Below are 54847 nucleotides of genomic sequence, written 5' to 3' on the forward strand. Positions count from 1 at the left end.
TCGACTTTTCAGAGCAGTTTCGACGAGGTCAGGTTGCAACTCAGCTACCCGATCATGTTGCTCTGACGCGGCGCCGCTGCCTGGCCTTGCAGGCGGCGGCGGCGCAAAGCCTATCGGCAAACGAAAGACTCTGCCTCGTCTGGATCGCCCTGTCCGCGGTAATGCGCTTCTTGCGGGTACGGGCACAGCGCACGCGTGCGCCCAGGGAACGCCACACCCTGCGCTAACAGGCGTGCAGGAGCCTGGCCTTGCGCCTGCCAGCGCTCCAGTGCGGTCAAAGGGTCGAAATCATCCAGCCCCGGGCCGTCACCGCAGTGGGTCATGCCCGGGACGATAAACAGCCTTGCCCAGCGGTCCAGTTGGCCCACCCCGCCGTTATCGGTTGTGAGCTGCTGCCAATAACGGCGCATGTCGTTGGCCGAAAACACCGGGTCGCTGTTGCCCTGGACGACGATCAGCTTGCCACCGTTATCGATGAAGCTCGACATCTGGGTCGATACCGCATCATTGATCGCAGCAGTCTGCGCCGTCGCCTGGGCGACCTCATCAAAATTCACCGCTTCAAGCTTGAGATTTGGGTCTGCCGGGGTCATGAAGTAGTACCCCAGCGAGCCGGGCGTTAGTGTGGCATTGCGCGCGTCGGGCTCCCCCGAGCTGGAGCTGCCCAGCTTCCAGGCCCTCCAGCCGTCCGAAGCAATGCCGGCATCCCAGGGCCAGTCGCTGTACAGCGCGTTGCCGTGGCTGTCGTGCGCGCCTTCGAACACACTACGCAGGGCGTTGACCTTCACAGCACTGAGACACCCGTCGAGTTGGCCCGTGTGGCACTGCAGCACAGCGGGGTCGAAGTGGCAGCGGCTCATGGCGTCGATCGCACCGTCCTTGATACCGTCCAATGCATCGCATTGCGCCAGCAGACGGTTGGCAATCAGCGTCTGGTCTGCCTGGGTCAAGGCTTGCGCCAAGATCGGGCGGCCGTCTTCAGTACGTGGCGCAACGGCGTTCAGTGCGCGGGTATCCCATGCCTGGGCAACGGCCGCGCGGCTCAAGCGCAGGCCAGGGTTGCCAGCAATGATCCCATCGAACGCCAACGGGTAGCGCTGCGCAGCCACCAGGGCAGAACGCCCACCGTTAGAGCAGCCCATGAACACGCTATGGCTCGGTGACTGCCCGTAGTAGTCGCCGATCAGGCGTTTTGCCTGGGCCGTCACCGTGCCTATAGCGGCATAGGCGTAGTCCAGCCGTGCCTGCTGGTCGAGGCCAAACTGCGCATCGCTGTTGTTGCGCCCGGCATGCCCAGAGTCGGTCGACACCACCGCATAGCCTCGGTTGAGCGCCGGCTGCGCGGTTGCGCCACGAAATGGCAGCGCCCCCAGCGCCTGCCCGACCACACCATCCATTCCCCCACCCCCTTGAAACAGGAAGCGCCCGTTCCAAGGTGAAGGCATGCGCAATTCGAAATGCGTGGCATAACTCACGCCCGCATGGCCGGTGCGCTCGCCAATGGCGCCGGTTATCAGGCAATGCCCAGGCATGGCGAGCTTGCTTAATGCCGCACCGGTCAAGGCGGCACGGGACGGGTTGGCCTGGGGGCGTTCACCCGCTGGCAGGTAGCGCTGCCCGGTGAACTTGACCGCAGGGTCGCTGCTGGTCAGGGCCAGACAGCTGGCTGCATCGTCGGCACTGGCCAGCGGGAAGTAGAGCAAACTGCAGCTCAACACCAGCACAGCCCGCGAGGCGGGCCGCGAATTGAAAGTGATCACCAAGGCATTCCTTTGTAAGCGTAGTGGGGACAGCACAGCGTGATGATAGACCATATAGTTAACATGATTAACTACATGGTCTATCATCACGCTGGTGCAACCCTCCCCAACAACAAGGATCGCCATGTTAAACACCTCCATGATCACGCCGTTGACGCTTGCTGCCCTGCTGGCCAGCCCCGCTGCCCTGGCTACCGAAGCGCCCCCGCGGCTGGTGCCTGTATATGAAGCAATTGTCGACATCGCGCCAAGCCAGGCACTGGGCAAGGGCCCCCTGGGTGAGCGCTTCATCGTGCCGATCCTCGGCGGCGAATTTCACGGGCCTGGGCTTGAGGGAAAAGTCCTCCCCGGCGGCGCTGATCGGCAACTGGTGCGAACAGACGGCGTCAAACAACTGGATGCCTTGTACGAGTTGCAGACAAGCGACGGGGCCGTGCTGACAGTGCGTAATCAGGTGATGGTCCACAACCTTGACCCCGACAGGCGCTACGCGTTTTCCCACGTCAGCATTGAAGCGCCGCGAGGCCCCTATGCCGGCTTGAGCCAAGCGATCCTGGTGGGCAGCCTCACCAGCCTGAAACCGGCGCGCAATGCCGTTTCGATCAAGGTTTATCGGGTGGAATGACCCAAGGCAGGCAGTTCACCGACGGGCTGCACTGACCAGCGCCAGGCGCAGTTGTTGCCAGTCGTTTGTTCATACACTCTGACCATTATCGATCCGGGCCAACAAGGCTTCGCCTCGCGCCCAAACGCCCTCGCGCCTGGCAACCGGCATGCCGTCAAGGCTGCGATAGACCAACGCCAGGCGGGGGTTGCCAGCCAATAGGTCACGATGGCGGATGATGAAGTGCCAGTACAGCGCGTTGAACGGGCAGGCATCCTCCTCGACCGCATGCTCGACCTTGTAGCTGCAGGCCTTGCAGTGGTCGGACATGCGCTGGATGTAACGGCCACTGGCGCAATACGGTTTGGACCCCAGGTAGCCGCCGTCAGCGTGCATCACCATGCCGAGCGTGTTGGGCAGTTCCACCCAGTCGAAGGCATCCATGTACACGGCCAGGTACCACTCGCATATCGCGCTGGGCTCAATGCCGGCGAGCAGTGCGAAGTTGCCCGTGACCATCAGCCGCTGAATGTGGTGTGCATAGCCCAACTGCAGGGTCTGGCCGATGGCCTGCGCCATGCAGCGCATGCGGGTATGCCCGGTCCAGTAGAATTCCGGCAACGCACGGTCGTTGCCCAGGTAATTGAGCCCGGCATACTCAGGCATGCGTAGCCAATAGATGCCGCGCACATACTCGCGCCAGCCGATCAGTTGGCGGATGAAACCCTCAGCCGCGTTGAGCGGTATCCGCGCCTCACGCCAGGCATTGTCCACGTCTTCGCACAACCGCCGCACATCCAGCAGCCCGATGTTCAGGGCCGCACTGATACGCGCATGGAACAGGAACGGCTCGCCTTCGGCCATGGCGTCCTGGTAGTCGCCGAACGCGGCCAGGCAAAACTCGAGAAAATGTTCCCAGAGCTGCTGGGCCTGTTCATGGGTCACGGGATAGTCGAACCCTTCTACCGCCCCGTAATGGTCACTGAAGCATTCGCCGACCAGCGCCACGACCGCCGTGGTGATTTCGTCCTGGGCAAAGCGCGCCGGGAACGGTCCGCGCAGCCCCCGTGGCAAGGGTTTGCGGTTGTCACCATCCAGGTTCCAGGTGCCACCCACCGGGCTGCCATCGGGCTCCAGCAGAAGGCCGCAACGCTTGCGCATGCCGCGGTAAAAGTGCTCCATACGCAATTGGCGACGGTCTTTTGCCCAGCGTGCGAAAGCATCGCGCGAGCAAAGAAACCGTGTATCGCGATGCCATACCAGTGGTAAGCCGGCGTCATTCAAAGCCTGCTCCAGGCGCCATTCGCCACACTCGGTCAGGTGAATGTGCGTCGCACCCAGCGCCTGCTGCCACCGTCGCAGTTCACCAGCAATGCTGCCGCTGTTGCCGGTTGCGTTCAGTTCCACATACTCCACCCGCCAGCCGCGCTCACGCAGCGCCTGGGCGAAATGGCGCATGGCGCTGAAAATGAGCACGATCTTTTGCGGATGATGCGGCACGTAGCGCGCCTCGCCCTGCACTTCCGCCATCAGGATCACGTCGTGTGCAGGGTCCAGCGCGGCGAGGCTTGCCAGGTCGAACGACAGTTGATCCCCCAGCACCAGGCCCAAGCGCAATGCACGGTCTACCACTGGCTGGCCAGCGTCACCGGCACGCGCAGGGGCTCGACAGGGCCGTTGCGCTGCCCGCACATCTCGTCATGCACCACCTGTTGCACCAGCATGCACGGCACAGGCGGCAGATCGGCCAGCAGTTGTCGCAGCTCGGTGGTCGAGCGAAAGCGCACCGCCTGGCCGTTTGCATCGCTGAGCGTGAGCGGCCCGGCGTCAGTCAGCGCCCGCAGGATGTAAAAGCCGCCTTCCAGCGACAGCAGCTCAAGTTCTTTAACGTCACCGGCTGCTGCCAGCTCCGTCAGGTTGTGCAGATTCATGGCGTGTACTCCATAAGGCAGGCATCACCTGCGCGGGGGCATTTGCAAACGTTTAGGCTCGCTAAATCCTATACAAGAATAGCTTCTTGTACAGGTTTTGGGCTTTTATATATTTATCCTCCGTGCCCGAGCCGCGTTCAGCAGATGAAACGATGCAGCGTTCATCCAGTGCCCTTTGTGTGCACACACCTCTTTTCAGATACTGCAGAACCGTTAGAATCGCGTTCTCATCCCCTCACCCGTCCCCGAGCTACCCTTTGAACCTGGCCCGCCCCGAAAAAGCACTGGTTGCCTGGATGCTGTACTTCAGCATCCTGTTCGGCTCGTTGCTCTGCGCAATGGGGCATGGGCAGATGGCCGGGCTGCGCCTCAGCGGCCTGGACGACGCCGCTTGGTGCGCCGCCGACAGCAGCGGTGCATTCAAGGGTGACCAGGACATCACCGACCCGATGCCGCCCACCGGCGCCGACTGTGTGATCACCAGCCTGTTCTGCGCCAGCCTGCTTGCCGCCTTCTTCGGCCTGCTGGCCCTGCTCGCTGGCGAGTCGCGCACACCCTTGCCCAGGCAACCGCCGCCGCGCCTGCCCAAACACCGCTGGCCGTTAGTCAACCCCCGCGCCTCACCCGCCCCCCTTCCCGTGCTCTGACATCGCCACGCCGCGGCATCGCCTGCGGCGGGCGTTAATCTATTTCAGCCAGGAAGCCTTGCATGTTCCGCATGACCACTTTGGCGCTGCTCGTTGGCAGCGCAACCTGCGCGTGGGCGCAGGATCAAACCCTGACACTGCCTGCCAGCAACGTGACGGCCAGCGCCGACCAACCGAAACCGGCCACCGCCCTGAACCTTGATACCCCCATCGAAAGCGGCTCGCGCCTGAACCTCAGCGCCCGTGAAAACCCCGCTTCGGTCAGTGTGGCCGACCGCAAGACCATGGAGCGTATCGGCGCGCGCAACTTCCAGGACGCCGCCAACGCCCTGCCGGGGGTGAATGCGTCGGCGCCGCCCGGCTGGGGCGGTTATGTGGCGTACCGGGGTTTCAACGGTGCCCAGGTCAGCCAGCTGTTCAACGGCATCAACCTGCAGTACGGCGCAGCGGCACGCCCGGTCGGCGCCTGGATCTATGACCGCGTCGAACTGCTGGGTGGCCCGTCGTCGTTCCTCAACGGCAGTGGCGCCGTGGGCGGCAGCCTCAACGTGATCACCAAGTTGGCCAGCCGCGATGAGGACACCTTCGAAGGCCGGGTCAGCTATGGCCGCTACGACACCTGGGAAACCGCGGTAGGCTTCAACAAGGCGCTCAACAGTGGCGACGGCACACGCCACTATGCGCGGCTCGACTACAGCCGCACCCACACCAACGGCTATATCGACCGCCAAGAGAACGGTGCCGGCAACCTGGCCTTCTCGCTGCTCAGTGACATCAACGACCAGTTGTCGCACACCCTTGCACTTGAATACCTGGAAGAAAAGGAAGACAGCCCCTACTGGGGTACGCCAGTGTTGCAACCGCTGACAGGGACCTTGCACATTGACAAAGGCAACCGCTTCAACAACTACAACGTCGAAGACGGCCGCTACGAGCAGCGCACCCGCTGGCTGCGATCGATCACCGACTATCGTTTCGACGACACCACCCAGTTGCGCAATACGTTCTACCACTACGACGGCCAGCGCGATTACCGCAACCTCGAGGTGTACCGCTACAACGCCGACAACAGCGCCATTGCCCGCTCCGGGGGCTACCGCCAACGTCACGACCAGGAGGTCAATGGCAACCGCCTGGAGCTGACCCACCAAGGCCAACTGTTCGGCCTGGCCAGCGACTGGGCATTTGGCGTTGACTACAACCACAACCAGCAAACCAACTACCCGCTGTCCAAAGGGGCCTTCGACACCGTCAACCCGAACGGCTTCGAGCCCGGTGACTTCCTCGACATCCCCGGCATGGACGCACCGCGCAGCAAAGGCCGCAGCACGACCACCGACACCTCCTCGGGCTTCGTCGAGAACCGCACGCGCCTGACCGACCAGTTGTCGCTGATCACCGCCTTGCGCTACGACCACATCGACTTCGACGTTGTCGACCATGTCGCACGCTCGAAACTCGACCGGCGCTGGGACGCGGTCACTGGTCGCCTGGGCCTGGTCTACGACCTGACCCCGCACGTCAGCCTCTATACCCAGTACAGCACCTCGGCCGAACCACCAGGAGGCACGCTGACCAGTGCGTCGATCAGCCAGGTCGGTGACTTCGACCTGAGCACCGGCCGCCAGGTCGAGGTGGGCAGCAAGTTCGACTTCCTCGAAGGCCGCGGCTCGGCCACCGCAGCGGCCTATCGCATCGTGCGCAAGAACATCTCGGTGCCCTCTTCGACCGTGCCCAACACCACCGAGCAGGCAGGCCAGCAGACCTCCACCGGTATCGAGCTGGCGGCGTCGTTCAAGGTCACGCCCAAGCTGCTGGCGGCCGGTAACTTCAGTTGGGTGAATGCCGAGTACGACGAGTTCAACGAGACCATTGGCGGTGTGGTGTATTCGCGCAAGGGCAAGAACCCGGTGAACATCCCCGACCGCGTGGCCAACCTCTGGCTGACCTACGACCTGGCGCCGGGCTGGCAAGTGGGTGCCGACGCCCGCTACGTGGCCTCGGTGTACGCCAATACCGCCAACACCGCCTGGGTGCCGTCCTACACCCTATACGGGCTGTCCATGACCCACGACCTGGACAAGCATGTGCAGCTCAGCGCACGGTTGCGCAACCTCACCGACGAGGTTTACGCCCGCTTCATCCACCAGAGCAACACCCAGTACTACCTGGGTGAGCCGCGCAGCCTGGAAGTCGCTGTGCAGTGGCGTTACTGATGGGCCTGGCGTCGCATGCGGCGCCAGAGCCGCCAGGTAAAGGCGCCTAAAGAGACGGTGGTCGACAGACGCCATAACCCGCAGAATACGGCGTCTTGCGCCACCTGAAGGAATTGCTCATGCTGTACGTAGTCATGCTCGGTGGCCGCCACCCACGGGCCAGTATCGAGGTACACGACGTGCTGTTCGCACAGGCGGACTCACTGCAGCAGGCGTACCCGCAACTGCGCGAGGGCTGGTTCGGCAGCCGTGCAGGCCTGCACATCGACTCGTGGCTGGAGGTCGACGGTATCGATCGCTACCGTGTCGCGTTCAGCCAACTGGCGCCAGGGGCGGATGACCCGCGGCTGTTCTTCATCAACCTGGGCGGCTACGAGCCGCAGGTGTTTGGTGAGGCGCACCGCTACCTGCTGGTAGTGGCCAGGGACAAGGCCCAGGCCAAGCAACTGGGCAAGCAACGCATGCAGGCAGGCTGGCTCAAGCCGCATACCGATGCAGTGCTTGAGGTAGACGATTGCCTGCCTGTCGACCTGGTGGGCGGGCGTTATGTGCACTTGATCGAAGGTGCGCATGGCGGGCTGCGTCAATACAGCGACTACATCCTGCTCTGAGGCGCCGACTGCCTGTCATTGGCCCTGGGGCAACGATCCGGACCCTCAGCGCACCTTCGCATGCCCCGGCGCCGGCATCACCTGCACCTGGCCATGCTCCACCCCACGCTCGACCATCAATTGGCGAGACAACTCGCCAATGCGGCCGCTTTCGCCCTGCAGCACCGAGACCTCCAGGCAGTGGCCGGCGTCCAGGTGCACGTGCAGGGTGGACCGGGTCAGATCGTGGTGGGCATGCAGGGTCTGGTTGAGCCGCCTGGGCAGTTCGCGGGTGCTGTGGTCGTACAGGTAGCTGACCACGGCCACGCAGGCGGCATCGTCCGGCAATGCTTCAGACTCGCGCATGCCTGCACGCAGCAGGTCGCGAATGGCCTCCGAACGGCCCTGGTAGCCTTGGCTCGCCACCCGCCGATCGATGACGTCGAGCAGCTCTTCATCCAGCGTGATGGTGATTCGTTGCATTCTGTAACTTCCGGTAAGATGATTTCACGTAGACATCATACCCACCGCGCTTTAGCCTACGGCCTCCGTGAAAGTGGGGAACGCAGTGTGAAGCAGCAGCCAGGTAAACGAAAGCCCGCCCTATGGGGCATCCTTTTACTAGCTGCGTGCACTGTTGCACCGGCCAGCAGCGCCGCCGAGCAAGGGCCAAGGCTGGTGTACTCATGGCCTGTGAATGCCGGGCCGCTCGACCCGCGTGGCTACTCCCCGAACCAGATGTACGCCCAGGCCATGGTCTATGAACCCCTGGTGCGCTATACCGCTGCGGGTACGCTGGAGCCTTGGCTGGCTGAGGCCTGGCAGGTTTCCGATGACGGCAAGACCTACACGTTCACGCTTCGTGACGGCGTGCGCTTCAGTGATGGCACACCGTTCGACGCGCCTGCGGCCAAAGCCAACCTCGATGCAGTGCTGGCCAACGCTCAGCGCCACCGCTGGATGGAGCTGGTGACCACCCTGGACCACGTTGAAGCACCTGAACGCCTGACCCTGCGCCTGGTCCTCAAGCACCCCTACTACCCGACGCTGATGGAACTGGCCCAGGTTCGTCCCTTACGCTTTGCCTCGCCTCAGGCTAAACCCGGCCAACCCGCCGGTACCGGCCCGTGGATGCGCGCCGAATCGCGCCTGGGCGAATACGACCGCTTCGTGCGCAACCCTCATTACTGGGGGCCAAAGCCGGCCTACGGCGAGGTCATGGTCAAGGTCATCCCAGACCCCAACAGCCGCGCACTGGCCCTGCAGGCCGGCGAAGTCGAGCTGATCCAGGGCGCCGCCGGCGAAATCACGGCCGGCACGTTCGTACGCCTGCGTGACCAGGGCTTTGCCACCGCACTGTCGGCACCGCTGGCCACCCGCACCCTGGCGATGAACACCGGCCGTGGCGCTACCCGTGATCTGGCGGTACGCCAGGCGATCAACGAGGCGGTGGACAAGCAAGCCATCATCGACAAGATCCTCTACGGCCTTGAGCCCCGCGCAGACACCCTGTTCGCCAGCAACATGCCCTACGCCGATATCGGCCTCAAGCCCTACCCGTATGACCCTGCGCTCGCCGCCCGCAGCCTCGAAGCTGCCGGGTGGGCGCTGGCGCCAGGCGCTTCAGTGCGCAGCAAAGGCGGCCAACCATTGGCCATCGAGCTGGTGTTCCTCGGCACCAGCGCCTTGCAGAAGAGCCTGGCCGAAGTGCTGCAGGGCGAGCTGGCGAAAATCGGCATCCGCATCGACCTGCGTGCGGTTGAGGAAGGGGCGCTGGTGCGGCGCCAGCGCGACGGCGACTTCGGCATGATCTTCGCTGACACCTGGGGTGCGCCCTACGACCCGCATTCGTTCGTCAGTTCCATGCGCTACGCCGGCCATGCCGACTACATGGCTCAGCGTGGGTTGGCAATCAAGGACGAACTGGACAAGCGCATAGGCCAGGTGCTGTCCAGCACGGATGAGCAGCAGCGTGCCGAGCAGTACCGCTTCATCCTCACCACCCTGCACGAACAGGCCGTCTACCTGCCCATCTCGCATCTCACGGCCATCAGCGTGCGCCGAGACTCGGTGGCCAAGGTCCAGTTCGGCAGCACGTTGTTCGATGTGCCGTTCGAAACCATGACACCCAAACAGGAAGACTGACATGTTGCGCTACATCCTGTTGCGCCTGGCGCTGCTTGTACCGGTCATGCTTGGCGTTTCGTTGCTGGTGTTCGTGCTGCTGCACCTGGGCAGCACCGACCCGGCGCTGGACTACCTCCGGCTTTCGCACATCCCACCGACCGACGCAGCCATCGCCGAGGTGCGCCATACCCTGGGGCTGGATCGCCCGCTGTATGCGCAATACCTGAGTTGGCTGTGGAACGCCGTGCATCTGGACTTCGGCATCTCCTATATCACCGGCCGCCCAGTGCTTGATGATCTGCTCTACTACCTGCCCGCCACCCTGCAACTCGGCGGCCTGGCGTTGGCCTGCACGCTGCTGCTGTCGATCCCCTTGGGGCTGTTGGCGGCCCGCTGGCAAGGGCGCTGGCCCGACCACGCCGTGCGGGCAGTGACGTTCCTGGGGGTGTCCATGCCCAATTTCTGGCTGGCGTTTCTGCTGATCGCGCTGTTTTCCCTGTGGCTGGGCTGGCTGCCGCCGCTGGGGCGTGGAGGGGCCGGGCACCTGGTTATGCCGGTGCTGGCCATCGCCCTGATGTCGATGTCGATCAACGCCCGCCTGCTGCGTGCCAGCCTGCTGGAAGCCGGCGGGCAGCGCCACGTCACCTATGCCCGTGCCCGCGGCCTGCCCGAACGGCACGTCTGGCGCGACCATATCCTGCGCAATGCCTGGTTGCCGCTGGTGACGGCCACCGGCATGCACATCGGCGAACTGATCGGTGGCGCACTGGTGATCGAGACCATCTTCGCCTGGCCCGGCGTTGGCCGTTTTGCGGTGTCTGCAGTGCTGAACCGCGACTTCCCGGTGATGCAGTGCTTCACCCTGCTACTGACCGGTCTGCTGATGGTCTGCAACCTGATCGTCGATGTCTGCTACGCCTGGCTTGATCCTCGCAGCCGGCTGGAAGGGGTGAACGCATGAGTGTGCAGTCTGCCCTGCCGCAGCCATTGCTGCTGCGCCGCCCCAGCCTGATGATCGGCCTGGCCCTGGTCGGCCTGCTGGCATCGCTGGCGCTGTTCGGCCATTGGATTGCCCCGCATGACCCCGACCTGGTCGACCTCGGCCAGCGCCTGCAGGCGCCCGACGCCAGCCACTGGCTGGGCACCGACCACCTCGGGCGCGACCTGCTTTCGCGGCTGATCGTCGGCACGCGCCTGTCCTTGGGCAGCGTGATGCTGACCCTGGCGCTGGTGCTGGCGCTTGGGCTCGCGGTCGGCGGCGTGGCCGGGTTCGTCGGCGGGCGCACCGACCTGTTGCTGATGCGCCTGTGCGACATGTTCATGACCTTCCCCACGCTGGTACTGGCATTCTTCTTCGTCACCTTGCTGGGCACCGGCCTTAGCAACGTGATCATCGCCATCGCCCTGTCCCACTGGGCCTGGTATGCGCGCATGGTGCGCGGCATGGTGATTGCCCAGCGCGGCCGCGAATACGTGCTGGCTTCACGCCTGGCCGGCGCTTCACGCTGGGCGCGGCTGCGCCAGCATGTGCTGCCCAATATCGCCGGCCCATTGCTGGTGCTGGCGACCATGGATATCGGCCACATGATGCTGCACGTCTCCGGCCTGTCGTTCCTTGGCCTTGGGGTGGCGCCGCCCACCGCCGAATGGGGCGTGATGATCAACGACGCCAAGGAATTCATCTGGACGCACCCGCAACTGCTGCTGTTGCCAGGGCTGATGATCTTCTTCTCGGTGATGGCCTTCAACCTGCTGGGCGATGCGCTGCGCGACCGCCTCGACCCCACACAGGAGCGCCATTGAATGAACCCCTCAGTACTTGAAATCCGCGGCTTGCGCATCGAGGCTCAGGCCGGCGTGCTGGTGCACGGCGTTGACTTGCAACTGCGCCGCAGCGAAGTCTGCACGTTGGTCGGTGCCAGTGGCTCGGGCAAATCCCTCAGTTGCCTGGGTGTGCTCGACCTGCTGCCGCCAGGCCTTAACCGCACCCACGGGCAACTGCTGCTCGACGGCCAGCCGCTGGCTGCAAGCAGTGTCCGTGGCCGCCTGGCCAGCCTGGTACTGCAAAACCCGCGCAGCGCCTTCAACCCGGTGCGCAATATGGCCAGCCACGGCCTGGAGACGCTCAGGCAGCGCGGCGTCACCGGTGCAGCAGCCCGTGCGCGGATGGCCCACTGCCTGGATGCGGTGGGCCTGGCAGACCGTGAGCGGGTGCTGCAAGCGTTCGCCTTTCAGCTCAGCGGGGGCATGCTGCAACGGATGATGATCGCCCTGGCGCTCATGGCCGAAACCCCGTTCCTCTTGGCTGATGAACCCACAAGTGACCTCGATGCCCTGAGCCAGGCGCGTTTTCTCGACCTGCTGATGGAACTGGTGCAGGTGCATGGGCTGGGGGTGTTGCTGGTGACTCACGACATGGGCGTGGTGGCGCGCTGCGCAGACCAGGTCGCGGTGATGGAAGCCGGCCGCATCGTCGAATGCCAGCCGGTCCATGAGCTTTTCCAGAACCCTGCCAGCGCCGCTGCCCGCACCCTCCTCCACGCCCACCAGATACTCTGCCGGAGCCAACCATGAGCCTGCTGCACGTCCACAACGTTGGCCATCGCTATCGCACCGGGGGGCTGTTGCGCAAACGGGGCTGGCTGCAGGTGCTCGACAGTATCGACCTGCACCTGCACGCAGGTGAGTCCATCGGCCTGCTAGGCAGCAGTGGCAGCGGCAAAAGCACCCTGGCGCGGCTGCTGCTCGGGCTGGAAAAACCCACCCAAGGCCAGGTGAGCTTTGCCGGGCAGGATGTCAGCCAGCTAAGAGGTGAGCAGGCGCGCGACTTCCAGCGCACCGTGCAACTGGTGTTCCAGGACGCCCCCGGCGCCTTCAACCCCCAGCGCAGCATCGGCTGGAGCATCGCCGAGCCGTTGCGCCACCTCACCGACCTGGATGAAGCCGGCCGACAAGCTCGCACCCTTGAACTGCTGGAGGCAATGGGCCTGCGCGCCGAGCATGCCCAGCGCCTGCCGCAGCAGTTGAGTGGCGGCCAGTTGCAGCGTGCCAACATCGCCCGGGCGCTGGCCGTCTCGCCGCAACTGGTGGTGCTCGACGAAGCGTTGTCGAACCTGGATCGGGTATTGCAGTTACAGCTCCTGCAGCAGCTGGAGGCGTTACGCCAGCGCAGCGGCACCGCCTTCGTGCTGATCAGCCATGACCTGAGCCTGGTGCAGTACTTCTGCCAGCGGGTCGTGCTGCTGGACAACGGCTGCATCGTCGAGGATCGGCCCGTCACGCACTGCACTGGTTTCGAGCATCCAGTGGGAAAGCAGCTACAGTCTGCCATGTTGCCCATACGGCCCGACAAGAGGCAGGCAAGACAAGCGCTGCCAATGGGTGTGCACTGACACCAACAACAGAGGGCATCCCGCGTGAACGCCAGAACGCTTTTCCAGGGCGCAGGCAAAGTGCCACAATGCGCCACCGATCACGAATTGCGGCGAATGCCATGACAGAGCTCAATCCTGGCGATGAAATAGCGCACTGTGTAAGGACGGACCGCCTGCGCCAGCTGTTCGTCCAGTCGGCGCCCGCTGTGCTCGGCAGCTTCCTGGCTGCCGCAATGCTGTGCTGGTTGGGCTGGGAGCGTTTCGACCAGCAAAAAGTGGCCGCCTGGATGACGGTATTGAGCCTGTCGACGGCCCTGCGCACCGCCATGTTCGTCGCCTATCTGCGGGCACCGGCCAACCAGCGCACGGCCGAACGCTGGGAGTGGCGCTACTGGGCCACACTGGCGCTGTCGGCGGCAGTCTGGGGCTTGGGCGCACTGGCTGTGATGCCTGCCGACGACCTGCTGGGGCAGGCATTGATCATGCTGTTTGCCGTGGGCATGTCTGTCAGCGCAGTCTCGTGTTACTCCTCGTACCGCAACATGACCCTGGTATCGATCGCTTTGGTGCTGCTGCCCAGCACCGGCTGGCTGCTGCTGCAGCCATCCGCGCTGCAGCAGGGCATCGCTCTGGCGGTGCTGGTGTTCGCTTCGTTCGTCGTCAATGCGACGAACAGCCTGTCTTCAGCATTGGTGACCGCCTGGCGCCTGAAGCACGAAATGGAACGCGCACACCGGCTTGCCATCGTGGCCTCGTGCACGGACGAACTGACCGGTCTGAACAATCGCCGTGCCTTTTTTGACTGTGCCTTGGCGCAGCACACCTTGTGCAAGGAGGGGCAGACGTATGTAGCCGTGCTGATGCTGGACGTCGATCATTTCAAACAGATCAACGATACCGCCGGGCATGCGGCGGGCGACCAGGTGCTGCAACGGATCGGTGCAGCCATCAGCGCCAGCCTGCGTGACGACGACATCGCCGGCAGGCTGGGCGGCGAGGAGTTCGCCATCCTGCTGCCCGATACGCCTCTGGTCACTGCCAGCGAGATTGCCGAGCGCCTGCGGGCCCTGATCTCAATGCTGAACGTCGACACGCAATTCGCAGTTACCGCCAGCATAGGCCTGGCCTTCGCCAAAGCACCCGCCAGTGAACTCGATGCGTTGCTCAGCAGCGCCGACAAGGCCATGTACCGTGCCAAGGCATCGGGCCGTAACCGGGTGACGATCGTCGACCATGTGCATGCCGCTGCCTGATGGCACAGCTGGCCAGGGTCCTTACGTACTCATCGCTTGCCCTGATTTGGTTCGACTTTTTCACCAAGCCAAGTCCTGCACCCATTTGATGCAGTGAGCCCCTGCCTTCGCCGCGGCTGATCTACGCAAATCTCCGACAATTCGCCTGATTCCGTCGTTTTATTGATATCAAAAAGCGCTCTCTCGCTGTTTCAGAGCCATTTTTCTTCCTGCCCCTTGCGCCCTGCCCGTTCCGGCATTGTCATTGCAAAGCTCCAGTGGATCGCTTGGCAAGCGAGAAACGAAACTGCCGACGAGTCGTGGCAAGGAGTGGGTATGTCCCGGGCTTTTTTCAACGAAATGTATGAGGCAAACGGAAGTTGCCGCCCGCACTATCAGGAGTTCGCCCGCTGGCTGGCGAACACACCGCTGGAACTGTTGGAACAACGCCGGCACGAAGCCGACCTGCTGTTCCACCGGGCTGGTATCACCTTCACCCTGTACGGTGACCAGCAGGACACCGAGCGGCTGATCCCCTTCGACATCATCCCGCGCAGCATCCGCGCCAGCGAATGGCGCATTGTCGAACGCGGATGTATCCAGCGGGTTCAGGCGCTGAACCTGTTCCTCCAGGACATCTACCACGATCAGCGCATTCTCAAGGCAGGCATCATTCCGCCCGAGCAAGTGCTGGCCAACGAGGGTTACCAGGTCGCCATGCAAGGCCTGAACCTGCACCGGGGGCTGTACGCGCATATCGCCGGTGTCGACCTGGTACGCGACAGTGATGGTACGTATTACGTACTGGAAGACAACCTGCGCACGCCCAGCGGCGTCAGCTATATGCTCGAAGACCGCAAGATGATGATGCGCCTGTTCCCCGAACTGTTCGCCGCCCAGCGCATCGCCCCGATCGACCACTACCCCAACCTGCTGCTCGACACACTCAAGAGTGCCAGCCCGCTGGACAACCCGACCGCCGTGGTGCTTACCCCGGGGCGCTTCAACAGCGCCTACTTCGAGCATGCGTTCCTGGCGCGGGAGATGGGCATCGAGCTGGTCGAAGGCGCCGACCTGTTCGTGCGCAACGACCACCTCTACATGCGCACCACCGCAGGCCCGCAGCAAGTGGACGTGATCTACCGCCGCCTGGACGACGAATACCTCGACCCGCTGTCGTTCAACCCTGATTCGATGCTGGGGGTACCTGGGCTGATCTCGGTGTACCGGGCAGGCAACGTGGTGCTGGCCAACGCGGTGGGCACCGGCGTTGCCGACGACAAGTCGATCTACCCCTACGTTGACGAGATGATCCGCTTTTACCTGAGCGAGGAGCCGATCCTGAAGAACGTGCCCACCTGGCAATGCCGCAAGCCGCAGGACCTGTCCCACGTCCTGGCGCACCTGCCCGAGCTGGTGGTCAAGGAAACCCAAGGTTCCGGCGGCTACGGCATGCTGGTCGGCCCCGCCGCAACCGCTGCGCAGATCGAGGATTTCCGCGCCCGCATCAAGGCGCGCCCGCACGCCTACATCGCCCAGCCCACGCTATGCCTGTCCACCTGCCCGACCTTCGTTGAAAGCGGCATCGCGCCGCGCCACATCGACCTGCGCCCGTTTGTACTGTCAGGCAGCGAAACGCGCCTGGTGCCCGGCGGCCTGACCCGCGTTGCCCTGCAGGAAGGCTCGCTGGTGGTCAACTCGTCGCAGGGCGGCGGCACCAAGGACACCTGGGTGGTGGAGGACTGAGCCATGCTTTCGAGAACCGCTTCCGACCTGTACTGGATGTCCCGCTACCTGGAGCGCGCCGAAAACCTCGCGCGCATGCTCGAGGTCAGCTACTCGCTGTCGCTGATGCCGCAAGCCGGCCGCTCCGATGGCCACGCGGAGCTTGCCATGTCGCTGCTGGCCTCCGGTACGCTGGACGATTACATCCGCAAGCACTCCGAGCTGGACACCGAGCGCATGCTGCACTTCTTTGCGCTGGACGCGAACAACCCCAGCAGCATCTATTGCTGCCTGCAGGCTGCGCGCACCAACGCGCATGCAGTGCGTGGGCGAATAACCGCCGACATGTGGGAAAACATCAACGCCACCTGGATCGAAATGCGCAACATTGCCAGCAATGGCCTTGGGCGCTATGGCATCAGCCAGTTCTGCGACTGGGTCAAAGAACGATCCCACCTGTTCCGCGGCGCGACCTCCGGCACCATCATGCGCAACGATGCCTACAGTTTCATTCGCCTTGGGACCTTCCTGGAGCGGGCGGACAACACCCTGCGCCTGCTCGATGCCCGCTACGAAATGTTCGGGGAAACCTCCGAGGAAGTCAGCGACGACTCTGCAAGGGGTTACTACCAGTGGAGCGCCTTGTTGCGCGCACTGACCTCCTACGAAGCGTTCAACGAAATCTACCGCAATGCACCCAGCGCACGCCCGGTGTCGGAGCTGTTGCTGCTGCGCGTTGACGTGCCGCGTTCGCTGCATGCCTGCATCGACGAGCTCGACCAGATCCTCGCCGGCCTGCCTGGCACTACCGGCCGCCCTGCACAACGGATGGCTGCCGAACTCAATGCGCGACTGCGCTACACCGCCATCGACGAGATTCTCGAAGCCGGGCTGCACCTGTGGCTGACCGACTTCATCGGCCGCATCCACCAACTGGGCCAGACCGTCCACAATTCCTATCTGGAGGTCGTATGAAACTGTCCATCCGCCACGACACCACCTACAGCTATGCCAGTGACGTGTGCAACAGCATCCAGTTCCTGCGCCTGACACCGCGCAGCAGCGAGCGTCAGCGCATCCTCGAATGGCAACTGGACCTGCCCTGCAAGGTGAACAGCCAGATCGACCCGTATGGCAATATCCTGCACGTACTGACCCTGGAAAAACCCCATGGCCACCTCGCCCTTACCGCCAGTGGCCAGGTAGAAATCGACCCGGATTGCGAACACGAGGCCGGCGGCCAGTCGCCCCTGCCTTTCCTGCGCAGCAGCCACCTCACCCAGGCCAGTGACGCACTCAAGGCCTTCGCCGCCCAGCAGTGCGGCGAGCGCCGCGACCGGGGCGCGCTGACCGCACTTATGCAAGGCCTGGCCGACCATATGCCCTACAGCCCAGGTGCTACCTCCGTGGGCACCACCGCGAGTGAGTCATTTGCCGGCGGTGCCGGGGTGTGCCAGGACCATACCCACGCGTTCCTGGCCTGCGCCCGCAGCCTCGGCATCCCGGCACGCTACGTGTCGGGCTACCTGTGTACCGAAGACGAAACCCACCTGGCCAGCCACGCCTGGGCCGAAGCCTGGATCGATGAAGCCTGGTACAGCTTCGACGTCACCAACCGCCTCACCCGGCCCGAACGGCATCTGAAGCTGGCGGTAGGCCTGGATTACCTCGACGCCTGCCCGGTCCGGGGCGTGCGCCGCGGTGGCGGCGTCGAATCCATGCAGGCAAGCGTCCACGTACACCGCCAGTAATCACCTGGCGCAACTCAAGCGGGCCCCGTCGTGCCATGCGCGGCGGGGCCGCTCCATTCCAGGAACAAGGTAGACAGCATGACCTACTGCGTCGCTATGCACTTGGCGGACGGGCTGGTATTCATCTGCGACTCACGCACCAATGCCGGTATCGACCAGATATCCACGTTTCGCAAGCTGTTCGTTTTCAGCGTGCCGGGGGACCGGCTGATCGTCCTGCAGACCGCCGGCAACCTAGCCACCTCGCAATCGGTGGTCAACCTGCTTGAACAACGCAGCCGAGGCACCGGCACCCACCTGCTGAACGTCGGCACGCTCTACGATGCAACGGTGCTGGTGGCCGAAACCCTTCGCGAAGTCATTACCCGTGACCGCAGCAAGCTGACGGCCCAGATCGACCTGAGCGCTTCGTTCACGGTGGGCGGCCAGATCGCGGGCAGCGCCATGGGCATCTACAACGTCTACGCCCAAGGCAACTTCTTCCAGGCAACGCCAGACACACCCTTCCTGCAGCTGGGCGAGAGCAAGTACGGCAGGCCGATTCTCGACCGCAACCTCACCTACGACACCCCCTTGGACGAAGCACTGCGCTGCGGTTTGATCTCATTCGACTCCACCATCCGCAGCAACCTGTCGGTCGGGATGCCACTGGACCTGTTGGTGTATGGCAAGGACAGCCTACAGGCCAGAGAGCCGGTGCGCATCCATCAAGACGACCCCTACTACAGCCACATCCGCAAACAATGGAGCGACGGTTTGAAAAGCCTGCTGGGCGAGCTGACGCCGCCACCGCCGGGGTTCATGGCCGAATGAGCCGGGGCCTTCCCTCGGTCACGCCAGTAGCGATATCACCAGGTCCGCAATATTGATAGGCACGAATGCCACGGTCAGCAGGGCATAGGCCTTGCGCGAGCGGGCTGCAAACACACACAGCGGGATCACGATCATGATCACGTCAAAGGCACCCCAAAGCGCCATGGGCGAAACGCCGAACAACAGAACGTTGACGATGAAGCCAAGCAGGTAATAGCCCGACAGAAACAGCAGCGCGTATCGGCCATCCTGCTCGAAATACACGCGAAGCCCTTCGAGCTCGTCCTCGCTCCGGCTGGGCAACATCAGCGCCGAGGAAACGAACAGCGAAAGCGCCAGCAGCACCAGCAGCAAAAATTCCTGGAACGAGAAGGTCGCCCTTATTTGCGGCAGCGTATTGACCGCCCACCAGAAATCCATCTGTGTGGTGAAGAGCATGACCGCCCAGACCAGGGCAACCCAATCGGGGGCAGCGCTGCGGCGAATGCGGAAGACGGTCAGCGCGCCCAGAAGCAGGCGGGTGACGGATAAACCCAATATCATCGATAAGACAGTGGCGACGATTGGGAAATTGCTCATGCTACCTCCTGTAAGCCATTGCTCTGGCAAGCGTAGCCGGGCAGCAGCGATTCTCGAAAAATACCTGCCTGACCGGCTATTCTCTTCTCTGCCCTATCGACCGAGGTCACCGTCATGAAGCGCAACTACCTGGCTGGTGCTGTGCTGTTGTTGTTCGCCACAGCGGCCAGCTCAGCAGATCAGGGTGCCAACGCCGCGGCGGTGCCCGGCACTGCCAAGGCCCGCAATGCCTGCCTGGACGAGGTCGCGAAAATAACCGGCATGGCACGCAACACGCTATCGGTGATCGAAGTGCTGACCAGCGAAGCGGGCATCGGCGTGAATATCCAGGTACCCGGCGCGCAAGCGCCATGGTCATGCCTGGCCGATGCCAATGGCAAGGTACAAGGCGCCAGTTACACCGGGTCGGAAGGCAAGCTCTGATCTGCGTACCCTCTTGCACCTCAACGGCAATACTTCAAGGAGCCTGCATTGTCAGAACGCAGTAACAGCGCCGTGACCTCTTGCGACTCTGCCTGGTCGGTATTTCTGGTGTTCTTGCGCCTGGGGCTGACCTCTTTCGGTGGCCCCATTGCGCACCTGGGCTACTTTCGCGAAGCGTTGGTAACCCGCCGCCAATGGCTCAGTGAACGCAGTTATGCCGAGCTGGTCGCCCTGTGCCAGCTGCTTCCCGGGCCGGCGAGCAGCCAGGTAGGCATAGGCCTGGGCCTCTCACGCGCTGGTTTAGCGGGCGCTGTGGCAGCGTGGGCAGGCTTCACATTGCCATCGGCCATCATCCTGGTTCTGTTTGCTCAGGGCATCTCGGCATGGGGAGGTACCGTCCCTGGTGGTTTGCTGCACGGCCTGAAGATCGTCGCGGTCGCTGTTGTCGCCCAGGCAGTGTGGGGCATGGCACGCAGCCTTTGCACCGATGTTCCGCGCGTGACCATCGCCTTGTTCGCCGCCTGCGCTGCGCTTGTGTGGCCCAATGCAATGGGACAGATAGGCGTGATTTTGTGTTCCGCCGTCGCAGGCTTGCTGCTGTTCAAGTCCACCCCGCCTCCAGCAGGGGAGAAGCTGCCGTTTTCAGTCAGCCGTAAAACCGGCCTGATCGCGCTGACACTGTTCTTTGGTCTGTTGCTCGGCCTGCCGCTGATGGCCCACTTCTGGCCGTCGCAGGCCATGGCGATGGTGAACGCCTTCTACAGTGCAGGCTCACTGGTCTTCGGGGGCGGGCATGTGGTTCTGCCGCTGCTGCAGTCGGCGACAGTACCCAATGGCTGGGTCGCCAATGACACCTTCCTGGCGGGTTATGGTTTGGCGCAGGCCGTACCCGGCCCCCTCTTCACGTTTGCAGCATTTTTGGGGGCGTCCATGAGCGTGCAGCCATCCGGCTGGGTGGGCGCGACTGTCTGCATTCTCGCCATTTTCACCCCCTCCTTCCTGCTGGTGCTCGGCGTATTGCCCTTTTGGCAAAAACTGCGGCGCAGCGCTCGTAGCCAGGCCGCGCTGGGTGGTGTAAACGCAGGCGTAGTGGGGCTGCTGTTAGCCGCCTTGTACCACCCGGTCTGGACGAGCGCCATCGCCAAACCGTCGGACTTCGCTTTTGCGCTGACCGCCCTCGTGGCCCTGATGTTCTGGAAGATGCCTCCCTGGCTGGTTGTGCTGGGTTGCGGCCTCTTCGGCTGGCTGCTTACTGCAACGCAAACGTCAGGGTAGCTGCCAGCCCGCCACTGGCCCTGTTTTCAAGGCGTACCTGCCCGCCCATGCGCTCGACGATGGTAGCCACGATCGAGAGGCCAAGCCCTGCTCCATTGGGGCTGTTGCGGCTATAGAAGCGCTCGAACACCCGCCCAAGATTCGCCTCGTCGATACCCGGCCCTTCATCTTCGACAACCAGTTCGAAGCGATTGGCCAGGCGCCTGAGTGATACGGTGATGCGCCCGCCCGGCGGTGAGTGCTCCACTGCATTGGAAACCAGGTTCTGCAAGGCGATGCCCAGCGCACCGGCATCGATCATCAGGCCATGGTCACCTTCACTGATATCCAGCGAAGGCTCCAGGCCGCGATCCAGTATCCAGGGCGTAAGATCCGCCAGCACATCGGTGACCACTTCACCCAAGTCGACAAGGGTGGTGGGACGCTGACCGAGGCGCGGCTCGACGCGGGCGAGGGTCAGCAACTGGTTGACCACCCGGGTCAACCGGTCCACGCCGCCAATCAGAAAGCCCAGGGCTTTCTGGCGCTCGGCATCGGTACTGGCGGCCTGGGCGTTTTGCGCATGCAGGCGCAGGATCGCCAGCGGCGTGCGCATCTCATGGGCGGCGTCGGCAATGAACCGATGTTCACGCCGCAGCAGGTCCTCGATCTGCGCCAGCAGGCGGTTGATGGCCGCCTGCATGGGCTCGAGCTCGGTCGGCAACGGCACCAGCTGCAGCGGTTCGAGGGAGTCGGCATGGCGCGCACGAATCACATCGGCCATGTTCTGCAACGGGCGCAATCCCCAGCCGATGGCCGCCCAGACCAGCAGCGCCAGGCCCAGGCTGCCGAGCAGAAACGGGAACAGGGTATGGCGTACGATGCGGTCGATCAGGTCGTAGCGCACATCGTCGCGCTCACCCACCCAGATCACCCACTGCTTTTCGGGCACCGGTAGAACGAAGCCGCGCCATTGCTCGCCGCCGCTGGCGAAATCATAAAAGCCCGGGGCCGTGGGCGGTGGGTCGAGTGTCGGCGCACTGGGCGTATGCACCAGCAACCGTGCTCCGTCACCCCATACCTGGAACGCCAGCTTGCTTTCATAGGGGTGGCCCACGCGATGGCGCCCGGCCTTGCCCAGCGCCTCGTTGAACGCCCGATAAAGCTTTTCGCGGTTGCCATCCTGCACGGGCAGGTTCATCACGCCCTGCAACAGCCGGGCATTCTGAGCCATGTGGGCATCGTAGACTTCGTTGATCTCGCGCCGGCTGTCGTGATAGTTGTACAGCGCCAACAAGCCGGTGCCGAGCAGCATCAGCGCCATCACCCGCCACAGCGTACGCTGGCGCAGTGAGCTCATAGCTTGCCCTCGACCAGATAACCGATACCGCGCACCGTGCGGATCAGGCCGTTGAACAGCTTCTTGCGCAAGTGATAGATATTCACTTCCAGCGTGTTGCTCTCAGGCTCCTCGTCCCAGCCATACAGCAGTTGGGTCAGCCGCTCACGGGTGAATACCTTGCCCGGTTGCGCCAGCAACTCGTGCAGCAGCCGGTACTCCTTGGGCGTCAGTACCACGGGCACACCGTTGTAGTGCACCTGCTGAGTGGCAGGGTCAAGGCTTACGCCTGCGTGCTCGATGAGCACCTTGGCCCGCCCGGCGCTGCGCCTGAGCAAGGCGCGCAGGCGGGCCTTGAGCTCGTTGAGGTCGAAGGGTTTGACCAGGTAGTCGTCGGCACCGGCATCCAGGCCAGTGATACGGTCCTCGGTTGCATCGCGCGCGGTAAGGATCAGAACCGGTAGGCTGTCGCCCCCCGCCCTTACCCGTCGCAGCAGCTCGATGCCACCCAACCGCGGCAGCCCGAGGTCGAGGATCACCAGGTCGAACATTTCGTGTTGCAGGGCATGCAGCCCGCTCAGGCCATCGCGCAACCAGTCGAGGGTATAGCCCTCCTGGCGCAACCCGTCACAGATCCCCTCACCCAGAGCGGTATCATCCTCAACCAGTAGCAGCCGCATGTTCAGTCCTGTTTGGCCTTGATGGCCTTGAGTAAAGCATCGATATCGCCACGCCGGCCCTGGTCGGCCAGCTCGCGCCCCGGGCGTGGTGGCGCCTGGCGGGCTTTTTCCAGTGCTGCTGCGGCCTGTGCGTAGCGTTTTTGGCGGAACAGATGATCGGCCCAGAAGTAATTGCTGTCGATACCATTGGGGTTGATTTGCAGCGCCTTGCGCAACAAGGTGTCGGCCTTGTCGCTGTCACCAAAACCGATAGGCCAGCCAGGCACCTGGTCATACAATGTACCCAGGCTGGTATACGCCGAGCCCTGCAGGGCATTGGGGTCGAGTTTGATCGCCTCTTCCAGGCTGGCCTTGGCCGACTTGACCTTGCCCAGCGCCCCCAGCCCGCCAGTGGCACCCGCCCAACTGCTGTTGATGATGCCCTCCCAGATCAAAGGTTCGGCCGAGCCCGGGTGCTGATGAACGAGTATGGAGGCGTCGGCTGCCAGTTTCTCGAACGCATCGGCGCGCTTGCCTTCAGGCGTCTGGTACTGAATCTGCGCCCAGCGCTGCTGCAGGTTGGCCAATTGTTGGCTACCCGCCTGGTCGAGCGCCCAGGTGAGCGGTGCGAACGCCAGCAGGCCTGCGATGAACAGACGTTTCATTTGATCGACTCCTTGGAATGGCTCGCGATATAACGATGGATCACCGGTAGTTGCTTGCGCAGCGCACGGTCGACCACGCCGGGCAACATGCCGTTGATGCGCACGAAGAGCTTTTCCGGCCAGCCCAGATAAAGCTCGTTGCGCTCTGACTGCACGGCCTTGAGCACAGCGCGGGCCACATCTGCCGGGTCGTCCATGCCGACCTTCAGCGCCTGGTTGAGCGCCGTGGCGGCGGTGCTGTTCATAGCGGTGCGGGTTGCCCGGGGTGCCGCGTACATGACATTCACCGAGGTATCGGCCAGCTCGCGGCGCAACGCCTCAGAAAAACCGCGCAGGGCAAACTTGCTGGCGCAGTAGGTGGCATAACCGGGGTAACCGATCGAGCCGTAGGTGGAGCCGACGTTGACCACCATCGCCCGGGGTTGTGCGCGCAGCAGCGGCAGGCACACACGCGTCAGTTGCACAGCGGCTTTGAGGTTGATGTCCAGCAGTTCGTCCAGCGCGTGCTCATCGATCTGCTCGAGCAGGGCAAAGCGGTTCACGCCCGCAGCATTGATCAAGACGTTGACCCCACCCATCTCCCTGGCACGGACAAGCACCTGCTCACGCCCCTCATGGCTGCGCAGGTCGGCCGACTGCCAAAGCAGCCTGCCCTGGTAACGGTTCATCAGGCCGGCGAGTTTGCCCATCTGCCGGCTCACCGCCAGTACCCGAGCACCGGCTGCGCACAACTGCTCGGCCAGTTCCAGGCCGATGCCGCCGCTGGCGCCGGTGAGTATCACCACACACTCAGGCAAGCGCATGACGCACCTCTTGCAGGCCCGCACGCGGCAGCTCCTGGAACATGTCGGTATACAGGCGGTAAACCACTTTGGCCGCATGAATCACAGCCCGCTGGTCATCCGCATCATCAAGGCGGTCCATCAGCCGCTTGTAGGTGACCATGTGGTCCTGGTCCAGCGCGCCATGGGAGCTGAGGTAGCTGAAGGCCCGGTCCGGCAGCGCCAAAGTGCTCTGGATCGTGCCGGCGGCCTGGGTGGCCAGGGCAATGCTGGTGCCTTCGAGCACGTTGACCATACCAAACAGCCCGACCGAGTTGCCCCGGGCGATCACGTCGTAAAGGTAGGCGACCATCAGCTCGATCGGCAGTGCCGGCCGACCGTCACGCACCGCTTCCCAGTCGCCACCGCAGGCATTGATGTCATTAAGGATCCACTGCTCGTGGCCGTACTCTTCCTCGATGTATTCGCACACCGCGCCGCGCAGCCATTCCAAGCGCGAAGGCAGGCGCGCGCCGCACGCCATCATCAGCGGCACGGTATGGCGCACATGGTGGTAGGCCTGGGTCAGGAAGGCCACATAGCTGTCGAGGCTGACGTGCCCCGCCAACGCATCACGTATGACCGGCACGGCGAACAGGGCCTGACGCTCCTGGGTGGTTTGCAGTTGCAGCGTGTCGAAAAAAGACATGGCGGACCTCACAACGGGATATCGGATAACTGGGAGTGGTAACGCCGCAGGATGGCCTCGCGTCGCGGGCGGCCATTGGCGGTCAGTGTGTCGTCGGTACTGGACAGTGGGCACGGCAGGCGACGCCAGGCATGGACCCGGGCGTAGTCGGGCAGCAAGGCATTGCACTGCTGCACGGCCTGTTCGATCAGTGTGTCGGGGGCAGCTGGGTCCAGCGGCCAGAGCAATGCCAGGTTCTTTGGCAGGGCCTCGCCATGCACGAACGCCTGGGCGATCACACCGCTCTGGGTCAGTTCGGCCTCCACCCATTCCGGGTTGACGTTGCGCCCGAAGCTGGTGATGAACTGGTGTTTCTTGCGGCCATCGAGGTACAGGTAGCCCTGCTCGTCGAAATGGCCGAGGTCGCCTGTGGCCCACCAGCTATCGAAGACGGGTGGCTCCTCCAGGTAGCCGAGCAACACCGAGCCCGCCACCAGCACCTCCCCGTCTTCGGCGATACGCACCTGCACATGGGGCAGCGGTTTGCCGACACTGCCCCGGCGGGTTGCGCCAGGCCGGTTCAAGGCCACCACCGATGCGCACTCGGACAAGCCATAGCCTTCGAACACCGGCAGGCCGATCGCTTCGGCGCGGGCCAACAGGCTGGGCGCCACCCGGGCACCACCGACGGCAACGAACCGCAGCGCCCCCACCCGCATCAGCCCGCGCTCGGTGGCAGTGATCAGCCCCATCAACAACTGCGGCACCAGAATCAGGCTCTGCGCGCCGCTAAGGGCGATCGCCCCCAGCAAGCGCTTGAAATCGACCTGGCTCGCACCGCCCATGCCCAGAAGCGCCTGGGGGTACAGCAGCACACTCGCCCCGGCCATCAGTGCGGCGTAGACACCGAGGTTTTCCAGCAGCACACCAAGCGGCAGCACCGCCAGGTAACGCTGAGGCTCACTGGGCCGGCTGGCCACCTCCAGTTCCCGGGCTACACGCAGCAGGGCTTCGGACGACAGGCACACGCCCTTGGGCTTGCCTGTGCTGCCGGAGGTGTAGGTGATCTTGGCGGTACCGACAGGCAGCGCCGCAGCGGGTTGTACCTCGCGAACCCAGAACGCCTCCTGCTGGGTGAATCCAAGCTCGGCGAGCGTACCGCGCCATTGCGGGTCGCATAGCACATGGCTGGCGCCGCTCTGCTCGATGCAATGGCTGAATTGAGCGGCACTGAAGAACGAGGGCACGATCACGCAGGGACGCTGGGAAAAAAGCGCCGCCAGATCCCAGAACAGCAACTGCGGGCCATTATCCAGGGCCAGTACCAGCGTGCCTGGCGAGCGGCTACGCAAGTTGTGCGTGCGCAACTGCACCTCTGCCAGTAATTGCCTGAAAGTGAAGCGCTCTGTCGCACCTTGTACGGCGATTGCGTCACCGTGATCGCTGGCAAGCCTGACCAGCAGCTGATGAAAGCGCTCCCGCTCATGCGGCATGGCCAGTCTCCTCAAAGGCCGTTGGCAACCCCAGGCGCTGGAAAACCCCGGCCTTGCTCAAGGCATCGAAGCCATGACCGATATTGCCGGCAAAGACTTGCGGGTGCTGAGCGTAGTAGGTCCCCCATTGGTCCACCTGCCCATTCAGCCGGGCCGGGTCGGCCGACGCCAGCACCGATGGCACCAACCCCAGGCGCTGAAAGCTGTTGATCAATGTCGTCGCGCCGGTGAACGCCACCCACCGCAAGCCGCGCATGGCCAGCAACCAGGTCACCGCTATGATCATGATTCGCGCGCTACCGGCACTGAGCGAAGCCAGGTTGCCGACTTCGACCATGCACGCGCGCTCAAGGGTGCAGCCCGCCACGCGTGAAACTGCAGCTTCCAGCGGCTCGTCCAGATAGTGCTCCAGAAACAGCGGCCCGCTGCTGGCCGGGCGCATGCCTGCGGCAGCCACCAGCCGACCCTGGCTGTCCTGCAGTGCCAGCAGTTCTGGAAGGTAATGGTGCACATCAGCGTGGTGCACGCTGGCAAAACACTGATGGATGAAGTGCTCAAGCTCATCGCGTCCTGGGTCCTTGGGCAAATGAAGCGACAAGTGAGCGTGATGGTCGACGTGGCTGCCGATAGGCAATGGGAGCAGGCTGCTCCACTGAGACTGGGTCATGAAACTCCCCCCGTTTGGGCTTGATGGGGTGAGTATCAGTGGTCAATCTGAAGGTAGTCTGAAGTGACGGATTCGACCTGCGTTGTTGGGCTGCTACGCAGCCATCGCCGGCAAGCCGGCTCCTACAGGGCCCGCGCAGTGATCTTTATCAATCATCAACTGATGTTCAGGTGTAAAACCGACACGATGGCCATTACCGGCCAAACTTCTGTCAGGGCCACAGGGGAGCCGTCGATGCTTACCGTCACGCTGATCAACGCGCTGGTCGTGGTGCTGGTGGTGGTGATTCATTACGAATGCCTGCTGCGCCTGAACGACTGGCTACCGCGGCTCAAACTCTGGAGCCGGTTTCGCATCGTCATAGGTGTGCTCGGCGCGCTGGTGGCCCACGCCCTGGAAGTCTGGTGCTTTGCCCTGGTCTATTATCTGATGGCCAGTGCCGAAGGCTGGGGCACCCTGAGCGGCAACTTCGACGGCACGTTCATGGACTGCGTGTACTTCTCATTCACCACCTATACCACCATCGGTTTCGGCGATATTTCGCCCAGCGGCGACCTCAAATACCTCACAGGCCTGCAGGCACTCACGGGCCTGGTGATGATCACCTGGACGGCCTCCTTTCTGTTTCTGGAAATGCAGAGGTACTGGAAGGCCAAGTAGCAAGGCGTGGGCCTAAGGGCGCGGCAATTGACAACTATCAAGCGCGCAGAAGGCGAGGCGCTGAAACTGAACCTCCTTTGTACACCCCTGAATGTAAGGAGGCTTGCCATGGCACCCGCCGAAACACCCCGCCCCCACGCCGCAGCGGCATTTCCTGCCACGACCGGCGAACACTGGATCGAAGCGCTCGACAATGACACCCATGTGCTGATCAGGCCCTTGCAGCCCAAGGACCGTCAGCGCGAGAAGAACTTCATCGAACGGCTGTCCCCTCAATCGCGCCACTTCCGTTTTCTGTCACAGCTCAAGGAGCCTGGCGAAGCCATGCTGGATCAACTGATGGTGGTTGATCAGGACCAGCACATGGCCTATGTGGCCCTCGCCCATGTCGACGGTGAACTGCAGGAAGTCGGTATCTCCCGCTACGCCACCGGTGCGGATAACCAGGAATGCGAATGCGCCGTCACCGTGCTCGATAGCTGGCAGCGTCACGGCCTGGGCACATTGCTGCTCCGGCACCTGATCGACCACGCACGCGCCAAGGGCCTGCGGCAGATGTATTCCATCGACGCTGCGGCCAATGTGGCGATGCGCGATCTGGCTCAGGCGGCAGGGTTTACCACTGCCAGAGATCCGGATGACCCAAGCCAGCTGATTCACCGGCTTTCGCTGGCCTGAGGCGGTGCCCCGGCGGTAGCCTCCGGCAGCAGGTCCAATTGCTCCAGGCACCGCCGCTCATCGGCCTCGGTCACCCCCTTGAAGGCACTGACTTCAAGCAGCGGCGTATTGAACAGCGCCAGGCGGATGACGCCGTTGCGTTCCAGAAACGTTTGCGCCAGGCACTGGCAGACCGGTTTGGCGACCAACGCAGCGAGCGCCTGGTCCTCTGGCAGATCGACCTGGGCCTGCAGGTTGGTCTCGCATCCGCTGACGATGCCTTGTACGGAGCGGCTGGCGAGTATCAGTGAGCCTAAGCCCAACACTGCCAGCAGTAGCAGCATGCCCAGCAAAATGTTCGACTCTCTGGCTACGTCCCGGACTATGGCGAGCCTCGCCTGCCAACCTCTCCCCTGCCCGGAAAAAATGGTCTTGCCCACCGTACTCTTGAAACTGCGGTGCACGGCCAACCCGACCGCCGCACTCAGCGCCAGCAGCGCCAGCACAATGGCCGGGGCACGCATGGGCAGCTGCCAGGCCGGGCCCAACACCTGATAGCTCGAGGCGGCAACCACCAGTGTGGCGATGGCTGCGATCCATCCAAGGCTGCCCCTGGGTCGTTTTGCCCAGGCGCTGAGCTTTGCCCTTGTTTGCATGTTCATGCAAGCCTCCAGCGCCGTGTCAGCGCACAGGGTCTATGGCAACCGTTTCCAGGTACTCGGGCACGCACACCTGCCAGCCGAGCTCAAGGCTTATCCGTCGACGCAAGGTGTCCGCAGCATGCGGTTCGCCATGAATGACGTAGGTTTGGCGCGGCGGTCGGGTGAACCCGCGCAACCATTCCATGATTTCGTCCGCATCGGCATGCGCCGACAGGTTGTCCATGGCAAAGACTTGCGCCCGAATCGGCACGTCTTCGCCATGCAGGCGCACGCTGCGAGCCCCGGCAACGATATCGGCACCGCGGGTACCGCCGGCCTGAAAGCCAGAGAACAGAATGCTGTTGTGCGGATTGGGCGCCAGCGCCTTGAGGTGGTGCAACACCCGCCCTCCCGTGGCCATGCCGCTGGCGGCAATGATCACCGCAGGTTCGCGCAGCTGATCCAGGTGCCTGGATTCGTCGACCGTGCGGATGATTTGCGTGCCTTTGCACATCTGGGCACACTCCAGCGCCGTGAGGCGATGCTCGCTCCTGAACTGCTGGTACAGGGTCGTGGCATCGGTTGCCATGGGGCTGTTGAGATACACCGGAGTGTCCGGTATCAGCCCGTCGCGTTTGAGCATGTACAGGTAATACATCAGCAATTGCGCTCGGCCAACCGCGAACGACGGCACCAGGGTGATGCCATGGCGCAGCAGGGTCTGGTTGATCACATCGGCCAGGTAACGCTCCGGGGGCTGTGCTGGGTGCAACCGGTCACCATAGGTCGACTCCACCAACAGCACATCGGCTGCACCGATCAGTTCGGGCGCACGCATCACGGGATCATTGGGCCGGCCCAGGTCGCCCGAGAAAACCACTGTCTGGCCGTCCAACGTCAGTTGCACGGTCGCCGCGCCCAGAATGTGCCCGGCCGTACGCAGCAACAGTTCGACACCGGGCGCGATCTGGGTGCGATGGTGCAATGCGACGGGCCTGAACAGCTGCAGTGCGCGTTTGGCATCCTGTTCGGTGTACAAGGGGCGGGCCGGCGAATGTTTGGAATAGCCATGCCGATTGGCATGTTCGGCCTGCTCTTCCTGCAATCGGGCGCTGTCGAGCAACAGGATTTCAGCCAAGGCACAGGTCGCCGGGGTGGCATACACGGGCCCGCTGAAGCCCTCGCGCACCAACACCGGCAGGTAGCCGCTGTGGTCCAGGTGGGCATGCGTGAGCACTACCGCATCGACCTTACGCAGTGCCGCCGGCAGTGGCTCCCAGTTGCGCAAGCGCAGTTGCTTGTAGCCTTGGAAAAGCCCGCAGTCGATCAGCACCCGTGTCGAGTCATGCGTCAGCAAGAACTTGCTGCCCGTCACCGTGCCCGTCCCGCCGAAAAAGGTCAGTTGCATGGCATCGGCTCCCAGGTATCGATCACACAGGGGTGAACGGCCAGCACGCTGCACGGTGGATCGCTGACAATACGTTCGGTGGTATCACCCAGCAGCTTGCTCAACCCCCTGGGCTGCACCACTCCCATGACCACCGCGTCGATATCCAGGGCCGCCACATGGTCCCGAATCACCTGCACTGCCCCGCCTTCCATGTAATGCCGGCAATCAAGGGGTACACCTTCGGCATCGGCCAATGCATCGAAGGACACCTGCAAGGCATCACGCATCTCCTCGACCCAGGTCTGCGCAACCAGCATGTCGGGGGCGAACACACCCGCCAGGTCATAGGCCGAGAGCAGGTGCAACTGCGCATCGCATTGCAGCGCCAGGGCATCGGCTGACCGGATGAGGGCGCGGTTGAATAGCATCTGGGCATCGGGGTCATCGCGCAGGGCGGTGTCCACGGCTACCAGAATGCGTTTGGGCAATGACGCGGCTGCCCGGGGCACGAAATGCATCGAGCCTTGGTACGCGCGCATCAGCGCACAGTCCAGCGGCGTGCCGAAAAACCGGGCCAGTGCCGGTGTCGTTTCGGTGTCCTTGATGACCATATCGGGCTTGAGCTCGCGGATGTAATCGGCGGCCTGGTCCCGCAGGTCTTCTGCCTTGACGGTATCGAGCGTCAGACAGGTATTACTCGACCGATGACGTTCGACCAGCGCCTCAAGCTGCTTGCGATAGAGCCCGTACTGGCGCTGCAGCTCGGCTTCGTTCAGCCGCTCCTGGCGTAACGAATGCGCCTCGTACGGCTCGAACAGCCCAACGATATGCACCGCTGCGCCGCTGACATGCGCCAGGGCAAGCGCCCGGCGCAAAGCCGCCGAGTGCGGGTCGATGTCGCAAAGCAGCACCAGCAGTTGTCGATACTGACCCATGGCAAACCTCCGGCCGCACGCGGCGATGGCAAGTAGCATCGATCTTCGAACCCCCTGCCCTTGCGCGTTTGATGCAGATCAGAAAGTCACCACTGGCGCACCGACTTGATCAATGTCAGAACCAGAACGCCGTCTCACGGTACAACCGGTAAAGCCCACGTTGATCAAGCCCTCAGGAGGCCCTATGAACAAGCAGTTGCTGGAACCCGAAGACACCAGCGAGCACTGGGTAGACACCCTTGCTGACGGCACAGCCGTGCTGATTCGCCCGCTGCGCGATGATGATCACGAACGCGACAGTCGCTTTGTGAGCACGATCAGCCATGAGGCCAGGCGCTTTCGTTTTCTCGCCGGACTCAGCGGTGGCTTGCCCGCCCTGGACGCGCAGTTGATGCCGGTCGACGGTCACCAGCGCATGGCCTACGTCGCGCTGGCCCATGACAATGGCCAGCTGCATCAGCTTGGCGTAAGCCGCTATGCCGCGATCCCGGGTAGCCACAATTGCGAATGTGCCGTCGCTGTCGGCGAGCAATGGCAGCGCAAGGGGCTGGGCAAGCTGTTGCTGCAGCACCTGATCGAAGCGGCACGGCGCAATGGTTACCAGTGCATGGTGTCCCGGGACCTCTCGAACAACTACGCCATGCACCGGCTGACCAAGGCGCTGGGCTTCACCTCGCGCTACCTGGGCGGCGATGTCAGCGAAATCCTCCACGAGCTTGATCTGCGTGCCTGAAACAAGGCCCTTGCGGGCCTTGCATTTCTAACCTTGCGAATGCTCGGGTGATAACACCAGCACACTGGTGCTGAGCCGATGCAGGATCCGCTCGGCCGTACTGCCGATGAACCAGCCGATGCCGTGATGGTGGTAGCTCCCCATCACCAGCACGTCGATGTCGTTGTTGTCCATGAACAGCGCCAGCACCTTGGTCGGGTCCCCCACCCGCATGTGCCGGTGCTCGAAGGGAATACCGTTGCGTTCGGCCAGTTCCTGGAAGGCATCGGCCTGAGCCTCGTGCAGTGTCCGTGACAGGTTCGAATCGAACAGGAACGAATGTTCCCGGCTGCCTTCGGCGTCCAGGTACATCGAGCCCATATCGTAGGCGTACAGCAGTTCGATCTGGGCGTTGCATTGCAAGGCCAGCTTGAGCGCTTCGCTGATGATATGGTCGTTGAAGCCTTCGAACTGATCCTCCGGGCGCGACAGGTCAACCGCTGCAAGTATGCGGCGCGGCAGGGCATTGCTGGCGTTGTGTACCAGGTGCAGCGGAATTCTGGTGTCACGCAGCAACTGCACGTCGAGCGAGGTGAACATGGCTCGCATCCACCACGGTTCATGCTCGAGCCCCTTGATCAGCATGGCGAACGGCTGCTCACGCAGATGCACCTCAATCTCGTCCAGCGGGTGCTGAACCCACAACACCTCGGTGGTCACCGTCACGCCATTGCGGCGCATCGACAATGCCTGGGTTTCCAGCCATTCACGGTGTTGCTGCACATAGCCCTCGCGCATGACCGCCAAGGCCTGCTCGTTGACCAGGCCGGCGGTGGCCAGGCCCTCAAGGTAGTCAAAGGCGACGATGTGCAGTGGCATGCCCTTGGCTTTGGCCAGCGCCGCTGCACGGTCATAAACCGGTGTGCGGCGCATCAGGGGCGATGCGATGAGAAGAAGTCTTTGCGGGTTGGTCATGGCACACCTCTGCGGGGTCGATGAGTACCTCGATGATCTGCCGCCGGGGGCTGCCCGGTTTGATGTTTGTCAACAGTGCAAGCGAGCCGACCAGCGGCTGTTAGCGCTTACCGGGTAATTGACACGGATCAAGACTTATCGGTTTTTTGGGCGCACGCTGTACCTAGCCTCGCTGCCGACAAGGACGCCATTGCACCTCGAATCAATAGCTATTGCTTGCGCGTGCAGGCACTGGAGGTTCCGATGAACGTTTACGTCGAGAAAAGCGCGAATGACAACCGCTGGTGGGTCCACATGGACGAGTGGCGGGTGAGTTTCAAAACACCCAAAGAAGCCGAACAGTTTTTGGGCGTGCTGACTGCCCGCCTCAATGCGCCTCATTCACTGAACAAGATCGCCACCGTCGCTCTCAGACCTGCGAAGGAGGCCTGAAATGTCGGGCCTGATCGACGTTCAGCTGCTCAGCCAGCCTGTAAAGGTGCGCACGCCCCCGCCCATTCATTTGAAGCCACTGGCATCGCGCTGCAATGAGTGCCGGGTCAACGGCCTGTGCTTGCCCACAGGTTTGCCCCTGCGCGACAACACTCGCCTGGGCACATTGATAGGCCCGCGCATCCGCATCAGGAAGGGTGCTGCGCTGTTCAATGCCAATGTACCCTTGAGTGCCTTGTATGCGGTGCATTCAGGCAGTTTCAAGACCAACCTGAACAATGCCGAAGGCCAGGGTGTGATCATCAACTTCTGGATGCCGGGCGACGTGCTGGGCCTAGATGCCATTGCCACCGAGCACCATGTCTGTGATGCCATTGCCCTGGAGGACAGCGAAGTCTGCCCCGTCCCTTACCATCGGCTGCAGGCCCTGGCGCGTGATTTCCCTACGCTGCAGCAGAGCCTGAACCGCCTGATGAGCAGGGAAATCATCCGCGAGCATGAGCGCGTGCTGATGCTGTGCAACCTCTCTGCCGAGCAGCGGCTGGCCAGTTTTCTGCTGAGTTTGTCCCGACGGTTTGTCAGCCGTGGCTATTCCTCCCATGGCTTCATGCTGCGCATGTCGCGCGAGGACATGGCGTCCTACCTGGGGCTGCGCCTGGAAACCATCTGCCGCTCGGTCGCCCACTTGCGCGCCCTGGGTATCGTCAACCTGCATGGCCGGCTGGTGGAGATTCTGGACATGCCTGCGCTGATGGCCCTGGAACTGGGTTACCCGGGCAGCCCTCGCCTCACTGAACTGCCAGTCGCCGGCGTGCCATAAACGCCTGGCTTACCGCGCATCGCCTCGCAACAGCTGAAGGTGTCGGACATGTCGAATTTTCATCTGGCTTACATGCCATTGATCACCTATCCGGATGTGCTCCCCGAGGACGCTGTGGCAGCCGGTGTACAGCTGGCCATCGCGCTGGGGTACGACCTGCATGTCATGACCTTTTCGGTAAGGATCCCCTACCTTTCGCCATCAGTTGGCAGCACACTCCTGAATATCCCCGAGATGATTCGTACAACCGAAAGCAACAGTAGGAGCCAGTGCAAAGCGCTGCAGGCCATGGTGAGCGGCCTTGAACACGGCCAGAGCAGTGTGGAATGCTCCACCAGAGAAGTGGTGCCCGGCCTGACGGGTACCGCGGCTGCAGAAGCGTCAAGGTATTTCGACCTGGCCATCCTGCCATGGGCAGTCGACAAGCCAGTCATCCAGGAGCTGGCAGAGTCGGTGATTTTCGGCGCTGGCAGACCATGCGTACTCGTTCCCTCTTTGCCCATCCAGCCTGTCAGGCACATGGCGTTGGCCTGGGACGGCAGCCGCGTCGCGGCGCGAGCGCTGGCTGACGCGTCACGCCTGATGAGCTCAGACATGCTGATCACGGTCCTGACCGTGCAGGGGGAAAAGCCACTCGAGCACGGCAACATCGCGCAGGACATGGCACATGCCTTACAGCACAGAGGCCTGAACGCTCGGCCGCTGAGCGTGAAGCTGGCCGGGCGATCAATCGCTGAGTGCCTGCAGCAAGAAGCACTCAGCGCCGGCGCCGATCTGTTGGTCATGGGCGGCTATGGTCACTCGCGCTTGAAAGAATTCATCCTCGGTGGCGCCACCCATGGGGTTCTACAAGCGCTTCAAATGCCCATACTGCTGTCACACTGAGCCCCTGCGATCAGCCTCTTCATCACCACATTGCGATACATACGGAAAATCGTGCATTCGAAAAAGGTGATGTTTTGCCTTGGCTGGCCCTATCGCCGGCAAGCCGGCTCCTACAGTGACCGCACAAACCTAGGGGCGGTGGTACAGGCGGCTTGCCGGCGATAGGCCGGCACCCATGCAAGATTACTGCAGCCAGGGCGGCGGCGGTTCTTCGCCCTTGACCGGCCCATGCTCGGCTTCTGCCCGCGCAGCTCGGCGGCGGACATCATCCAGGCGGGCCGCGTCGATTTCGCGCATCACTCCGCCCACGTCCGCGACATGCTCATCATCCTCGAATTCGCCTGTCAACGGGCTGTCCGCACGCAGTTCACCTGCCTCGTACAGCGCCCACATTTCCTGGGCGAAGCGTGTGTCCTTCAATTCCGGTGCAAAGCGCCCGAAATAGTGGGCCATGTTCGCCACGTCACGCTGCAGCATGCTGAAGGCATGGTTGTTGCCGGCGGCATCCACCGCCTGCGGCAGGTCGATGATAACCGGGCCATCGGGGCCCAGCAGCACATTGAATTCGGACAGGTCGCCATGCACCAGGCCGGCACACAGCATCAGCACGATCTGGCGAATGACAAAGGCGTGGTACTCACGCGCCTCATCAGCCTCCAGGTGAACGTCGTTAAGGCGCGGGGCCGCATCGCCATCGGCGTCGGTCACCAGCTCCATCAGCAGTACGCCATCCTGGAAATCATAGGGTTTGGGCACCCGCACACCAGCATTGGCCAGGCGGAACAACGCCGCCACTTCAGCGTTCTGCCAGGCGTCCTCGGCTTCCTTGCGGCCGTACTTGCTGCCCTTGGCCATCGCCCGGGCCTGGCGGCTGTTGCGTACCTTGCGCCCTTCCTGGTACTCGGCGGCCTGGCGGAAACTGCGTTTGTTGGCCTCTTTATAGACCTTGGCGCACCGTACCTGGGCGCCGCAACGCACCACGTAGACGGCTGCTTCCTTGCCGCTCATCAAGGGTCGCAGTACTTCGTCGACCAGTCCGTCTTCAATCAGCGGTTCGATTCGTTTTGGCGTCTTCATCAGGCTTGTGTTCGGGGTCCTGTCTGGCCTTATGGCTGGGTTGGCGAACATCCTCTCACAGGCTGATGCGTCTTGCTCGTTTGTCTGCTCAGGCGGCGGTCCAGCGCTGCGTTATCCAGTGCCGAACCTGGTCGAATGCCCAGTTGTACAGCACGGTGTAGGGCAAAATGATCACGAAGAAGCCCAGCTCAACCATGAGCGCCTGCCAAAGCGAGATATCCAGCATCCAGGCCGCCACCGGCAGGCACCACACCACCAGCCCCAACTCGAAACCCAGGCCGTGGGCAAAGCGTGCCGCGGCCTTCCAGTGAATGCGTGCGGTACGCACCCAACGGTCGACCAGCGCGTTGTAGAGCATGTTCCACACCATCGCGATCAGCGACAGGGTGACTGCAAGGCCACCTGCCGTGGCCAACGACTTGCCCATCACCCAGGACAAAAGTGGCGCGCACAGCAGCACGGCAAACACTTCATAGCCGACGGCATGGACCAGGCGTTCGGTGAAAGAGACTTTTTTCACGGCATTTTCCATCCAGTAGTGAACTTGTGCTTCACATTTTCTTTGATGGAACTGATACTCGCGATATAGCTCCTATCGGTTTTATCAATACCTGTGCGCTACTCACCTGAAGCCCTCGTTGCCTTTGTAGAAGCCGCTGCCCTTGGCTCGTTTTCCGCCGCAGCGCGCAAACTGCGCAAGAGCCAGTCGACCATCAGCATCGCAATCGCCAACTTCGAGGCTGACATAGGTTGCGAACTGTTCGACCGTGCAGGCCGCCACCCCACCCTGAATGAGGCCGGCCGCCAGGTCTTGACCCACGTCGAGGCGATCCTCGATGCCAGCGCCAGGCTCGATGCGCTGGCGGTGAGGCTGGCCGAACAGGTAGAGCCGCTGGTGTCGGTGGTGATGTCCGACAGTTACAGCGTGACCTTTCAAGGCGCGGTGATAGGTGGCTTCGCCGCCAGCTACCCGCACACCGAACTGCGCTGCGGGCCTTCGGAAGACGCCGACGTTATCGACCTGATCCAGCAGGGCATGGCGCAGATCGGAATCCTTGCAGCGCAGCAGCGCTACCCGGCCGACATCGCCGTGGCACGCCTGCCGGAACATGCGCAATTCGCCGTTTACGTCAGCACAGGCCACGCCTTGGCAAAACAGCCTGGCGTGCAGCCACAGCACCTGGAAAACGAGCGTCAGCTATACATCAGGACCTACGCGCCAAGCCTGCACCACGGGCGCGGCCAGGCCTGGTCGGCGCCGGACTACCTGACCCTGCTGGAGTTCGCGGTGCGCGGCTATGGCTGGGCGGAACTGCCCAGGGCGCTGGTGGCGCGCTTCGGCAGTGGCCTGGTGGAATTGCCCGTGGCAGGCTACCCACGCAGAGTCGCGATGGATGTTGCCTGGTCGCGCAGGCGAGCCTTGGGCCCCGCCGGGCAATGGTTGGTGCAGCAATTGCTGGTGGGCGGTTCCACGCCCCAGTGACGGCCAATGCGAGCCCCTTTTGGCAGCCAATGAGCGAGACTGGCAGGCCAACAAAGCGCCGGGGTAGAACGTCTATTGATCGTGGCCCGCTTCGACAACCTGCCAACTGTCATCCGGATCGAAACGTTTCATGCCTTGGGCCAACGCTTCGCCCTGGGGCCCCAGGTCCTTCTCGAACACCTGGCCGTCATGGCTGACCATGAAGCTCATCACGCCGGTGTCGTTGTACCTGGCCGGCCAGGCGACCATGGCGAAGCCACGGCTCATATGCTTGCCGATCAGGTAACTGTACGCACCACCCGGTGCCGAAGGGCCTTGAGCCTCGAGGATGCGGAAGTGGTAGCCGTACCAGTCATCACCGGGTGCATTCTGGCCGAACAGCGGGCCCAGCGGGCTGACCTGCCCGCCCGTTTCGTCCGCCCAGTACAAGCCGTCGCGCTTGCCGGGTGTGCTGAAAACCTGCCGGGCGTACTCCAGTGCGCCATCACCGTTATGGTCCTGCGTGGCGTAGTCCATCTGCGCATCGTGATAGGCAAGCAGCGACTGCACAGCGGCCAACTCGTCGCGGCCAATGCGCCGGGCACGAATCTCGGCACTGCCGGCCTTGAGGTCAAAGCGCCAGCCGCTGGCAGTTCGAGTGAGCGGAATGGGCAAGGTCCACTGCTCGCTGCCCACCGCCAGAATGGCCTGCCGGTCACCGTGCATCTGGATCTGGTGCTGCTGGTGGTACTGCTGCACGAACGCATCCACGTCGCTGCGCTGCACACCTTCGCGGGGGATGTAGGTGCGCCAGTCGTCACCGAGCAATTGCGTCAGGCGCGCCTGGTCTGCCTGCTCCACCCCCAGCGCCTCGACGAAGGCTGCGGCGGCCTTCTCTGGCGTGGGGAATGCCTGCTGCGCAGTGGCCAGGCATGACCAGGCGGCGCCAAGGGCAAACAGCCACAGGCCCAGCGACGACTTGCTTTGGCTCATGTTCATCGACGCCCCCCTCCACCACGGTGCATGGCCGCACTGGGCCGGGAGATGGTATGGCCCGCCGCACGCGATGCACTCGGCCGCTTGGCGAGCGCCTGGCTGGTGCGGCCACGGTTGGCCTGCGCCGCAGAGCGTGAGGGGGATCGCACGCCGTCGAACGCATTGTTCTTCGCCCTCCCAGCGCTATTGCCCGGTTTGTTGTGCAGCGCCTGGCGTGCCTGGCCGTTTGCCTGCCGGTGCTCCGCAGCACGGGGCCTGCTGGCCTGGGCTTCGCGAGCCCGGTCACGGGCTTCACGATTGCTGGTGGCCGGGCGTTCGATACCCGCCCGGTCCATCGAAGCACGGGCGCGATCGCGTGCCTGTGCACGCTGGGCATCGTCGCCACGGTAAGCTGCACGCTGGCTGGCACCGTCGAGCTGGCGGCCGAATTGCTGGCGGCTGCGGTTGTCACGGTACGGCACCCCATCGCGGTGCACGGCGTTGTGCTGCCAGGTGTTCTGGTTGTTGGCGATGCGGTTGTTGACGTTGATGTTGTTGTAACGATTGACGTCGATATCGATGTCGTTGCGCCCCCAGTCGCAATCGCCCCACAGCGAATTGACGATCGCAACGCCTGTGCCGAACGCAAGCCCGGCCAACAGCGCGCTACCGGCGTAGTACAGCGGCGATGGCGGGTAATACACCGGCGGTGATGCGGGGTAGGCCCAGGTTCCGTAAGCGGTGGTCGGGTTGTAGGTGGGCACATACACCACCTGCGGGTCGGCCGGCTGGATGATGATGGTGCTGGAGGACGAACTGCTGGCCGGCGCCGCTTGCGAGCTGGGCGCGGCTGCCGGCGCGGCCTGCACCGTGACGTTCTGGTACTGGTTGCTCTGCAGGTTGCCTGCGGCCTTGGCCTGCTGGCGCAGACGCTGCACGGCACCCATCACATCATCAGGCTGGGCCAGAAACGCATCCCCAAGGCGCTGCACCCACACCGGGTCCTGCCCGAGAACCACCAGTACCTGCGGGAACGCCACCAATGCCTGGACACTCGGGTCCCAGGCCTGCGTCGCCACTTGTTTGACAGCCTCATCACCCTGAGCCTTGGGATTGGCCTTGGACCACGTCACTGCTTCGGCCACTTCACCGGGATAGGTGGCGGCCATCAGTACCTGTGCCAGCAGCGCGTCGGGATACAGCGCAATCGGCGCGAGCATCTGGTCCAGTTGCTCGGGGTTGAACACCGCCTGCTTGGCGGGTGCCGCCTCGGCGGCCGGTGCAGGCTCTTGCGCCTGGACCAGGCCTGGTTCACCACCCAGGCAAAGCAGCAGCGCCACGGCACATAACAATGGCATGCGCATCACAGTATCCCTCTGGCCCATACCGCGTGGAACTTAAGGTTAGCAAAGGCTGCCGTTCTCACACGGTGCTATCGATAGTCACTATCGAGAATGGCAATTTCTAATGATCGCGTCGGCTCAATAATCTTGCTCCATCGATTCGTCACACACCCATCTCCCGAATCCTGGAGCTTGCCGATGAACACTACGGCCCGCCTGCTGTTCGCCACCCTGTCCGCCGCTGCCATTGCCGTGCTCAGCGGTTGCGCCACCCACCCCGAACTGCGCCCCTACACCGCAGAAGAAACCCGCCAGCTGCAGCTCGAAGCCATCCAGCGCCAGGCACTCTCCCTGGATGAGTACGAGCTGCGCAAACGCGTGATCCTGCGCGCCGCCAGCGAACAGGTGGTGACCGAGGTGGCGGAGCCGGCCGGGGCGATAAAAGGTTGAATTGAAAGCCAGGCCATACGCTCACGTGCGGCCCCTGATCGACATCACCACCCGTTTGAAGCAGACCACGCTGTTTTCCCCGCCAGCCAACACGGGTATCCTGTGCCGCTCAAGCGCAAGCCTTCCAGGACGGTGACCATGACCAGGCCCCTTCTGTTGCTCAGTGCGGCCCTGCTGTTCAGCCCGGTGCTGCAAGCGCAGCAGATCCAACGCCAACTGGGCGATTTCGACTTCAAACTTGGCACCACGCCTTCACGCAGCATGGCCCAGGGGCTGATCTCGCCCAGCGCCAGCGGCGCCTTTCACGGTGGCCTGGACCTCAGCCACCCAAGCGGTTGGTACGTGGGCCAGTATGCGCCGAGCATGGGCGTGACGCCTGACTCCACACTGCGCCTTGACAGCTACCTGGGCTACAAGCACCACTTCGACAGCACACTGGGTTACGAAGTAGGCCTGATCCACTACAGCCAGCCGAACATCGCAGGGCCGGACAGCTATGCGTTGTATGGCGGCATTTCGGTCATGGGCAGCCGAATCGGCGGGGCCTGGCGTGACAACCCGGACAATCGCACCGGCACCCTGTTCGCCGATTTTGGCCAACTGCCGCTGTTCGACATCGACCTCACGGTCAAACTCGCCCATCACCGCCTGGGCACGCCCTTCACCATCGGCGACGGCAGCCAGGTGAATGCGTTCTCCGACTGGTCGCTGGAGCTGTCGCGGCCCTGGCTGGGCATCGACCTGAACCTGATCTACAGCAACTCCGACCTCAACGGCGGGGGCTGCGGTGCCTATGCCGGTATCAACACGTATTGCGAGAGCATGCTGACGTTCAAGGCTCAGCGCAGTTTCTTCTAGGGGGCCGGGGGCGGTTGCAGTGCGCTGTCTGCCCCCTCAGGCATCAAGGTGGCGATCAACGCCCTCACCGTCCCTGGCAACGCATCCAGCTCGCGCACCAGAATGCTGCGCTCGCGCACCGCCCACGCTTCATCCAGCTCGATGGTGACCAGGTTCATGGTCTGGCTGTGCCGGACAGCCGCCGACTCGGGGATGATGCCAATCCCCACGCCCGCCTCCACCAGCCGGCATATGGCCTCGAAGCTCGACAGCTGGATACGCAGCGACAGATTCAGGCCCATGCGTTCGACATGGTCGCGCAGGAAGCTGAGCAAAGTGCTGCCGTCGTGCAGGCCGATATGCTGGAACGCCAGCGTCTGCTTGAGCGTGACCTGCCTGCTGGCAGCCAGCTCATGCCCTGCAGGCACGATCAGTACCAGCCGGTCGGTACTGAAGTGCAGCACCTGCAAACCGCTGGCTTCCACGGGGCCGGCAATGATGCCCATGTCGCTGCTGCCATCGAGTACACCGCGCACGATATCCCGCGACAGGCGCTCCTGCAGGTCCACGGTCACGCCGGGACGTTTGGCGAGAAAGCCCGCCAGCACTTCGGGCAGGAACTCGGTGACCGCGGTGGTGTTGGCAAAGATGCGGATATGCCCGGCCGAATCGGTGCCGAACTGGGCGAATTCGGCTTTCAGGTAGTCCACCTGGCGCATGATCAGCCGTGCGTGCATGAGCAGTTTTTGCCCGGCCGGGGTCAGTTCGACGCCGCGACTGTCGCGGTACAGCAGGCGCGTGTCGAGCTGCGCCTCTAGGGCCTTGACGCGCGCACTCGCGGCTGCCGGTGAGAGGAATGCCCGCCGCGCGCCTTGGGTCAGGCTCGGTGACTCGCCGATATGAATGAACAGCCTCAGGTCTGCCAGATCAAAATGCATGGGTCTATCCGAATGTGGAGCACGCGTTCAGCATACATGAACGCTGCCTTACATAAATGCAAATTCACAGAATGCCAAGTGCCTCGCATGATCGCTGCATAACAACAAATGCAGAGGCCAATGGTTATGACTGCTACGCACCCGCCCACGGATTACAGCGCCTGGACCGGCCGCACGGAAGAGGCCGTCGATGAGCTCAGCCGCAACCTGATCAAACGTATCGCCGCCACCTTCGGCGAAGCCGCCCCCGCCGTGGGGCAGCCCCTGCCGCCGCTATGGATGTGGTGCTTTTTCCAGGAACCGGTGGCCGAAACGCTACTGGGTAGCGATGGTCACCCGGCGCGCGGCGGCTTTCTGCCCCCCGCCGATAACCGCAACCGCATGTGGGCCGGGGGCCGTGTCGAGTTCATTTCCCCGCTCAAGGTCGGCGCCGAGGCCCATCGCCTGTCGACCATCGTGCATATCGAAGAGAAGCACGGCCGCACGGGCGCATTGCTGTTCGTCACGGTGCGCCACGAGTACTCCCAGCAGGGCGAACTGTGCGTACGTGAAGAGCAGGATATCGTCTACCGCGAACCGAACCCGCCCAAACTGAGCAGCGCCGCGCCAACCGCCCCTGGCGACTGGAGCGAGACTGTCACGCCCTCCCCGACTCTGCTGTTCCGTTACTCCGCCGTCACCTTCAATGGCCACCGCATCCACTATGACCACCCCTACGTCACCGATACCGAAGGCTACGCGGGCCTGGTCGTGCACGGTCCCTTGATCGCCACCCTCACCCTGCGCGCCTTCCTGCGCGCCAACCCTGGCAAGCGCCTGCGCCAATTCGCCTATCGCGGCGTACGCCCACTGACCGTGCCCACGCCATTCGAAGTGGCCGGGCGCATTGGTGCACCGGGCCAGGCGCAACTGTGGGCCGGCAATGCCGACGGCGTGGCGCAGAGCGCCGACGTGCTTTTCGACTGAGACCTGGACAGGGGAACCCCGCATGCATACGTACGACAGTGATGACCTCAATGCCATCCGCGAAGGCGTGCGCGCCTTGTGCGCCGAATTCGACGCCAGCTACTGGCGCAAAATCGATGAAGAAAAAGGCTTCCCTGCAGCCTTTGTAAAAGCCATGACCGATGCCGGGTGGCTGTCGGCGATGATTCCGGAGCAGTACGGCGGTTCAGGCCTGGGCCTGGCCGAAGCCTCGGTCATCCTCGAAGAAGTTAATGCCTGCGGTGGCAACTCCGGCACGGTGCATGGGCAGATGTACAACATGTTCACCCTGCTGCGCCATGGCAGCGAGGAACAGAAGCGCCACTACCTGCCCAAACTGGCCAGTGGCGAGCTGCGCCTGCAGTCGATGGGCGTGACCGAGCCCACCACCGGTACCGACACCACCAAGATCAAGACCACTGCGGTGCGCCAAGGCGACAAGTACGTGATCAATGGGCAGAAAGTGTGGATCTCGCGGGTTCAGCACTCCGACCTGATGATCCTGCTGGCTCGCACCACGCCTTTGCCTGAGGTGAAGAAAAAGTCCGAGGGCATGTCGATCTTCCTGGTCGACCTGCGCGACGCCATTGGCAATGGCCTGACCGTGCAGCCGATCGCCAACATGGTCAACCACGAGACCAACGAGCTGTTCTTCGACAACCTGGAACTGCCGGCCAGCAGCCTGATCGGCGAAGAAGGCAAAGGCTTCAGGTACATCCTCGACGGCCTCAACGCAGAGCGTACCTTGATTGCCGCCGAGTGCATCGGTGACGGCCGCTGGTTCGTCGAAAAAGCCAGCGCCTATGCCCGTGACCGCGTGGTGTTCGGCCGGCCGATCGGGCAGAACCAGGGTGTGCAGTTCCCCATCGCCGAAGCGCACATCGAAATCGAAGCCGCCGACCTGATGCGCTGGCGCGCCTGCGCCGAATACGACAGCGGGCAGAATGCCGGGGCCAGCGCCAACATGGCCAAGTACCTGGCGGCGAAGGCCTCGTGGGAAGCCGCCAATGCGTGCCTGCAAACCCATGGCGGGTTTGGCTTCGCCTGCGAGTACGACGTTGAGCGCAAATTCCGCGAGACCCGCCTGTACCAGGTGGCGCCGATTTCCACCAACCTGATCCTGTCCTACGTGGCCGAGCACCTGCTCGAACTGCCGCGCAGCTTCTGAGGGCCTGAGCATGCAACATACCCACGCCCTGGCCGGCTTTCTCGCCGACCTGCGTTACGCACACCTGCCCGGCCACGTGCTGGACCGCACTGAAGACCTGTTCCTGGACTGGCTTGGCTCGGCCCTGGCCAGCCAAGGCGCGCACCCGATCCCGCTGTTCGAGCGCTATGCCGAACGCATGGGGCCTGCGCAGGGCAATGCTCGAGTATTGACCAGCGGGCGCACGTCATCCCCCTACTTCGCTGCCCTGGTCAATGGCGCGGCCTCGCACCTGGTCGAGCAGGACGACCTGCACAACAGCTCGGTGCTGCACCCGGCGACCGTGGTGTTTTCTGCCGTACTGGCGGCGGCACAGGACCTTGGCAAGTCTGGCCAGGACCTGCTGCTGGCTGCAGTCGCCGGCTATGAAGCCGGCATCCGCATCGGTGAATTCCTCGGTCGCTCGCATTACCGCATCTTCCATACCACCGCCACTGTCGGCACCCTGGCCGCAGCCGTCGGGGTGGGCAAACTGCTGGGCTTCAACCAGGCGCAGTTCATCAACCTGCTCGGCAGCGCCGGCACCCAGGCCGCCGGGCTCTGGGAGTTCCTGCGCGACGCCGCCGATTCGAAGCAGTTGCATACCGCCAAGGCCGCCGCCGACGGCTTGCTGGCCGCCTACCTGACCTCCGATGGCCTGAGCGGTGCACGCAATATCCTCGAAGGCGAACAGGGCATGGCCGCCGGCATGTCCAGCGATGCCGACCCGGCGCGCCTGAGCGACCGCCTGGGCACGCGCTGGGCGCTGGTGGAAACCTCGTTCAAGTACCACGCTTCGTGTCGCCACACCCACCCCGCCGCCGATGCCTTGCTGCTGCTGATGCAGCGCGAAGGCCTTGGCCATGAACAGATCGCCAGGGTCGTCACCCGCGTGCATCAGGGCGCGATCGATGTGCTTGGCCGCGTCACCACACCTGCCACCGTGCACCAGGCCAAGTTCTCAATGGGTACCGTACTTGGCCTGATTGCGGTGCATGGCAGCGCGCAACTCATCGACTTCCGTGACCTGGCGCTGACCGACCCACAGGTCGCGCACTTTCGCGAGCACGTCGAGATGCAACTGGACGCCGAAGTGGACGCCGCCTACCCCAAGAGGTGGCTGGGCCGCGTGGACGTTACCTGCACCGATGGCCGCAGCTTCAGCGCCGCCATCGACGAACCTAAAGGCGACCCCGGCAACACCCTGTCGCGCCCGGAGCTTGAGGCCAAGTTTCAGCGCCTGCTGGCGTATTCCGGCGCGCGCAGCCCGGCCCAGGGCCAGGCATTGATCGAGCGCGTCTGGCAACTGCGCGACGCCCGCTCGCTGGCTGATCTGCACTGAACACCAACAGGTGACCCTATGACCCAAACAACGCCCCGCCCGCTGGACGGCATCACCGTGATCAGCCTGGAGCACGCCATCGCAGCGCCCTTCTGCACCCGCCAACTGGCCGACCTCGGCGCCCGCGTGATCAAGGTCGAGCGCCCTGGCAGCGGCGACTTCGCCCGCGGCTACGATCAGCGTGTCGATGGCCTGGCCTCGCACTTCGTCTGGACCAACCGCTCCAAGGAAAGCCTCACCCTGGACCTCAAGCAGGACGCCGCCGACGGTATTCTCGAGGCCCTGCTGGCCAAGGCGGATGTGCTGGTGCAAAACCTCGCACCGGGCGCGGCAGCGCGCATGGGCTTGTCGTTCGACGCCCTGCACGCCCGCTTCCCACGGCTTATCGTGTGCGATATCTCCGGGTATGGCGAAGGCGGCCCTTATGAAAAGAAAAAGGCCTACGACCTGCTGATCCAGAGCGAAGGCGGCTTTCTCTCGGTAACCGGTGGCCCTGGCGAAAACGACATGGCCAAGGCCGGCTGCTCGATCGCCGATATCGCCGCCGGCATGTACGCCTATACCGGCGTGCTCTCGGCGTTGCTGCTGCGTGACAAGACCGGCATCGGCAGCCGCATCGACGTGTCGATGCTCGAAAGCCTGGTGGAGTGGATGGGCTACCCGATGTACTACGCCTACGACGGCGCGCCGCCTCCCCCGCGCGCCGGCGCTTCGCACTCCACCATCTACCCGTATGGGCCGTTCCCAACCGGCGGTGGCGGCACGATCATGCTTGGCCTGCAGAACGAACGGGAATGGGCCTTGTTCTGCGAAAAGGTGCTGCTTGACCCGGCGCTGGCCAGTGATGACCGCTTCAATGCCAACTTCAAGCGCTCAGATAACCGCGAGGTGCTGCGGCAGATCATCATCGAGGGCTTCGCCAGCCTGTCGCTGGACGAGGTAGTGGCACGCCTTGAAGATGCGCAAATCGCCAACGCCCGGGTCAACGACATGCACGGGGTGTGGCAACACCCGCAGTTGCAGGCCCGCGGCTGCTGGCGTGAAGTGGACAGCCCGGCCGGCAAGCTGCCCTCGCTGCTGCCACCAGGGCGCAACGCGGCCTTTGCCCCGCGCATGGACGCCGTGCCGGCGCTGGGGCAACACACCCAGGGCATCCTCGGCGAGCTGGGCTTCAGCCCGGCAGAGCAAGCCAGCCTGGCCGCAGGTGGTGTGGTATGAACAGCGTGCGCTCTGCACTGTTCGTACCCGGCAGCCGGCCTGAGCGTTTCGCCAAGGCGCTGGCGGCAGGGGCCGATGCCGTCATCGTCGATTTCGAGGATGCCGTGGAGGAACCCCTCAAGCGCCAGGCCCGGGACCACCTGGAGGCGTTCCTGCAGGCCACGCCATTGGCGTCGGTGTGGGTCCGGGTGAATGCGCCGCAGCACGCCGAGCATGCGGCAGACCTGGCCTTCTGCGCGCAGCAGCCTGGCATCGCCGGCGTGCTGCTGCCCAAGGTGGAAAACGCCGCACAGGTGGCCGTTGCCCGGCACACCGGCAAACCGGTATGGCCCATTATCGAAAGCGCCAAGGGCCTGCTCGCGCTGGAGCAGATCGCCCATGCCGAGGGGGTCGAGCGGTTGTCGTTCGGCAGCCTCGACTTGGCGCTGGATCTACACTTGAACACCGACAGCGCTGCTGCCAGGCAGTTTCTCGACCAGGCGCGCATGGCCGTGCAGCTACACTCGCGGGGTGCCGACCTGCTGCCGCCGCTCGATGGCGTGTTTCCTGCCATTGGCGACGCCGAAGGGTTGCACCAGGCGATGCGGCATGCCTACGACCTGGGGTATGGCGGGGCGTTGTGCATTCACCCCAGGCAAGTGCCGGTGATTCACGCGGCACTCGCGCCCGACGCCGAAGCGCTGGCCTGGGCCCGGCGGGTGCTGGCGGCGAGCGCCGCAGCGAACGGGGCCGGTGCGTTTCAGCTGGACGGGCAGATGGTGGATGCGCCGGTCGTGTTCCGGGCGCAGCGGTTGTTGGCACAGGCGTCCGGTTGAACTGGGTTGGCGTTCGGCTACACCGAATGCCGCCTTACACAAATGCTAATTCACCACACGCAAGCCATTGGTCCATCGTTACATCCATCCTCCTACAAAAATAAATCTGAGGTGACATCGATGTTCAAGCTGACCCAGGCGCTGTTCTGCGCCGCCGCAGTGTCCATGGCCGGCCTTGCACAGGCTGCCGATCCGATCATCATCAAGTTCGCCCACGTGGTGGCCGACAGCACGCCCAAAGGCCAAGGTGCACTGATGTTCCAGAAGCTGGTGGCGGCGGACCCGCAGCTCAAGGACAAGGTCAAGGTCGAGGTCTACCCCAACTCGTCGCTGTTCGGCGACGGCAAGGAGATGGAAGCGCTACTGTTGGGTGATGTACAGATGCTGGCGCCTTCACTGGCCAAGTTCGAGCACTACAACAAACAGGTGCAAATCTTCGACCTGCCGTTCCTGTTCGACGACCTGGCGGCCGTCGACCGTTTCCAGCAAGGCCCGCAGGGCAAGGCACTGCTGACCTCGATGGACGACAAAGGCATCCACGGCCTGGCCTACTGGCACAACGGCCTCAAGCAGCTGTCGGCCAACAAGAAAGTGATCCTGCCCAAAGATGCCCGCGGCCTGAAATTCCGCGTGCAAGCCTCCAGCGTGCTCGAAGAGCAGTTCAAGGCGATCCGTGCCAACCCGCGCAAGATGAGCTTTGCCGAGGTTTATCAGGGCCTGCAGACCGGCACGGTCAATGGCACCGAAAACACCTGGTCGAACTACGAAAGCCAGAAGGTCAACGAGGTGCAGCCGTTCTTCACCGAGACCAACCACGGCCTGATCGACTACATGGTGATCACCAACGCCAAGTTCTGGAACGGCCTGCCTGAGGACGTGCGTGGCGAGCTGCAAACGCTCATGGACCAGGTCACCGTCGAGGTGAACAAACAGGCCGAAGCCCTCAACCAGACCTCCAGGCAGAAAATCATCGATGCCAAGACCAGCGAGATCGATGCCCTGACTGCCGAGCAGCGCCAGCAATGGCGTGAGGCCATGCGCCCGGTGTGGGACAAGTTTTCCGATCAGATCGGCGCTGACTTGATCAAGGCAGCCGAGGCCGCCAACAAGGCTTCCTGACAGCCGCACGCCCTGCCCCGGCCACCTGCGCACAGGTTGCCAGCCCTCTCTCTGTCTGGAGAATTCCTATGCAATCGCTCAGGCGTGTCTGGGAGCACTTCGAGGAGGGCATGATCGCCTTTCTCCTGGCGGCCATGACCTTGGTGACCTTCGTCTACGTAGCACTGAACAACCTCTATACCGTGTTCTACACGCTCAGTGACCACTGGGCTTTTGCCAGTGAGCTGCTGCTGGGCATCGGCGACCACCTGATGGGCTACGCCCAGGAAATGACCTGGAGCATCGCCCTGACCAAGGCGCTATTCGGCTGGCTGATCTTTTTCGGTATTGCCTATGGCGTGCGCACCGCCGGCCACCTGGGGGTCGACGTACTGGTGCGGCGCACCCGCAAACCAGTGCAACGGGTGCTGGCGATGATCGCCTGTGCCTGTTGCCTGGCGTATGCCGGGCTGTTCCTGGTGGCCAGCATCAAATGGGTAAGCGCAGTGCTGGTGGCCGGCATCGGCGCCGAAGACCTGGACCGCTATGGCATCAAGGTTGGCCATATTGCGCTGATCGTGCCCTTCGGTTTCGCCTTGGTCATTGTCCGCTACCTGGAGATCCTCTATCGCCTGTTCACCCATCGCCAGTATGGCCTGGGCCTGGCCGACGAGGCTGCAGAGGCGAGCAAGCTGGCCAACCCGGGTGAGGAGCATCACTGATGACGGTAATCTGCCTGTTCCTGTTGTTGTTCGTGTTCATGTTCCTGGGGGTGCCGATCGCAATTTCGCTGGGCTTGTCGGGCGCACTTTCAATCCTGATGTTCAGCCAGGACTCACTGAGCTCGCTGGCGATCAAGCTGTTCGAGACCTCCGACAGCTACACCTTCCTGGCCATCCCGTTCTTCCTGCTGTCGGGCGCGTTCATGACCACCGGTGGCGTGGCCCAGCGGCTGATCGACTTCGCCAACGCCTGTGTCGGGCACATACGCGGCGGCCTGGCCATTGCCGCAGTGCTGGCATGCATGCTGTTCGCCGCGTTGTCGGGCTCGTCGCCGGCCACGGTCGCGGCGGTGGGCTCGATTGCCGTTGCCGGCATGGTGCGCTCCGGTTACCCCCGCGAGTTCGGCGCGGGGATCATCTGTAATGCCGGCACCCTGGGCATCCTGATTCCGCCATCGATCGTCATGGTGGTGTACTCGGCGGCGACCGAGACCTCGGTAGGCAAGCTGTTCATGGCCGGTGTGGTGCCAGGCATCCTGCTGGGCCTGGCGCTGATGGTGACGATCTACATCGTCGCCCGGATCAAGAAACTGCCCGCACAACCTCGTGCCAGTTTTGCCGAATGGCTGAGCACCGCCAGGCGCGCGTTCTGGGGGCTGTTGCTGCTGGTGATCATCCTGGGCGGCATCTACAGCGGCATGTTCACCCCCACCGAGGCGGCCGCCGTGGCAGCGGTGTATTCGGCGTTCATCGCGCTGTTCGTGTACAAGGACATGCGCCTGCGCGACTGCCCGAAGGTATTGCTGGAGTCGGGCCGGCTGACCATCATGCTGCTGTTCATCATCGCCAACGCCATGTTGTTCGCCCATGTGCTGACCACCGAGCAGATCCCCCAGCAGATCACCCAGTGGGTGCTGTCCGAGGGCCTGACGCCGATCGGTTTCCTGATCATGGTCAACGTGGTACTGCTGGTGGCGGGCAGCTTCATGGAGCCGTCGGCGATCATCCTGATTCTCGCGCCGATCTTCTTCCCGATCGCCATGAAGCTTGGGATCGACCCGATTCATCTGGGGATCGTCATGGTGGTGAACATGGAGATCGGCCTGGTGCATCCGCCGGTGGGGCTGAACCTGTTCGTGACTTCAGCGGTGACGGGCCTGACGCTGGGGCAGACGATTCGCGCCGCGCTGCCGTGGCTGTCGATCCTACTGCTGTTCCTGGTGCTGGTGACTTACGTGCCGTTCATTTCGCTGGCACTGCCGCAGTGGTTGGGCATGCCGTAATGCACTGATCTTCCGGGCCCCATCGCCAGCGATGGGGTCAGTGCAGGCATCAGATCCCTCCACCCTCCAGCACCTGCGACATGACCTTGGCCAATGCCGTGACCATCACATCCGCCGTCGGCCGGTGGACGATGACGATTTCGTAGCTGTCCACCTCAGGCAACCCGTGTTGCCTGCCAAGCACCCGATGCTCAGGGGTCGCCGCCCGTGGTGGCAACAGGCTGATGCCCATGCCGTCGGCCACCGCGGCCTGGATGCCACTGAGGCTGGAGCTGGTGAAACTGATGCGCCAGCGCCGGCCCATGCCTTCGATGGCGGTGATCATGTCATCGCGGTACAAGCCGCGTGGCGGAAAGGTCACCAGCGGGATCGGGTCGAGCTCGAAGGACGGCATGCGTGCGCTGTCGATCCACTGCAGACGCTCGGGCCAGCACGCCACGCCTTCGCGGCTGTTGCGTCGCTGCTTGAGCAACACCAGGTCAAGTTCGCCATTGTCATAGGCCTGGCTGAGGTCGCGGCACAGGCCGCTGGTGACCTCCAGCTTGACCTGCGGGTGCAGCCGGCTGAATGCCGACAGCGCGTTGGTGGTGCGCCCGCCGACGAAATCTTCGGGAACGCCCAAACGTACGGTGACGCCGACCATGGCACCGGCCAAAGCCTCGAGCATCTGGTCGTTCAATGCCAGCATGTGCCGGGCGTAGCCGAGCAAGGTCTGGCCGGCGTCGGTCGGCAACACGTCACGGTTCCCGCGCACCAGCAGGCGGTGGCCGACCATGTCCTCGAGCCGGCGGACTTTCTGGCTGATGGTCGATTGCGTCGAATGCAGGCGTGCGGCAGCGGTGGTGAAGCTGCCGCAATCGGCCACGACGACGATGGCACGCAGCAGGTCGAGGTCGAACAGAGCCCTATTCGATTTAACGCTGATAGACATCCTGGTATTCAACATTTGAATGACAAGGTTGTCTTCTACCATGGCTAATCGCCAAGCGCCACGCCTTCGCGCCGCGGGTCGGCTCCCCCCGCCCAGCCTGCGCCGGTACGCTGGATGATCTGCATGCCGCTGGTCATGGTCATGGGCGTTACCTCATGGCCCCAGGCCGCCAATTGCCGGACCAGCGCCGGGCTGATCAGCCCGGCTTCCACTTCGGTACCGGCGTTGCGGCTGCCGAAGTTGGGCAGGTTGCTAGCCTGTTGCGGGTCGAGCCGCCAGTCCAGCAAACCCACCAGCGCCTTGTTGACGTAGCCGATGATCTGCGAGCCACCGGGTGATCCGAGGCTGGCCACCAGTTCCCCGGACGCCTGCGAAAACACCAGGGTCGGAGCCATCGCCGACAACGGCCGCTTGCCCGGTTCAACCCGGTTGGCAACGGGCTTGCCGTTCTCCTGTGGGATGAAGGAAAAGTCGGTCAACTGATTGTTCAGCAGGAAGCCCTTGACCATCAGGTGCGAACCGAATGCCGCCTCTACCGAAGTGGTCATAGCCAGCGCCTGACCGCTGTCATCCACCGCCGAAAGGTGCGAGGTGGAGATGCGCAACGGCGAACGGTCCGGGGCCAAGGCCAGGTCCGCGCCCTGCGGCTTGCCCGGTCGCGCATGTTTCATGCTGAAGTCGCCTATCAGCTCTGCCCGCCCGGCCAGGTACCCCGGGGCGGTCAATGCCTTGAGCGGTATCGGCACATAGTCGCTGTCGGCCAGGTACTGGGCACGGTCGGCGTAGGCCAGCCGTTCGGCCTCGGCGATCAGGTGAACGGCCAGCGGCGCGGGCTCAAGGCCTGCCGGCGAAGCACTGACGCTGGGCGGCAGCTTCGCAAGGTCGCGTTGTGGCATGGCGTGCTGCAGCGCCTCGAGGATGCCCAAGGTCTGCAGCACGGTCACTGCACCTGAAGATGGCGGCGGCATGCCGCAGATCTGCCAGGCCTTGTAAGGGCCGCATAACGGCGTGCGCTCCTTGGCCTGGTACTGGCGCAGATCCTCCAGTGACAGGAGCCCGGCATTGGCATGCGCCTGTACCTGGGTGACGATCGCTTCGGCAATTTCACCGGTATAGAACGCATCGACGCCCTGCTGTGCGATACGTTCGAAGGTATGCGCAAGTTCGGGGTTGCGCAGCAGCGCCCCCACCGCCAGCGGCTGGCCGTGCTCATCCAGGAAATAGCGGGCCATGGTGGGTGAACCGGCGATGAAAGGGTCACCCGCCAGCAACGCGTGCAGGCGCTCGGACACAGGGAAGCCACTGCGTGCCAAGGCAATGGCCGGCGCGAACAGTTGATGCCACGGTAGCTTGCCATGTTGCTCGTGCGCCATTTTCAAGGCACGCAGCACCCCTGGTACGCCTACCGAGCGCCCGCCGATCTGCGCTGCCCGGAACGGCATCGGGGTGCCGTCCGGTTGCAGAAAGAGCGTTGGCGTCACTGCGGCCGGCGCGGTCTCGCGGCCGTCGAATGCCTGTACCCGTTTGCCGTCCCAGTACAAGATGAACGCCCCACCGCCAATGCCGCTCGATTGCGGCTCGACCAAGGTGAGTACCATTTGCATGGCAATTGCCGCATCGATGGCACTGCCACCGGCGCGCAGCATCGCCCGCCCGGCTTCGCTGGCCAGCGGGTTGGCAGCCGCCACCATGTGCCGGTTGGCGTGAACAGGTTGCAGGCCGGAGCGGTAACCTGACCCAAGCTCAGGGGGCGCGGGCAGCGGCTGGTCGGCCCAAGCCCATTGGCTGGCCAGGGCAAGGCACAGGGTGCTGATCAATCGGGTTGACGATGGCATTGGTGGCGTCCTGTCGAAGTGCATGCCTTTGGGCGCCCAACATAAACCAGGCCATGTACTGCGCAAAGCGCCGCGGCACCACCTCGACATTCAAAGCAGAATTTTTCGTATACAAAAATGAACATTTCTGGTTACATCAACCCGCGCCTACGACAGTGGTAATCGCCGCTGCGTATTGCGACAGGCTAAAGCCATGCATTACCCCTATCTGCTCAATCCCTTCGAGCGCCCTCTGCGAATCGACGCATTCGCCGTTCACCCGTCGCCCTATGCACCCATCCGCCGTCTCGCGCCTAGTCTTCGTGACTCAGCGGTGTCGGCGCGTGCGCGGCTGCGCTGACTGGCCCTGCTGCCCACGCCGTGTTTTCCACACCGAGCCTGGTTGCCCTCGAGAAAAAACCAGGTGTCCGCACTGACGAATTGCACCCCGCCATTGGCGGGAAGGAATACCTATGCCCAAGACTTTGCTGATAAAGAACGCCGAACTGCTGGTGACGATGGACGGCGAGCGCCGCGAGATCAGACGCGGCGGCCTGTTCATAGAAGACAACCTGATCAAGCAGGTCGGCCCCAGCGACGAGCTGCCCCAGCACGCCGACGAGATTCTGGACATGACCGGCAAGGTGGTCATCCCGGGGCTGGTCAACACCCACCATCACATGTATCAAAGCCTCACCCGCGTGGTCCCGGCGGCCCAGGACGGTGAACTGTTCAACTGGCTGACCAACCTTTACCCGATCTGGGCACGGTTGACGCCCGAGATGATCGCGGTATCGACCCAGACCGCGATGGCCGAACTGATTCTCTCCGGCTGCACCACCTCCAGCGACCACCTGTACATCTACCCCAATGGCTGCAAGCTCGACGACAGCATCCACGCCGCCGGGGAAATCGGCATGCGTTTCCATGCCGCACGCGGCAGCATGAGCGTGGGCCGCAGCCAAGG

At 63.4% G+C, this 54847-nt stretch carries 58 protein-coding genes (2 of these 58 only partly in view); 35 read left to right on the forward strand and 23 right to left on the reverse strand.

Annotated elements, in window-relative coordinates:
* Positions 1 to 66 carry the final stretch of an OprD family outer membrane porin gene (locus tag JOE27_RS05680; RefSeq protein WP_204918186.1) on the forward strand. The gene continues 1173 nt to the left of window position 1, outside the view, so the window shows 66 of its 1239 coding nt (coding positions 1174–1239); its start codon lies off the left edge, out of view; it ends in the stop codon at positions 64 to 66.
* 44 nt (positions 67 to 110) lie between these two features.
* Here the strand turns inward: JOE27_RS05680 and JOE27_RS05685 are convergent, their stop codons facing one another.
* Positions 111 to 1760 (reverse strand): tannase/feruloyl esterase family alpha/beta hydrolase, encoded by a 1650-nt coding sequence (locus tag JOE27_RS05685; protein WP_348632614.1) that lies wholly within the window; start codon positions 1758 to 1760, stop codon positions 111 to 113.
* 124 nt (positions 1761 to 1884) lie between these two features.
* Here JOE27_RS05685 and JOE27_RS05690 point away from each other — a divergent pair, with 124 nt between their 5' ends.
* A complete protein-coding gene (locus JOE27_RS05690; protein ID WP_204918190.1) occupies positions 1885 to 2385 on the forward strand; it encodes a DUF3237 domain-containing protein in 501 nt (166 codons plus the stop codon).
* Positions 2386 to 2454: 69 nt separating this feature from the next.
* On the opposite strand, the gene JOE27_RS05695 is transcribed toward JOE27_RS05690, so the two are convergent.
* Entirely contained in the window at positions 2455 to 3981 is a 1527-nt protein-coding gene (locus JOE27_RS05695; protein ID WP_204920621.1) for a cryptochrome/photolyase family protein, read from the reverse strand.
* Between the two features lie 8 nt (positions 3982 to 3989).
* Complete coding sequence (locus tag JOE27_RS05700; protein ID WP_046785849.1) at positions 3990 to 4295, reverse strand: DUF6482 family protein; 306 nt, start codon at positions 4293 to 4295, stop codon at positions 3990 to 3992.
* 296 nt (positions 4296 to 4591) lie between these two features.
* On the opposite strand from JOE27_RS05700, the gene JOE27_RS05705 reads away from it, so the two are divergent.
* The 3 genes from JOE27_RS05705 to JOE27_RS05715 all read left to right on the forward strand — a co-directional run bounded on the left by JOE27_RS05705 (position 4592) and on the right by JOE27_RS05715 (position 7769).
* Positions 4592 to 4942: a DUF2946 family protein gene (locus JOE27_RS05705; RefSeq protein WP_144415465.1), complete on the forward strand. Its 351-nt coding sequence runs from the start codon at positions 4592 to 4594 to the stop codon at positions 4940 to 4942.
* 62 nt (positions 4943 to 5004) lie between these two features.
* Positions 5005 to 7158 carry a TonB-dependent receptor gene (locus JOE27_RS05710; protein WP_204918192.1) on the forward strand — a complete coding sequence of 718 codons (2154 nt, stop codon included), beginning with the start codon at positions 5005 to 5007 and terminating at the stop codon, positions 7156 to 7158.
* A 119-nt stretch (positions 7159 to 7277) separates the two neighbouring features.
* Positions 7278 to 7769, forward strand: coding sequence for a DUF1543 domain-containing protein (locus tag JOE27_RS05715; RefSeq protein ID WP_115274552.1), 492 nt, complete (start codon positions 7278 to 7280; stop codon positions 7767 to 7769).
* Between the two features lie 45 nt (positions 7770 to 7814).
* Here the strand turns inward: JOE27_RS05715 and nikR are convergent, their stop codons facing one another.
* Positions 7815 to 8231, reverse strand: coding sequence for a nickel-responsive transcriptional regulator NikR (nikR, locus tag JOE27_RS05720; RefSeq protein WP_115274551.1), 417 nt, complete (start codon positions 8229 to 8231; stop codon positions 7815 to 7817).
* A gap of 87 nt (positions 8232 to 8318) precedes the next feature.
* Here nikR and nikA point away from each other — a divergent pair, with 87 nt between their 5' ends.
* The 10 genes from nikA (at position 8319) to JOE27_RS05770 (ending at position 18770) form a co-directional block, all read left to right on the forward strand.
* A complete protein-coding gene (gene nikA / locus JOE27_RS05725) occupies positions 8319 to 9893 on the forward strand; it encodes a nickel ABC transporter substrate-binding protein (protein WP_115274550.1) in 1575 nt (524 codons plus the stop codon).
* A gap of 1 nt (position 9894) precedes the next feature.
* Complete coding sequence (gene nikB, locus JOE27_RS05730) at positions 9895 to 10836, forward strand: nickel ABC transporter permease subunit NikB (protein WP_046785844.1); 942 nt, start codon at positions 9895 to 9897, stop codon at positions 10834 to 10836.
* Positions 10833 to 11678 carry a nickel ABC transporter permease subunit NikC gene (gene nikC / locus JOE27_RS05735; protein ID WP_115274549.1) on the forward strand — a complete coding sequence of 282 codons (846 nt, stop codon included), beginning with the start codon at positions 10833 to 10835 and terminating at the stop codon, positions 11676 to 11678. Before nikB ends, nikC begins: the two co-directional genes overlap by 4 nt.
* Entirely contained in the window at positions 11679 to 12449 is a 771-nt protein-coding gene (gene nikD, locus JOE27_RS05740) for a nickel import ATP-binding protein NikD (protein WP_115274548.1), read from the forward strand.
* Positions 12446 to 13267 carry a nickel import ATP-binding protein NikE gene (nikE, locus tag JOE27_RS05745; protein ID WP_115274547.1) on the forward strand — a complete coding sequence of 274 codons (822 nt, stop codon included), beginning with the start codon at positions 12446 to 12448 and terminating at the stop codon, positions 13265 to 13267. Before nikD ends, nikE begins: the two co-directional genes overlap by 4 nt.
* A gap of 188 nt (positions 13268 to 13455) precedes the next feature.
* On the forward strand, positions 13456 to 14502 hold the full coding sequence (locus JOE27_RS05750) for a diguanylate cyclase (protein WP_115275522.1): 1047 nt from the start codon (positions 13456 to 13458) through the stop codon (positions 14500 to 14502).
* Between the two features lie 315 nt (positions 14503 to 14817).
* Complete coding sequence (locus JOE27_RS05755) at positions 14818 to 16227, forward strand: circularly permuted type 2 ATP-grasp protein (protein WP_012314860.1); 1410 nt, start codon at positions 14818 to 14820, stop codon at positions 16225 to 16227.
* Between the two features lie 3 nt (positions 16228 to 16230).
* The gene (locus JOE27_RS05760) at positions 16231 to 17181 is read left to right on the forward strand and encodes an alpha-E domain-containing protein (protein WP_161871187.1); all 951 of its coding nucleotides are present in this window, start codon (positions 16231 to 16233) and stop codon (positions 17179 to 17181) included.
* On the forward strand, positions 17178 to 17957 hold the full coding sequence (locus tag JOE27_RS05765) for a transglutaminase family protein (protein WP_115274545.1): 780 nt from the start codon (positions 17178 to 17180) through the stop codon (positions 17955 to 17957). Before JOE27_RS05760 ends, JOE27_RS05765 begins: the two co-directional genes overlap by 4 nt.
* Positions 17958 to 18035: 78 nt before the next feature.
* On the forward strand, positions 18036 to 18770 hold the full coding sequence (locus tag JOE27_RS05770; protein WP_115274544.1) for a peptidase: 735 nt from the start codon (positions 18036 to 18038) through the stop codon (positions 18768 to 18770).
* Positions 18771 to 18788: 18 nt separating this feature from the next.
* On the opposite strand, the gene JOE27_RS05775 is transcribed toward JOE27_RS05770, so the two are convergent.
* Positions 18789 to 19349 carry a hypothetical protein gene (locus tag JOE27_RS05775; RefSeq protein WP_046785837.1) on the reverse strand — a complete coding sequence of 187 codons (561 nt, stop codon included), beginning with the start codon at positions 19347 to 19349 and terminating at the stop codon, positions 18789 to 18791.
* Between the two features lie 114 nt (positions 19350 to 19463).
* Here JOE27_RS05775 and JOE27_RS05780 point away from each other — a divergent pair, with 114 nt between their 5' ends.
* Positions 19464 to 19772, forward strand: coding sequence for a hypothetical protein (locus JOE27_RS05780; protein ID WP_115274543.1), 309 nt, complete (start codon positions 19464 to 19466; stop codon positions 19770 to 19772).
* Between the two features lie 48 nt (positions 19773 to 19820).
* Positions 19821 to 21047, forward strand: a complete 1227-nt coding sequence (gene chrA, locus JOE27_RS05785; RefSeq protein ID WP_204918194.1) for a chromate efflux transporter — start codon at positions 19821 to 19823, stop codon at positions 21045 to 21047.
* Here the strand turns inward: chrA and JOE27_RS05790 are convergent.
* The 7 genes from JOE27_RS05790 to JOE27_RS05820 are packed head-to-tail and all read right to left on the reverse strand — an operon-like array spanning position 21022 to position 27298.
* Positions 21022 to 22386, reverse strand: coding sequence for an ATP-binding protein (locus tag JOE27_RS05790; RefSeq protein ID WP_046785835.1), 1365 nt, complete (start codon positions 22384 to 22386; stop codon positions 21022 to 21024). The genes chrA and JOE27_RS05790 overlap by 26 nt on opposite strands.
* The gene (locus JOE27_RS05795; RefSeq protein ID WP_174141884.1) at positions 22383 to 23045 is read right to left on the reverse strand and encodes a response regulator; all 663 of its coding nucleotides are present in this window, start codon (positions 23043 to 23045) and stop codon (positions 22383 to 22385) included. Before JOE27_RS05795 ends, JOE27_RS05790 begins: the two co-directional genes overlap by 4 nt.
* A gap of 2 nt (positions 23046 to 23047) precedes the next feature.
* Entirely contained in the window at positions 23048 to 23689 is a 642-nt protein-coding gene (locus JOE27_RS05800) for a hypothetical protein (RefSeq protein ID WP_204918196.1), read from the reverse strand.
* Positions 23686 to 24492, reverse strand: a complete 807-nt coding sequence (locus tag JOE27_RS05805; protein ID WP_119687198.1) for an SDR family oxidoreductase — start codon at positions 24490 to 24492, stop codon at positions 23686 to 23688. Before JOE27_RS05805 ends, JOE27_RS05800 begins: the two co-directional genes overlap by 4 nt.
* Positions 24479 to 25159, reverse strand: coding sequence for an iron-containing redox enzyme family protein (locus tag JOE27_RS05810; RefSeq protein WP_204918198.1), 681 nt, complete (start codon positions 25157 to 25159; stop codon positions 24479 to 24481). The genes JOE27_RS05805 and JOE27_RS05810 overlap by 14 nt, the downstream gene beginning before the upstream one ends.
* Before the next feature lie 8 nt (positions 25160 to 25167).
* Positions 25168 to 26631 carry an AMP-binding protein gene (locus tag JOE27_RS05815; protein WP_204918200.1) on the reverse strand — a complete coding sequence of 488 codons (1464 nt, stop codon included), beginning with the start codon at positions 26629 to 26631 and terminating at the stop codon, positions 25168 to 25170.
* The gene (locus JOE27_RS05820) at positions 26621 to 27298 is read right to left on the reverse strand and encodes a thermostable hemolysin (RefSeq protein ID WP_204918202.1); all 678 of its coding nucleotides are present in this window, start codon (positions 27296 to 27298) and stop codon (positions 26621 to 26623) included. Before JOE27_RS05820 ends, JOE27_RS05815 begins: the two co-directional genes overlap by 11 nt.
* A gap of 234 nt (positions 27299 to 27532) precedes the next feature.
* Between JOE27_RS05820 and JOE27_RS05825 the strand changes: the two genes are divergently transcribed.
* The gene (locus tag JOE27_RS05825; protein WP_204918204.1) at positions 27533 to 27958 is read left to right on the forward strand and encodes a potassium channel family protein; all 426 of its coding nucleotides are present in this window, start codon (positions 27533 to 27535) and stop codon (positions 27956 to 27958) included.
* Between the two features lie 108 nt (positions 27959 to 28066).
* Positions 28067 to 28636, forward strand: coding sequence for a GNAT family N-acetyltransferase (locus JOE27_RS05830; RefSeq protein ID WP_204918206.1), 570 nt, complete (start codon positions 28067 to 28069; stop codon positions 28634 to 28636).
* On the opposite strand, the gene JOE27_RS05835 is transcribed toward JOE27_RS05830, so the two are convergent.
* Genes JOE27_RS05835 through JOE27_RS05845 form a run of 3 tightly spaced genes read right to left on the reverse strand, consistent with a single transcriptional unit; the run spans position 28615 to position 31581 of the window.
* Complete coding sequence (locus JOE27_RS05835; RefSeq protein ID WP_204918208.1) at positions 28615 to 29277, reverse strand: hypothetical protein; 663 nt, start codon at positions 29275 to 29277, stop codon at positions 28615 to 28617. The genes JOE27_RS05830 and JOE27_RS05835 overlap by 22 nt on opposite strands.
* 19 nt (positions 29278 to 29296) lie before the next feature.
* On the reverse strand, positions 29297 to 30664 hold the full coding sequence (locus tag JOE27_RS05840; protein WP_204918210.1) for an MBL fold metallo-hydrolase: 1368 nt from the start codon (positions 30662 to 30664) through the stop codon (positions 29297 to 29299).
* The gene (locus tag JOE27_RS05845) at positions 30655 to 31581 is read right to left on the reverse strand and encodes a universal stress protein (protein ID WP_204918212.1); all 927 of its coding nucleotides are present in this window, start codon (positions 31579 to 31581) and stop codon (positions 30655 to 30657) included. The genes JOE27_RS05840 and JOE27_RS05845 overlap by 10 nt, the downstream gene beginning before the upstream one ends.
* A gap of 184 nt (positions 31582 to 31765) precedes the next feature.
* Here JOE27_RS05845 and JOE27_RS05850 point away from each other — a divergent pair, with 184 nt between their 5' ends.
* Positions 31766 to 32314, forward strand: coding sequence for a GNAT family N-acetyltransferase (locus JOE27_RS05850; protein WP_125923760.1), 549 nt, complete (start codon positions 31766 to 31768; stop codon positions 32312 to 32314).
* A gap of 27 nt (positions 32315 to 32341) precedes the next feature.
* Here JOE27_RS05850 and JOE27_RS05855 read toward each other — a convergent pair whose 3' ends face one another.
* Complete coding sequence (locus tag JOE27_RS05855; RefSeq protein WP_046785823.1) at positions 32342 to 33268, reverse strand: universal stress protein; 927 nt, start codon at positions 33266 to 33268, stop codon at positions 32342 to 32344.
* A 243-nt stretch (positions 33269 to 33511) separates the two neighbouring features.
* Between JOE27_RS05855 and JOE27_RS05860 the strand changes: the two genes are divergently transcribed.
* Genes JOE27_RS05860 through JOE27_RS05870 form a run of 3 tightly spaced genes read left to right on the forward strand, consistent with a single transcriptional unit; the run spans position 33512 to position 35405 of the window.
* Positions 33512 to 33700, forward strand: coding sequence for a hypothetical protein (locus JOE27_RS05860; protein WP_119687206.1), 189 nt, complete (start codon positions 33512 to 33514; stop codon positions 33698 to 33700).
* Between the two features lies 1 nt (position 33701).
* On the forward strand, positions 33702 to 34520 hold the full coding sequence (locus JOE27_RS05865) for a helix-turn-helix domain-containing protein (RefSeq protein WP_119687207.1): 819 nt from the start codon (positions 33702 to 33704) through the stop codon (positions 34518 to 34520).
* A gap of 48 nt (positions 34521 to 34568) precedes the next feature.
* Positions 34569 to 35405 carry a universal stress protein gene (locus JOE27_RS05870; protein ID WP_204920622.1) on the forward strand — a complete coding sequence of 279 codons (837 nt, stop codon included), beginning with the start codon at positions 34569 to 34571 and terminating at the stop codon, positions 35403 to 35405.
* A 183-nt stretch (positions 35406 to 35588) separates the two neighbouring features.
* On the opposite strand, the gene JOE27_RS05875 is transcribed toward JOE27_RS05870, so the two are convergent.
* Together JOE27_RS05875 and JOE27_RS05880 are read right to left on the reverse strand one after the other, a co-directional pair.
* Positions 35589 to 36482, reverse strand: a complete 894-nt coding sequence (locus tag JOE27_RS05875; RefSeq protein WP_042111524.1) for a PA4780 family RIO1-like protein kinase — start codon at positions 36480 to 36482, stop codon at positions 35589 to 35591.
* 88 nt (positions 36483 to 36570) lie between these two features.
* Positions 36571 to 37002 (reverse strand): multidrug/biocide efflux PACE transporter, encoded by a 432-nt coding sequence (locus JOE27_RS05880; RefSeq protein WP_204918214.1) that lies wholly within the window; start codon positions 37000 to 37002, stop codon positions 36571 to 36573.
* Positions 37003 to 37095: 93 nt separating this feature from the next.
* Here JOE27_RS05880 and JOE27_RS05885 point away from each other — a divergent pair, with 93 nt between their 5' ends.
* Entirely contained in the window at positions 37096 to 37965 is an 870-nt protein-coding gene (locus tag JOE27_RS05885) for a LysR family transcriptional regulator (protein ID WP_125923764.1), read from the forward strand.
* Between the two features lie 72 nt (positions 37966 to 38037).
* Here the strand turns inward: JOE27_RS05885 and JOE27_RS05890 are convergent, their stop codons facing one another.
* Positions 38038 to 38943, reverse strand: coding sequence for a DUF2950 domain-containing protein (locus JOE27_RS05890; RefSeq protein WP_119687249.1), 906 nt, complete (start codon positions 38941 to 38943; stop codon positions 38038 to 38040).
* Positions 38940 to 40283, reverse strand: coding sequence for a DUF3300 domain-containing protein (locus tag JOE27_RS05895; RefSeq protein WP_119687250.1), 1344 nt, complete (start codon positions 40281 to 40283; stop codon positions 38940 to 38942). Before JOE27_RS05895 ends, JOE27_RS05890 begins: the two co-directional genes overlap by 4 nt.
* Positions 40284 to 40460: 177 nt before the next feature.
* Here JOE27_RS05895 and JOE27_RS05900 point away from each other — a divergent pair, with 177 nt between their 5' ends.
* Positions 40461 to 40712, forward strand: coding sequence for a hypothetical protein (locus tag JOE27_RS05900; RefSeq protein WP_012314889.1), 252 nt, complete (start codon positions 40461 to 40463; stop codon positions 40710 to 40712).
* Between the two features lie 138 nt (positions 40713 to 40850).
* Entirely contained in the window at positions 40851 to 41570 is a 720-nt protein-coding gene (locus JOE27_RS05905) for a TorF family putative porin (RefSeq protein ID WP_012314890.1), read from the forward strand.
* Here the strand turns inward: JOE27_RS05905 and JOE27_RS05910 are convergent.
* The gene (locus JOE27_RS05910) at positions 41567 to 42487 is read right to left on the reverse strand and encodes a LysR family transcriptional regulator (protein WP_115274526.1); all 921 of its coding nucleotides are present in this window, start codon (positions 42485 to 42487) and stop codon (positions 41567 to 41569) included. The genes JOE27_RS05905 and JOE27_RS05910 overlap by 4 nt on opposite strands.
* A 126-nt stretch (positions 42488 to 42613) precedes the next feature.
* On the opposite strand from JOE27_RS05910, the gene JOE27_RS05915 reads away from it, so the two are divergent.
* The 8 genes from JOE27_RS05915 to dctM all read left to right on the forward strand — a co-directional run bounded on the left by JOE27_RS05915 (position 42614) and on the right by dctM (position 51135).
* A complete protein-coding gene (locus JOE27_RS05915) occupies positions 42614 to 43453 on the forward strand; it encodes a MaoC family dehydratase N-terminal domain-containing protein (RefSeq protein ID WP_204918216.1) in 840 nt (279 codons plus the stop codon).
* 22 nt (positions 43454 to 43475) lie between these two features.
* The gene (locus tag JOE27_RS05920; RefSeq protein WP_204918218.1) at positions 43476 to 44639 is read left to right on the forward strand and encodes an acyl-CoA dehydrogenase family protein; all 1164 of its coding nucleotides are present in this window, start codon (positions 43476 to 43478) and stop codon (positions 44637 to 44639) included.
* Positions 44640 to 44649: 10 nt separating this feature from the next.
* Positions 44650 to 45999, forward strand: coding sequence for an MmgE/PrpD family protein (locus JOE27_RS05925; protein ID WP_204918220.1), 1350 nt, complete (start codon positions 44650 to 44652; stop codon positions 45997 to 45999).
* Between the two features lie 18 nt (positions 46000 to 46017).
* Entirely contained in the window at positions 46018 to 47217 is a 1200-nt protein-coding gene (locus tag JOE27_RS05930; protein ID WP_177010196.1) for a CaiB/BaiF CoA-transferase family protein, read from the forward strand.
* Complete coding sequence (locus JOE27_RS05935; RefSeq protein ID WP_204918222.1) at positions 47214 to 48032, forward strand: CoA ester lyase; 819 nt, start codon at positions 47214 to 47216, stop codon at positions 48030 to 48032. Before JOE27_RS05930 ends, JOE27_RS05935 begins: the two co-directional genes overlap by 4 nt.
* Positions 48033 to 48152: 120 nt before the next feature.
* Positions 48153 to 49151 (forward strand): TRAP transporter substrate-binding protein, encoded by a 999-nt coding sequence (locus tag JOE27_RS05940; protein ID WP_046785808.1) that lies wholly within the window; start codon positions 48153 to 48155, stop codon positions 49149 to 49151.
* Positions 49152 to 49219: 68 nt separating this feature from the next.
* Positions 49220 to 49852 (forward strand): TRAP transporter small permease, encoded by a 633-nt coding sequence (locus JOE27_RS05945; RefSeq protein WP_115274521.1) that lies wholly within the window; start codon positions 49220 to 49222, stop codon positions 49850 to 49852.
* On the forward strand, positions 49852 to 51135 hold the full coding sequence (gene dctM, locus JOE27_RS05950; RefSeq protein WP_012314899.1) for a C4-dicarboxylate TRAP transporter large permease protein DctM: 1284 nt from the start codon (positions 49852 to 49854) through the stop codon (positions 51133 to 51135). Before JOE27_RS05945 ends, dctM begins: the two co-directional genes overlap by 1 nt.
* 49 nt (positions 51136 to 51184) lie before the next feature.
* On the opposite strand, the gene JOE27_RS05955 is transcribed toward dctM, so the two are convergent.
* Both JOE27_RS05955 and ggt read right to left on the reverse strand, forming a co-directional pair.
* A complete protein-coding gene (locus JOE27_RS05955; RefSeq protein ID WP_042112037.1) occupies positions 51185 to 52066 on the reverse strand; it encodes a LysR substrate-binding domain-containing protein in 882 nt (293 codons plus the stop codon).
* A gap of 44 nt (positions 52067 to 52110) precedes the next feature.
* On the reverse strand, positions 52111 to 53901 hold the full coding sequence (gene ggt, locus JOE27_RS05960) for a gamma-glutamyltransferase (protein WP_204918224.1): 1791 nt from the start codon (positions 53899 to 53901) through the stop codon (positions 52111 to 52113).
* A gap of 452 nt (positions 53902 to 54353) precedes the next feature.
* Between ggt and JOE27_RS05965 the strand changes: the two genes are divergently transcribed.
* A protein-coding gene (locus JOE27_RS05965; protein WP_204918226.1) for an 8-oxoguanine deaminase crosses the window boundary here: on the forward strand, positions 54354 to 54847 show its 5' end (the start). Its footprint extends 865 nt past the window's final position; only the first 494 of its 1359 coding nucleotides appear in the window; the start codon lies at positions 54354 to 54356; its stop codon lies beyond the right edge, outside the window.

The sequence above is a fragment of the Pseudomonas sp. M5 genome (assembly GCF_016907075.1).
In the GTDB taxonomy this organism is placed as follows: Bacteria; Pseudomonadota; Gammaproteobacteria; order Pseudomonadales; family Pseudomonadaceae; genus Aquipseudomonas; species Aquipseudomonas putida_E.

What these genes read in the sequence shown, in the direction of transcription:
- JOE27_RS05690 (WP_204918190.1), top strand. Translation starts at nt 1,885, where the DNA reads ATGTTAAACACCTCCATGATCACGCCGTTGACGCTTGCTGCCCTGCTG.
- JOE27_RS05700 (WP_046785849.1), bottom strand. Translation starts at nt 4,295, where the DNA reads ATGAATCTGCACAACCTGACGGAGCTGGCAGCAGCCGGTGACGTTAAA.
- JOE27_RS05705 (WP_144415465.1), top strand. Translation starts at nt 4,592, where the DNA reads ATGCTGTACTTCAGCATCCTGTTCGGCTCGTTGCTCTGCGCAATGGGG.
- JOE27_RS05710 (WP_204918192.1), top strand. Translation starts at nt 5,005, where the DNA reads ATGTTCCGCATGACCACTTTGGCGCTGCTCGTTGGCAGCGCAACCTGC.
- JOE27_RS05715 (WP_115274552.1), top strand. Translation starts at nt 7,278, where the DNA reads ATGCTGTACGTAGTCATGCTCGGTGGCCGCCACCCACGGGCCAGTATC.
- nikR (WP_115274551.1), bottom strand. Translation starts at nt 8,231, where the DNA reads ATGCAACGAATCACCATCACGCTGGATGAAGAGCTGCTCGACGTCATC.
- nikB (WP_046785844.1), top strand. Translation starts at nt 9,895, where the DNA reads ATGTTGCGCTACATCCTGTTGCGCCTGGCGCTGCTTGTACCGGTCATG.
- nikC (WP_115274549.1), top strand. Translation starts at nt 10,833, where the DNA reads ATGAGTGTGCAGTCTGCCCTGCCGCAGCCATTGCTGCTGCGCCGCCCC.
- nikD (WP_115274548.1), top strand. Translation starts at nt 11,679, where the DNA reads ATGAACCCCTCAGTACTTGAAATCCGCGGCTTGCGCATCGAGGCTCAG.
- nikE (WP_115274547.1), top strand. Translation starts at nt 12,446, where the DNA reads ATGAGCCTGCTGCACGTCCACAACGTTGGCCATCGCTATCGCACCGGG.
- JOE27_RS05755 (WP_012314860.1), top strand. Translation starts at nt 14,818, where the DNA reads ATGTCCCGGGCTTTTTTCAACGAAATGTATGAGGCAAACGGAAGTTGC.
- JOE27_RS05760 (WP_161871187.1), top strand. Translation starts at nt 16,231, where the DNA reads ATGCTTTCGAGAACCGCTTCCGACCTGTACTGGATGTCCCGCTACCTG.
- JOE27_RS05765 (WP_115274545.1), top strand. Translation starts at nt 17,178, where the DNA reads ATGAAACTGTCCATCCGCCACGACACCACCTACAGCTATGCCAGTGAC.
- JOE27_RS05770 (WP_115274544.1), top strand. Translation starts at nt 18,036, where the DNA reads ATGACCTACTGCGTCGCTATGCACTTGGCGGACGGGCTGGTATTCATC.
- JOE27_RS05775 (WP_046785837.1), bottom strand. Translation starts at nt 19,349, where the DNA reads ATGAGCAATTTCCCAATCGTCGCCACTGTCTTATCGATGATATTGGGT.
- JOE27_RS05780 (WP_115274543.1), top strand. Translation starts at nt 19,464, where the DNA reads ATGAAGCGCAACTACCTGGCTGGTGCTGTGCTGTTGTTGTTCGCCACA.
- JOE27_RS05790 (WP_046785835.1), bottom strand. Translation starts at nt 22,386, where the DNA reads ATGAGCTCACTGCGCCAGCGTACGCTGTGGCGGGTGATGGCGCTGATG.
- JOE27_RS05795 (WP_174141884.1), bottom strand. Translation starts at nt 23,045, where the DNA reads ATGCGGCTGCTACTGGTTGAGGATGATACCGCTCTGGGTGAGGGGATC.
- JOE27_RS05800 (WP_204918196.1), bottom strand. Translation starts at nt 23,689, where the DNA reads ATGAAACGTCTGTTCATCGCAGGCCTGCTGGCGTTCGCACCGCTCACC.
- JOE27_RS05805 (WP_119687198.1), bottom strand. Translation starts at nt 24,492, where the DNA reads ATGCGCTTGCCTGAGTGTGTGGTGATACTCACCGGCGCCAGCGGCGGC.
- JOE27_RS05810 (WP_204918198.1), bottom strand. Translation starts at nt 25,159, where the DNA reads ATGTCTTTTTTCGACACGCTGCAACTGCAAACCACCCAGGAGCGTCAG.
- JOE27_RS05815 (WP_204918200.1), bottom strand. Translation starts at nt 26,631, where the DNA reads ATGCCGCATGAGCGGGAGCGCTTTCATCAGCTGCTGGTCAGGCTTGCC.
- JOE27_RS05820 (WP_204918202.1), bottom strand. Translation starts at nt 27,298, where the DNA reads ATGACCCAGTCTCAGTGGAGCAGCCTGCTCCCATTGCCTATCGGCAGC.
- JOE27_RS05825 (WP_204918204.1), top strand. Translation starts at nt 27,533, where the DNA reads ATGCTTACCGTCACGCTGATCAACGCGCTGGTCGTGGTGCTGGTGGTG.
- JOE27_RS05830 (WP_204918206.1), top strand. Translation starts at nt 28,067, where the DNA reads ATGGCACCCGCCGAAACACCCCGCCCCCACGCCGCAGCGGCATTTCCT.
- JOE27_RS05835 (WP_204918208.1), bottom strand. Translation starts at nt 29,277, where the DNA reads ATGAACATGCAAACAAGGGCAAAGCTCAGCGCCTGGGCAAAACGACCC.
- JOE27_RS05840 (WP_204918210.1), bottom strand. Translation starts at nt 30,664, where the DNA reads ATGCAACTGACCTTTTTCGGCGGGACGGGCACGGTGACGGGCAGCAAG.
- JOE27_RS05845 (WP_204918212.1), bottom strand. Translation starts at nt 31,581, where the DNA reads ATGGGTCAGTATCGACAACTGCTGGTGCTGCTTTGCGACATCGACCCG.
- JOE27_RS05850 (WP_125923760.1), top strand. Translation starts at nt 31,766, where the DNA reads ATGAACAAGCAGTTGCTGGAACCCGAAGACACCAGCGAGCACTGGGTA.
- JOE27_RS05855 (WP_046785823.1), bottom strand. Translation starts at nt 33,268, where the DNA reads ATGACCAACCCGCAAAGACTTCTTCTCATCGCATCGCCCCTGATGCGC.
- JOE27_RS05860 (WP_119687206.1), top strand. Translation starts at nt 33,512, where the DNA reads ATGAACGTTTACGTCGAGAAAAGCGCGAATGACAACCGCTGGTGGGTC.
- JOE27_RS05865 (WP_119687207.1), top strand. Translation starts at nt 33,702, where the DNA reads ATGTCGGGCCTGATCGACGTTCAGCTGCTCAGCCAGCCTGTAAAGGTG.
- JOE27_RS05870 (WP_204920622.1), top strand. Translation starts at nt 34,569, where the DNA reads ATGTCGAATTTTCATCTGGCTTACATGCCATTGATCACCTATCCGGAT.
- JOE27_RS05875 (WP_042111524.1), bottom strand. Translation starts at nt 36,482, where the DNA reads ATGAAGACGCCAAAACGAATCGAACCGCTGATTGAAGACGGACTGGTC.
- JOE27_RS05890 (WP_119687249.1), bottom strand. Translation starts at nt 38,943, where the DNA reads ATGAACATGAGCCAAAGCAAGTCGTCGCTGGGCCTGTGGCTGTTTGCC.
- JOE27_RS05895 (WP_119687250.1), bottom strand. Translation starts at nt 40,283, where the DNA reads ATGCGCATGCCATTGTTATGTGCCGTGGCGCTGCTGCTTTGCCTGGGT.
- JOE27_RS05900 (WP_012314889.1), top strand. Translation starts at nt 40,461, where the DNA reads ATGAACACTACGGCCCGCCTGCTGTTCGCCACCCTGTCCGCCGCTGCC.
- JOE27_RS05905 (WP_012314890.1), top strand. Translation starts at nt 40,851, where the DNA reads ATGACCAGGCCCCTTCTGTTGCTCAGTGCGGCCCTGCTGTTCAGCCCG.
- JOE27_RS05910 (WP_115274526.1), bottom strand. Translation starts at nt 42,487, where the DNA reads ATGCATTTTGATCTGGCAGACCTGAGGCTGTTCATTCATATCGGCGAG.
- JOE27_RS05915 (WP_204918216.1), top strand. Translation starts at nt 42,614, where the DNA reads ATGACTGCTACGCACCCGCCCACGGATTACAGCGCCTGGACCGGCCGC.
- JOE27_RS05920 (WP_204918218.1), top strand. Translation starts at nt 43,476, where the DNA reads ATGCATACGTACGACAGTGATGACCTCAATGCCATCCGCGAAGGCGTG.
- JOE27_RS05925 (WP_204918220.1), top strand. Translation starts at nt 44,650, where the DNA reads ATGCAACATACCCACGCCCTGGCCGGCTTTCTCGCCGACCTGCGTTAC.
- JOE27_RS05930 (WP_177010196.1), top strand. Translation starts at nt 46,018, where the DNA reads ATGACCCAAACAACGCCCCGCCCGCTGGACGGCATCACCGTGATCAGC.
- JOE27_RS05935 (WP_204918222.1), top strand. Translation starts at nt 47,214, where the DNA reads ATGAACAGCGTGCGCTCTGCACTGTTCGTACCCGGCAGCCGGCCTGAG.
- JOE27_RS05940 (WP_046785808.1), top strand. Translation starts at nt 48,153, where the DNA reads ATGTTCAAGCTGACCCAGGCGCTGTTCTGCGCCGCCGCAGTGTCCATG.
- JOE27_RS05945 (WP_115274521.1), top strand. Translation starts at nt 49,220, where the DNA reads ATGCAATCGCTCAGGCGTGTCTGGGAGCACTTCGAGGAGGGCATGATC.
- dctM (WP_012314899.1), top strand. Translation starts at nt 49,852, where the DNA reads ATGACGGTAATCTGCCTGTTCCTGTTGTTGTTCGTGTTCATGTTCCTG.
- JOE27_RS05955 (WP_042112037.1), bottom strand. Translation starts at nt 52,066, where the DNA reads ATGTCTATCAGCGTTAAATCGAATAGGGCTCTGTTCGACCTCGACCTG.
- ggt (WP_204918224.1), bottom strand. Translation starts at nt 53,901, where the DNA reads ATGCCATCGTCAACCCGATTGATCAGCACCCTGTGCCTTGCCCTGGCC.